At 65.8% G+C, this 57,671-nt stretch carries 54 protein-coding genes and 2 pseudogenes (1 of these 56 running past the window's edge); 14 read left to right on the top strand and 42 right to left on the bottom strand.

What is annotated here, in order from left to right:
• Positions 1-87: 87 nt before the first annotated feature.
• The 3 genes from HYG77_RS27400 to guaB form a co-directional block, all read right to left on the bottom strand.
• Positions 88-1,866 (bottom strand): GMC family oxidoreductase, encoded by a 1,779-nt coding sequence (locus HYG77_RS27400; RefSeq protein ID WP_208961201.1) that lies wholly within the window; start codon positions 1,864-1,866, stop codon positions 88-90.
• 204 nt (positions 1,867-2,070) lie between these two features.
• Positions 2,071-3,210 (bottom strand): GuaB3 family IMP dehydrogenase-related protein, encoded by a 1,140-nt coding sequence (locus tag HYG77_RS27395; RefSeq protein ID WP_159925695.1) that lies wholly within the window; start codon positions 3,208-3,210, stop codon positions 2,071-2,073.
• Between the two features lie 26 nt (positions 3,211-3,236).
• Positions 3,237-4,760 carry an IMP dehydrogenase gene (guaB, locus tag HYG77_RS27390; RefSeq protein WP_109331493.1) on the bottom strand — a complete coding sequence of 508 codons (1,524 nt, stop codon included), beginning with the start codon at positions 4,758-4,760 and terminating at the stop codon, positions 3,237-3,239.
• A gap of 219 nt (positions 4,761-4,979) precedes the next feature.
• On the opposite strand from guaB, the gene HYG77_RS27385 reads away from it, so the two are divergent.
• Positions 4,980-5,384 carry a DUF5319 domain-containing protein gene (locus tag HYG77_RS27385; protein WP_005239778.1) on the top strand — a complete coding sequence of 135 codons (405 nt, stop codon included), beginning with the start codon at positions 4,980-4,982 and terminating at the stop codon, positions 5,382-5,384.
• Positions 5,385-5,467: 83 nt separating this feature from the next.
• Here the strand turns inward: HYG77_RS27385 and HYG77_RS27380 are convergent, their stop codons facing one another.
• The 5 genes and pseudogenes from HYG77_RS27380 to HYG77_RS39990 form a co-directional block, all read right to left on the bottom strand.
• Positions 5,468-6,481, bottom strand: coding sequence for an anti-sigma-D factor RsdA (locus tag HYG77_RS27380; RefSeq protein ID WP_208961200.1), 1,014 nt, complete (start codon positions 6,479-6,481; stop codon positions 5,468-5,470).
• Complete coding sequence (locus tag HYG77_RS27375; protein WP_109331498.1) at positions 6,465-7,043, bottom strand: sigma-70 family RNA polymerase sigma factor; 579 nt, start codon at positions 7,041-7,043, stop codon at positions 6,465-6,467. The genes HYG77_RS27380 and HYG77_RS27375 overlap by 17 nt, the downstream gene beginning before the upstream one ends.
• Before the next feature lie 148 nt (positions 7,044-7,191).
• Positions 7,192-8,046, bottom strand: coding sequence for a hypothetical protein (locus HYG77_RS27370; RefSeq protein WP_244373273.1), 855 nt, complete (start codon positions 8,044-8,046; stop codon positions 7,192-7,194).
• 33 nt (positions 8,047-8,079) lie between these two features.
• Positions 8,080-8,688: a transcriptional regulator gene (locus HYG77_RS39995; protein ID WP_244461392.1), complete on the bottom strand. Its 609-nt coding sequence runs from the start codon at positions 8,686-8,688 to the stop codon at positions 8,080-8,082.
• A 159-nt stretch (positions 8,689-8,847) separates the two neighbouring features.
• A pseudogene (locus tag HYG77_RS39990) lies at positions 8,848-9,033 on the bottom strand (MerR family transcriptional regulator); the annotation flags it as partial.
• 305 nt (positions 9,034-9,338) lie between these two features.
• Between HYG77_RS39990 and HYG77_RS27360 the strand changes: the two are divergent.
• The 3 genes from HYG77_RS27360 (at position 9,339) to HYG77_RS27350 (ending at position 11,166) form a co-directional block, all read left to right on the top strand.
• Positions 9,339-9,632 (top strand): WhiB family transcriptional regulator, encoded by a 294-nt coding sequence (locus tag HYG77_RS27360; protein ID WP_005239766.1) that lies wholly within the window; start codon positions 9,339-9,341, stop codon positions 9,630-9,632.
• A gap of 132 nt (positions 9,633-9,764) precedes the next feature.
• Positions 9,765-10,433 carry a sigma-70 family RNA polymerase sigma factor gene (locus HYG77_RS27355; RefSeq protein ID WP_208961199.1) on the top strand — a complete coding sequence of 223 codons (669 nt, stop codon included), beginning with the start codon at positions 9,765-9,767 and terminating at the stop codon, positions 10,431-10,433.
• Position 10,434: 1 nt separating this feature from the next.
• On the top strand, positions 10,435-11,166 hold the full coding sequence (locus HYG77_RS27350; RefSeq protein ID WP_208961198.1) for an anti-sigma factor: 732 nt from the start codon (positions 10,435-10,437) through the stop codon (positions 11,164-11,166).
• A gap of 118 nt (positions 11,167-11,284) precedes the next feature.
• On the opposite strand, the gene groL is transcribed toward HYG77_RS27350, so the two are convergent.
• Complete coding sequence (groL, locus tag HYG77_RS27345) at positions 11,285-12,895, bottom strand: chaperonin GroEL (protein ID WP_109331503.1); 1,611 nt, start codon at positions 12,893-12,895, stop codon at positions 11,285-11,287.
• Between the two features lie 93 nt (positions 12,896-12,988).
• Positions 12,989-13,288: a co-chaperone GroES gene (gene groES / locus HYG77_RS27340; protein WP_003940763.1), complete on the bottom strand. Its 300-nt coding sequence runs from the start codon at positions 13,286-13,288 to the stop codon at positions 12,989-12,991.
• Positions 13,289-13,517: 229 nt separating this feature from the next.
• On the opposite strand from groES, the gene HYG77_RS27335 reads away from it, so the two are divergent.
• Positions 13,518-15,236, top strand: coding sequence for a TIGR03767 family metallophosphoesterase (locus tag HYG77_RS27335; RefSeq protein WP_208961197.1), 1,719 nt, complete (start codon positions 13,518-13,520; stop codon positions 15,234-15,236).
• Here the strand turns inward: HYG77_RS27335 and HYG77_RS27330 are convergent, their stop codons facing one another.
• Positions 15,237-15,770: a potassium channel family protein gene (locus HYG77_RS27330; RefSeq protein ID WP_109331509.1), complete on the bottom strand. Its 534-nt coding sequence runs from the start codon at positions 15,768-15,770 to the stop codon at positions 15,237-15,239. It lies immediately after the preceding gene.
• A gap of 208 nt (positions 15,771-15,978) precedes the next feature.
• Here HYG77_RS27330 and HYG77_RS27325 point away from each other — a divergent pair, with 208 nt between their 5' ends.
• The gene (locus HYG77_RS27325) at positions 15,979-17,544 is read left to right on the top strand and encodes an Hsp70 family protein (protein WP_208961196.1); all 1,566 of its coding nucleotides are present in this window, start codon (positions 15,979-15,981) and stop codon (positions 17,542-17,544) included.
• Here the strand turns inward: HYG77_RS27325 and tsaD are convergent.
• Genes tsaD through HYG77_RS27295 form a run of 6 tightly spaced genes read right to left on the bottom strand, consistent with a single transcriptional unit; the run spans position 17,537 to position 22,950 of the window.
• Complete coding sequence (gene tsaD, locus HYG77_RS27320) at positions 17,537-18,574, bottom strand: tRNA (adenosine(37)-N6)-threonylcarbamoyltransferase complex transferase subunit TsaD (RefSeq protein ID WP_109331511.1); 1,038 nt, start codon at positions 18,572-18,574, stop codon at positions 17,537-17,539. The two genes, HYG77_RS27325 and tsaD, sit on opposite strands and share 8 nt — an antisense overlap.
• Positions 18,571-19,050 carry a ribosomal protein S18-alanine N-acetyltransferase gene (gene rimI, locus HYG77_RS27315; protein WP_109331515.1) on the bottom strand — a complete coding sequence of 160 codons (480 nt, stop codon included), beginning with the start codon at positions 19,048-19,050 and terminating at the stop codon, positions 18,571-18,573. Before rimI ends, tsaD begins: the two co-directional genes overlap by 4 nt.
• Entirely contained in the window at positions 19,047-19,706 is a 660-nt protein-coding gene (tsaB, locus tag HYG77_RS27310) for a tRNA (adenosine(37)-N6)-threonylcarbamoyltransferase complex dimerization subunit type 1 TsaB (protein ID WP_109331516.1), read from the bottom strand. Before tsaB ends, rimI begins: the two co-directional genes overlap by 4 nt.
• Positions 19,707-19,757: 51 nt before the next feature.
• On the bottom strand, positions 19,758-20,246 hold the full coding sequence (gene tsaE / locus HYG77_RS27305; RefSeq protein WP_109331517.1) for a tRNA (adenosine(37)-N6)-threonylcarbamoyltransferase complex ATPase subunit type 1 TsaE: 489 nt from the start codon (positions 20,244-20,246) through the stop codon (positions 19,758-19,760).
• Between the two features lie 5 nt (positions 20,247-20,251).
• Positions 20,252-21,451: an alanine racemase gene (alr, locus tag HYG77_RS27300; RefSeq protein WP_109331518.1), complete on the bottom strand. Its 1,200-nt coding sequence runs from the start codon at positions 21,449-21,451 to the stop codon at positions 20,252-20,254.
• A gap of 17 nt (positions 21,452-21,468) precedes the next feature.
• On the bottom strand, positions 21,469-22,950 hold the full coding sequence (locus HYG77_RS27295; protein ID WP_109331519.1) for an NAD(P)H-hydrate dehydratase: 1,482 nt from the start codon (positions 22,948-22,950) through the stop codon (positions 21,469-21,471).
• A 53-nt stretch (positions 22,951-23,003) separates the two neighbouring features.
• Here HYG77_RS27295 and HYG77_RS27290 point away from each other — a divergent pair, with 53 nt between their 5' ends.
• The gene (locus tag HYG77_RS27290) at positions 23,004-23,375 is read left to right on the top strand and encodes a cupredoxin domain-containing protein (protein WP_109331522.1); all 372 of its coding nucleotides are present in this window, start codon (positions 23,004-23,006) and stop codon (positions 23,373-23,375) included.
• A gap of 9 nt (positions 23,376-23,384) precedes the next feature.
• Here HYG77_RS27290 and glmS read toward each other — a convergent pair whose 3' ends face one another.
• A complete protein-coding gene (gene glmS / locus HYG77_RS27285) occupies positions 23,385-25,247 on the bottom strand; it encodes a glutamine--fructose-6-phosphate transaminase (isomerizing) (RefSeq protein WP_109331523.1) in 1,863 nt (620 codons plus the stop codon).
• Between the two features lie 163 nt (positions 25,248-25,410).
• Here glmS and HYG77_RS27280 point away from each other — a divergent pair, with 163 nt between their 5' ends.
• On the top strand, positions 25,411-26,247 hold the full coding sequence (locus HYG77_RS27280) for a dienelactone hydrolase family protein (RefSeq protein WP_109331524.1): 837 nt from the start codon (positions 25,411-25,413) through the stop codon (positions 26,245-26,247).
• Between the two features lie 270 nt (positions 26,248-26,517).
• Here HYG77_RS27280 and HYG77_RS27275 read toward each other — a convergent pair whose 3' ends face one another.
• The 7 genes from HYG77_RS27275 to ddaH form a co-directional block, all read right to left on the bottom strand.
• Positions 26,518-28,689, bottom strand: a complete 2,172-nt coding sequence (locus HYG77_RS27275; RefSeq protein WP_244373271.1) for a hypothetical protein — start codon at positions 28,687-28,689, stop codon at positions 26,518-26,520.
• Entirely contained in the window at positions 28,686-28,994 is a 309-nt protein-coding gene (locus HYG77_RS27270) for a type VII secretion target (protein ID WP_109331526.1), read from the bottom strand. Before HYG77_RS27270 ends, HYG77_RS27275 begins: the two co-directional genes overlap by 4 nt.
• A gap of 85 nt (positions 28,995-29,079) precedes the next feature.
• Positions 29,080-30,414 carry a phosphoglucosamine mutase gene (glmM, locus tag HYG77_RS27265; RefSeq protein ID WP_208961195.1) on the bottom strand — a complete coding sequence of 445 codons (1,335 nt, stop codon included), beginning with the start codon at positions 30,412-30,414 and terminating at the stop codon, positions 29,080-29,082.
• 136 nt (positions 30,415-30,550) lie between these two features.
• Positions 30,551-31,087 carry a 30S ribosomal protein S9 gene (rpsI, locus tag HYG77_RS27260; RefSeq protein ID WP_109331534.1) on the bottom strand — a complete coding sequence of 179 codons (537 nt, stop codon included), beginning with the start codon at positions 31,085-31,087 and terminating at the stop codon, positions 30,551-30,553.
• Complete coding sequence (gene rplM / locus HYG77_RS27255) at positions 31,084-31,527, bottom strand: 50S ribosomal protein L13 (RefSeq protein ID WP_208961194.1); 444 nt, start codon at positions 31,525-31,527, stop codon at positions 31,084-31,086. Before rplM ends, rpsI begins: the two co-directional genes overlap by 4 nt.
• 168 nt (positions 31,528-31,695) lie before the next feature.
• Positions 31,696-32,922 carry an ornithine--oxo-acid transaminase gene (gene rocD, locus HYG77_RS27250; protein ID WP_109331546.1) on the bottom strand — a complete coding sequence of 409 codons (1,227 nt, stop codon included), beginning with the start codon at positions 32,920-32,922 and terminating at the stop codon, positions 31,696-31,698.
• 13 nt (positions 32,923-32,935) lie between these two features.
• Positions 32,936-33,802, bottom strand: a complete 867-nt coding sequence (gene ddaH / locus HYG77_RS27245; RefSeq protein ID WP_244373269.1) for a dimethylargininase — start codon at positions 33,800-33,802, stop codon at positions 32,936-32,938.
• A 116-nt stretch (positions 33,803-33,918) separates the two neighbouring features.
• Between ddaH and HYG77_RS27240 the strand changes: the two genes are divergently transcribed.
• Positions 33,919-34,371 (top strand): Lrp/AsnC family transcriptional regulator, encoded by a 453-nt coding sequence (locus HYG77_RS27240; protein ID WP_109331547.1) that lies wholly within the window; start codon positions 33,919-33,921, stop codon positions 34,369-34,371.
• A gap of 86 nt (positions 34,372-34,457) precedes the next feature.
• Here the strand turns inward: HYG77_RS27240 and HYG77_RS27235 are convergent, their stop codons facing one another.
• From HYG77_RS27235 to eccCa, 4 genes are all read right to left on the bottom strand, one after another.
• Complete coding sequence (locus HYG77_RS27235) at positions 34,458-34,742, bottom strand: WXG100 family type VII secretion target (RefSeq protein WP_109331548.1); 285 nt, start codon at positions 34,740-34,742, stop codon at positions 34,458-34,460.
• A 48-nt stretch (positions 34,743-34,790) separates the two neighbouring features.
• The gene (locus HYG77_RS27230) at positions 34,791-35,108 is read right to left on the bottom strand and encodes a WXG100 family type VII secretion target (protein WP_109331549.1); all 318 of its coding nucleotides are present in this window, start codon (positions 35,106-35,108) and stop codon (positions 34,791-34,793) included.
• A gap of 134 nt (positions 35,109-35,242) precedes the next feature.
• On the bottom strand, positions 35,243-36,724 hold the full coding sequence (locus HYG77_RS27225) for a type VII secretion-associated protein (protein WP_208961193.1): 1,482 nt from the start codon (positions 36,722-36,724) through the stop codon (positions 35,243-35,245).
• Positions 36,706-40,707 (bottom strand): type VII secretion protein EccCa, encoded by a 4,002-nt coding sequence (eccCa, locus tag HYG77_RS27220; RefSeq protein WP_244373266.1) that lies wholly within the window; start codon positions 40,705-40,707, stop codon positions 36,706-36,708. Before eccCa ends, HYG77_RS27225 begins: the two co-directional genes overlap by 19 nt.
• 278 nt (positions 40,708-40,985) lie before the next feature.
• Between eccCa and eccD the strand changes: the two genes are divergently transcribed.
• A complete protein-coding gene (gene eccD, locus HYG77_RS27215; RefSeq protein ID WP_208961191.1) occupies positions 40,986-42,458 on the top strand; it encodes a type VII secretion integral membrane protein EccD in 1,473 nt (490 codons plus the stop codon).
• Positions 42,455-43,852 carry a type VII secretion-associated serine protease mycosin gene (gene mycP, locus HYG77_RS27210; RefSeq protein WP_208963540.1) on the top strand — a complete coding sequence of 466 codons (1,398 nt, stop codon included), beginning with the start codon at positions 42,455-42,457 and terminating at the stop codon, positions 43,850-43,852. Before eccD ends, mycP begins: the two co-directional genes overlap by 4 nt.
• A 65-nt stretch (positions 43,853-43,917) precedes the next feature.
• Here the strand turns inward: mycP and eccB are convergent, their stop codons facing one another.
• Entirely contained in the window at positions 43,918-45,396 is a 1,479-nt protein-coding gene (eccB, locus tag HYG77_RS27205; RefSeq protein WP_208961190.1) for a type VII secretion protein EccB, read from the bottom strand.
• 113 nt (positions 45,397-45,509) lie between these two features.
• On the opposite strand from eccB, the gene eccE reads away from it, so the two are divergent.
• Positions 45,510-47,159 carry a type VII secretion protein EccE gene (gene eccE / locus HYG77_RS27200; protein ID WP_208961189.1) on the top strand — a complete coding sequence of 550 codons (1,650 nt, stop codon included), beginning with the start codon at positions 45,510-45,512 and terminating at the stop codon, positions 47,157-47,159.
• Here the strand turns inward: eccE and HYG77_RS27195 are convergent.
• Together HYG77_RS27195 and HYG77_RS27190 are read right to left on the bottom strand one after the other, a co-directional pair.
• Entirely contained in the window at positions 47,156-47,722 is a 567-nt protein-coding gene (locus HYG77_RS27195) for an NAD(P)H-dependent oxidoreductase (protein WP_208961188.1), read from the bottom strand. The two genes, eccE and HYG77_RS27195, sit on opposite strands and share 4 nt — an antisense overlap.
• Positions 47,722-48,663 carry a polysaccharide pyruvyl transferase family protein gene (locus tag HYG77_RS27190; RefSeq protein ID WP_208961187.1) on the bottom strand — a complete coding sequence of 314 codons (942 nt, stop codon included), beginning with the start codon at positions 48,661-48,663 and terminating at the stop codon, positions 47,722-47,724. The genes HYG77_RS27195 and HYG77_RS27190 overlap by 1 nt, the downstream gene beginning before the upstream one ends.
• A 177-nt stretch (positions 48,664-48,840) precedes the next feature.
• On the opposite strand from HYG77_RS27190, the pseudogene HYG77_RS27185 reads away from it, so the two are divergent.
• Positions 48,841-50,087, top strand: a pseudogene (locus HYG77_RS27185) (IS256 family transposase).
• Positions 50,088-50,291: 204 nt separating this feature from the next.
• On the opposite strand, the gene HYG77_RS27180 reads toward HYG77_RS27185, so the two are convergent.
• The 9 genes from HYG77_RS27180 to infA all read right to left on the bottom strand — a co-directional run bounded on the left by HYG77_RS27180 (position 50,292) and on the right by infA (position 56,213).
• Positions 50,292-51,410 carry a hypothetical protein gene (locus HYG77_RS27180; RefSeq protein WP_208961186.1) on the bottom strand — a complete coding sequence of 373 codons (1,119 nt, stop codon included), beginning with the start codon at positions 51,408-51,410 and terminating at the stop codon, positions 50,292-50,294.
• Between the two features lie 58 nt (positions 51,411-51,468).
• Complete coding sequence (gene truA / locus HYG77_RS27175; protein ID WP_244461391.1) at positions 51,469-52,281, bottom strand: tRNA pseudouridine(38-40) synthase TruA; 813 nt, start codon at positions 52,279-52,281, stop codon at positions 51,469-51,471.
• 71 nt (positions 52,282-52,352) lie between these two features.
• Positions 52,353-52,928: a 50S ribosomal protein L17 gene (gene rplQ, locus HYG77_RS27170; RefSeq protein ID WP_109331565.1), complete on the bottom strand. Its 576-nt coding sequence runs from the start codon at positions 52,926-52,928 to the stop codon at positions 52,353-52,355.
• A 30-nt stretch (positions 52,929-52,958) separates the two neighbouring features.
• Positions 52,959-54,020: a DNA-directed RNA polymerase subunit alpha gene (locus HYG77_RS27165; RefSeq protein ID WP_109331566.1), complete on the bottom strand. Its 1,062-nt coding sequence runs from the start codon at positions 54,018-54,020 to the stop codon at positions 52,959-52,961.
• 116 nt (positions 54,021-54,136) lie between these two features.
• The gene (gene rpsD, locus HYG77_RS27160) at positions 54,137-54,742 is read right to left on the bottom strand and encodes a 30S ribosomal protein S4 (protein ID WP_109331567.1); all 606 of its coding nucleotides are present in this window, start codon (positions 54,740-54,742) and stop codon (positions 54,137-54,139) included.
• 23 nt (positions 54,743-54,765) lie between these two features.
• Positions 54,766-55,179 (bottom strand): 30S ribosomal protein S11, encoded by a 414-nt coding sequence (rpsK, locus tag HYG77_RS27155; RefSeq protein WP_005239680.1) that lies wholly within the window; start codon positions 55,177-55,179, stop codon positions 54,766-54,768.
• On the bottom strand, positions 55,179-55,553 hold the full coding sequence (rpsM, locus tag HYG77_RS27150; RefSeq protein WP_109331568.1) for a 30S ribosomal protein S13: 375 nt from the start codon (positions 55,551-55,553) through the stop codon (positions 55,179-55,181). The genes rpsK and rpsM overlap by 1 nt, the downstream gene beginning before the upstream one ends.
• Before the next feature lie 235 nt (positions 55,554-55,788).
• Positions 55,789-55,902 (bottom strand): 50S ribosomal protein L36, encoded by a 114-nt coding sequence (gene rpmJ, locus HYG77_RS27145; protein ID WP_003938068.1) that lies wholly within the window; start codon positions 55,900-55,902, stop codon positions 55,789-55,791.
• Between the two features lie 89 nt (positions 55,903-55,991).
• On the bottom strand, positions 55,992-56,213 hold the full coding sequence (gene infA, locus HYG77_RS27140) for a translation initiation factor IF-1 (protein ID WP_003418601.1): 222 nt from the start codon (positions 56,211-56,213) through the stop codon (positions 55,992-55,994).
• A gap of 217 nt (positions 56,214-56,430) precedes the next feature.
• On the opposite strand from infA, the gene dtd reads away from it, so the two are divergent.
• On the top strand, positions 56,431-56,868 hold the full coding sequence (gene dtd / locus HYG77_RS27135; protein WP_109331571.1) for a D-aminoacyl-tRNA deacylase: 438 nt from the start codon (positions 56,431-56,433) through the stop codon (positions 56,866-56,868).
• An 8-nt stretch (positions 56,869-56,876) separates the two neighbouring features.
• Here dtd and map read toward each other — a convergent pair whose 3' ends face one another.
• Positions 56,877-57,671 carry the 3' portion of a type I methionyl aminopeptidase gene (gene map / locus HYG77_RS27130; RefSeq protein WP_109331572.1) on the bottom strand. It continues 3 nt past the right edge of the window, so only the last 795 of its 798 coding nucleotides appear in the window; its start codon lies beyond the right edge, outside the window — the gene reads right to left on this strand; the stop codon is at positions 56,877-56,879.

Here is a 57,671-nt window from a genome sequence, read left to right as displayed (position 1 = left end):
GCGCAGCTCCGTGGTCTGCGCGACCCCATGTCCGTGCACGACCGCCGCTCTTCATAGCCGACCCTGCGATTCAGGCAACACTGCGACTCAGGCGACACCGTGACTCTGGGCGACACCCTGGTTCTGGGTGACGCCCTGTTCGTTGGCGGCTGCCGTCGAGGAACCGTTGCGGATTTCGACGATCGGCAGCACCAGCGCTGCGGGGGCGTCGGCGGGCACCACCGGCGCGGTCGGCGGCACCGGGTTCAGGCGGCGGTATCTCTCGCCCTGGGCGGGGCGTAAGTCCTTCTCACCCTTGTTCGGCCACAGCGACGCTGCCCGCTCTGCCTGCGCCGAAATGGTCAGCGACGGGTTCACCCCCAGGTTCGCCGACACCGCGGCACCATCGACCACGCTGAGCGTCGGGTATCCCCACACACGGTGGTAGGGGTCGATGACACCGTGCTCGGGGTCCGAGGCGATCGTGCAGCCACCGAGGAAGTGCGCCGTGAGCGGAATGTTGAACACATCACCCCACGTGCCTCCCGCGCGGCCGTCGATCTTCTCCGCGATGCGCCTCGTGGCCTCGTTGCCCGCAGGAATCCAGCTGGGGTTCGGCTCTCCGTGACCCTGTTTGCTCGTGAACTTGCGCCGGCCGAACAGGCCCTTCTTGGTGTACGTCGTGATGGAGTTGTCGAGATTCTGCATCACGAGCGCAATGATGGTGCGCTCACTCCACCGGTACGGGGTGAGCACCTTCAACGCCTTCGGGTCCTTCGCGAGCTCCCTGAGGAACGTCATCCACCGTCGGCCGCCTCCGTCGGTCAGGAGCGTCTGCAGCAGCGCCATCGAGTTCGAACCCTTGCCGTAGCGCACGGGCTCGACGTGGGTGTCCGAGGTGGGATGGAACGACGACGTGATCGCGACGCCCTTGGTCAACTCCAGCGCGGGATCGACCTTGTTCTTGGCCGCGCCGAGAATCGACTCCGAGTTGGTACGGGTCAGCACACCCAGCTGATCGGAAATCTTCGGGAGCGCCCCCGTCTCCTTCTGATCGAACAGCAGGTGCTGCGTACCCCACGTTCCGGCGGCCAGCACGACCTGGGCAGCCGTGTACGTCTTGCGCTTGCGGTTCTTGACCGGACCGGTCCGCCGGGTGAAGACGTCCCAAGTGCCGTCCGACGCCTCCCGCAGACCGGTGACCGTCGTCATCGGGATGATGTCGGCGCCCGCCTTCTCGGCAAGACCGAGGTAGTTCTTCAGCAGGGTGTTCTTGGCACCGTGCCGGCAGCCGGTCATACATTCACCGCATTCGATGCACCCGGTGCGGTCGGGGCCCACGCCGCCGAAGTAGGGGTCGGGCACCGTCTTGCCCGGCTCACCGAAGAACACGCCGACCGGAGTCTGGATGAACGTGTCACCCGCCCCCATGTCCTCGGCCACCGACTTGATGATCTCGTCGGCCGGCGTCATGTGCGGGTTCTGAACCACGCCGAGCATCTTCCGGGCCTGGTCGTAGTAGGGGCTGAGCTCGTCGTACCAGTCGGTGATGTGCGCCCACTGCCGGTCCTGGAAGAAAGAGGCGGGCGGCTTGTAGAGCGTGTTGGCGTAATTGAGCGATCCGCCGCCCACTCCGGCGCCCGCGAGGATCAGGCAGTCGCGCAGGAGGTGAACCCGCTGTATGCCGAAAAGTCCCAGCGCAGGTGCCCAGAGGAACTTCTTCAGATCCCAGCTGGTCTTGGCGAAGTCGGCATCGGCATAACGCCGGCCGGCTTCGAGGATGCCGACCTTGTATCCCTTCTCCACCAGCCGGAGCGCGGTGACGCTACCACCGAATCCGGACCCGACGATGAGAACGTCATAGTCCGTCGCGCGTTGCTTCTTCATCCTCGACCTCCACCGAACCTGGGTTATTACTCGCCAGTATGCACCCCAGCGCTGTGACAGCTGCCACAAGGGTTACCTTAACTGTAACGATTGGTATCAGGAACGGCAGGCACCAGCACAAGAAAATCGCCCAATGCCGCACCGGTGCTGTCGAACTACACCGAAGGGCATTGGGCGATGAGAAAAAGTGGAGCGGACGAGGCCCTACGCGCGGACCGTCAGGCCCACCTTCTGGAATTCCTTGAGGTCCGAGTAGCCGGACTTCGCCATGGATCTGCGCAGGCCGCCGACGAAGTTCAGGGAACCGTACGGATCGTTCGACGGGCCCGCGAGGACCTGGTCGAGCGACGGTCGTTCGCCGAAGGACACCGGCAGCATCGTGCCACGGGGAACCGACGGATGGGCTGCCGCCGACGGCCAGTACCAGCCGCCGCCGGGTGCTTCGGCCGCGACCGCGAGCGGCGCACCCAGCACCGCTGCGTCCGCACCACAGGCGATCGCCTTGGCGAGGTCACCCGAAGACGCGATGTCCCCGTCCGCGATGACATGGACGTACCGCCCACCGGTCTCGTCGAGGTAGTCACGTCGAGCGGCCGCTGCGTCGGCAATGGCGGTGGCCATGGGAAGACCGATGCCGAGCACTTCACCGGTGGTGGTAGCCCCCTCCGTGGAGCCGTACCCGACGATGACACCCGCCGCTCCCGTGCGCATCAGGTGGAGCGCGGTGCGGTGATCGCTCACCCCACCGGCCACGACAGGAACGTCCAGCTCGGAGATGAACGTCTTGAGGTTGAGCGGCTCACTGTCGCCGTGGGCGACGTGCTCGGCGGAGATGATCGTGCCGTGGACGACGAGGAGATCGATGCCGGCCTCGATCAGATGCGGAGTCAGCGCACGCGCATTCTGGGGGCTTACCCGCACAGCGGTGGTGACCCCGGAGTCACGGACCTGCGCCACCGCGGCAGCGAGCAGGTTCGGCTGCAGCGGCGCAGCATGCAGTTCCTGCAGCTTCCGGATGGGAGCTTCGACGTCGACGTCCGATTCCGCGAGGGCGACGAGCTCGGCGAGTTTCGCCTCGACATCGGCGTGGCGGCCCCACAGTCCTTCACCGTTGATGACACCGAGACCACCACGCTTGCCCAGCTCGATCGCGAACGCAGGCGACACCAGCGCGTCGGTGGGATGCGCGAGCACGGGAATGTCGAAGCGGTAGGCATCGAGCTGCCAGGACGTGGACACCTCCTTGGAGGAGCGCGTCCGCCGGGAGGGGACGATGTCGATGTCGTCCAGCTCATAGGTTCGTCGGGCTGTTCGGCCCATGCCGATCTCAACGAGGTCGCGCACGCGCGCCCCTTTCTCGTGACTGGTTGCTAGCGAGCGGTGTAGTTGGGAGCTTCCACCGTCATGGTGATGTCATGCGGGTGGCTTTCCTTCAGACCCGCCGCGGTGATCTGCACGAACTGGGCGTTCTGCAGCTCCTCGATGGTCGACGCTCCCGTGTAACCCATGGCGGCCCGCAGACCGCCGGTGAGCTGATGCGTGACCTGGGACAGGGGGCCGCGGAACGCGACCCGGCCCTCGATGCCCTCGGGCACCAACTTGTCCTCGGACAGCACGTCGTCCTGGAAGTAGCGGTCCTTCGAGTACGACTTGGCCGCGCCGCGGCTCTGCATGGCGCCGAGGGAACCCATCCCCCGGTAGCTCTTGAACTGCTTGCCGTTGACGAGGATCAGCTCGCCCGGCGACTCCGCGGTGCCGGCAAGCAGCGACCCGAGCATCGCCGTCGACGCGCCCGCGGCGAGCGCCTTCGCGATGTCGCCGGAGAACTGTAGTCCGCCGTCTGCGATGACCGGCACACCGTGCGGTTTCGCTGCGGCGACCGCCTCGAGGATCGCAGTGATCTGCGGGGCACCGACACCGGCGATCACACGGGTGGTGCAGATCGAACCGGGGCCCACACCGACCTTGACGGCGTCGACTCCTGCCTCGATGAGTGCCGCCGCACCGCTACGGGTGGCGACGTTGCCTCCAATGATCTGGACCCGCTCGTCCACTTCGGCTTTGAGCTTCGAGATCATGTCCAGCACGCCGGCGGAGTGCCCGTGCGCACTGTCGACGACCAGAACGTCGACGCCGGCGTCGGTGAGCGCCATCGCCCGACTCCACGCCTCGTCGCCGACACCCACCGCCGCACCGACCAGCAGGCGCCCGTCTCGGTCCTTGGTGGCATCGGGATGCTGTTCCGTCTTCACGAAGTCCTTGACCGTGATGAGGCCGGTGAGCTTGCCCTGACCATCCACGATCGGGAGCTTCTCGATCTTGTGGCGACGAAGTAGACCCAACGCCACCTCCGCGGTCACACCCTCCTGGGCGGTGATCAACGGCGACTTGGTCATGACTTCCGACACGGCTCGGTTCTGGTCGACCTCGAAGCGCATGTCACGATTCGTGATGATGCCGACGAGCTGACCGGCGTCATCCGTTACCGGGAGTCCGGAGATGCGGAAGCGCGCGCACTTGGCGTCGACCTCGGCGAGGGTGTCGGACGGCTTGCACGTGACCGGGTCGGTGACCATGCCCGCCTCGGACCGCTTGACCGTCTCGACCTGCCCGGCCTGAGCGTCGATGGACAGGTTCCTGTGCAGAACACCCATACCGCCTGCGCGGGCCATGGCGATGGCCATGCGCGCTTCGGTGACAGTGTCCATCGCGGAACTGACGAGGGGAACCCGCAGTCTGATGTCGCGAGTCAGCTGGCTGGACGTATCGACCTGGCCAGGGATGACGTTCGACGCCGCCGGTAAGAGCAGGACGTCGTCGTACGTGAGACCCAGCATTGCGACCTTGTTCGGGTCGTCACCGCCGGTGTGTACATGCCCTGCTGAACTGGTCATGCGGTTCGGGCCCTCCATGGAACTCGGATGCAGCGCCGGTAGCGCCGTCGTGGAAATTTCGGGAATGCGGATACAGACAGAAAGGACGGAGCAACGATCGATATTCCCAGCTCCTCAGACCATGGTATCGGCTCGCCGGGATCCTCATGCGAGCCCACCCACGCTGGGCCTACGCCGAACGGCTGGCGCAGACCGGCCTGACCTGCGTACCGTGGTGCTGTGCGCGATCAACTGCCTCCCGGTCTGCCCCCGGACCCCTTTGCCGGCGACCCCGCCGACCCGTCCGCAGCTCTCGATGCGATCGAACCGGGCCAGCCACTCGACCCCCACGAGCGACTCGCTGTGGAGGAAGACCTGGCCGACCTCGCCGTATACGAGGCTTTGCTGGCCCATCGCGGGATTCGTGGCCTCGTCGTGTGCTGTGAAGACTGTCAGCAGGATCACTATCACGACTGGGACATGCTCCGGGCCAACCTCCTCCAGCTCCTCGTGGACGGCACCGTCCGGCCACACGAGCCTGCCTACGACCCGACACCTGAGGCGTACGTCACCTGGGACTACTGCCGCGGCTACGCCGACGCCTCGATGAACGACGCTCTGCACGGTGACGGCTTCGACGCCTGACCCGAATCACCCGTAGACGCAGCTGTGGCCCGACACGCGAAGTGTCGGGCCACAGTTGTGTGCGCCGGTAACAGCGCACCATGTCAGCTGGTGGGGGGCGGAAGCACCGGGACGGTGGTCGTGGTGGGCAAGGGCACCGTCGACTGCTGCTGTTGCTGCGTCGGCGGCACAAAAGTCGGGAGATCGTCCGTCGGCTGTGTGGGAACCCGCATGATCGTCGGATCGACCGTCGAGGGCGGCGGAGGCTCGGTCTGCGGCAGTTGAGGCAACTGCGGCAATGGAATCGGGGGGAGTCCCGGCAACTGGAGGTCGGTGCTCGGCAGAGTAGTTCCTGGCTGCGGTTCGACGCCCGGCAACGTGGTGCCCGGCAGTCCTGGCAGCGACGTCGGCAGCTGAGTGGTCAGAGCGGGCGCGTCCGTCGTGGTCGTACCGGGTGCGGGTGCCTGCGCGGTCGTGGTGGGTGCAATCTCGGCCAGCTGGGCTGCGAGTTTTGCACGCCAGACCTCGAGTTCGCGCCGCTGGTCGGCATCGCGGATGCCGCCGACCCGGTCGGCCGCGTTGTCGAGCAGGTTCTTGACGGACTCGGCGTCGCCGGTCGCGAGCATGCGCTCGGCTTCCTGCAGCTGTGACGTGGTGTCGATCTGCGCCACCGTCGAATCGGCCTGCTGGCTGAAGACCACCGATTTGACGCTCCACAGCGGATCGCCCGGTTCGGCGTTGTAGGAGAAAATGGTGGCGCCGCCCATCACGACCGCGATCGCTGCGGCAGCGCCCGCGATCGGCCGTAGTAGACGCAACTTGCCGCGAGCGGCGCTCCGGGCTTCGCGAGCATCCGCCTCGTCCATGGCCGCGATGACGTCGTCGAGCAGCGGCCCGTCCGGCATCGGTGTCGCGACGATGTCTGCACGCCAATTCGCGAGCAGGAGTGCCAGCTCGTATTGCTCCGGCGAATCCGTCGCAACAGGACCACCACCGGCGATTGCGTCGATCAGTGCATCGTCACGGCGCACTGCCGCAACGTCCACTGGTGCGTCGCCGCCTGGGAGATCGGCATCGGGATTGCCGATCCGCTTGTTTCCCCTAGCCAAACCTCTCACCTGCCTTTGTCACTTCTTTTTTCAGTTTCGCGATAGCTCGGTGTTGAGCTACGCGGACAGCTCCCGCGGTACTACCCACGGCCGCGGCCGTCTCCTCTGCCGACATTCCGACCACGAGGCGGAGGATCAAGATCTCCCGGTGCTTCTCCGGCAGCGTGCTGAGCAGATCGTTCATCTGCCTGCTCGCTTCCGAATCGAGCGCCCTCTGTTCGGGTCCGTCATCGTTGGCTACGACATCCGGTACTTCGGCGACCGGTTCCGATTTGTTACGTGCGGAGTTCCGATGCGCGTCTGCGACCTTGTGTGCGGCGATCCCGTAGACGAATGCCATGAAAGGCCGTCCCTGGTCCTCGTAGCGAGGTAAGGCGGTCATCACGGCGAGGCACACTTCCTGTGCCACGTCATCCGCGGAGAGTTGTCCCCTCTCCGCAGCACCGACCCTGGCTCTGCAGTAGCGCACAACCAGGGGCCGAATGTTTTCCAGGACCAGAGCTAAAGCGGCCCGGTCGCCCTGCGTTGCAGCGGCGACAGCGGAGTCCAACTCCTCGCTCGTATTAGTCATCGTCCGTGAATATCCTGGCGTTACAGTGGCACCTCCCCCGATGGGTGTGCTCCCGCTCTCAGCGGAACACTTAAAGGGTAACGGTGCGGACCGAGCGGTATTCGCCCGGATTCGCCCGGAAGCGCCCCTGGACGTCCGACCAGGACCATCACCGCCGGAAGTGTCCGCCGCGGCCCGCGAGGATCTCCTCACACTCTTCGCGTGCCTGCTGTGCGCGCGGATCGCCGGTCACGCCGGCGAGCAACATGGCAGCGGCCCACTTCAGGGGTATCAGACCGTGTCGTTCACATCCCTCGAGTACTTCGGCGGCGAGGTGCGCAGCCGGTCCGGAATCGGATTCCCCTGTCATCGATGCGCTACGGAGCAGTTGGGATTTCAGGTGGTGGCGGACCGAACCGACGTGCGCCGAAATTTCTGCCGCGGCCACGGCGTGGCGGCGCGCCGACGAGAAGTCGGCGCCCGCCAGGAAGAGTTCGGCGCTCACCCAATGCAACCGGACGTGCTGTCGCCAGAGACTCCCGGTGTCGTCCGTATCCGCGCCTTCCCCTCCGAGGTGCTGTCCACAGCGATCGAGTAGACGCCATCCCAGGGCCAGGTGTCCGCATCCCAGTGCGTCGGCGGCGAGCCCGGTGAGCGCATCGCACCGTGCCGCCAGCTCGAGCGCACTCCCCGCCGCGGGGTCGGCCGGTCCGCCGCCGATCAGGGCGAGCGCCCGGCCGTCGAGACCGGACGCGGCCCGGTGGTCCCCCAGCTGCCGTGACAACGAGGCTTGTGTGCTCCAGGCCAGGGATGCGACCGCGGGACCGGCCTGCCGGTCGCGGGTGATGTCCGTGAGCTCCGTCCGCGCCCTGCTGTAGCGGCCTTGACCACCCAGCGCCACCGCCCGCATCCACCGCTCGACGGGACGCGTGGACGTCGGTAGCGGGTGCCGTCCCGGATCGGCGCCGAACGCCGCGCCGGTCAAGATTTTTGTGATGTCGATGTGGCGACTAGTGGTGGGCACGACCGCATCCTGTCACCACTGCGCCGGGGCTGGTCAGATGAGTGCGGTGACGGCGTCGACGGCGTCACCCAGATTCCCGACCGACTTCACCGACCGGGGCAGATGTGTCGCTGCGGCCCCGGGTCCGGCCGCCAGCAATGTAAGTCCACTGCGGCGACGTCGGATGGCGCGCGAGAGAGATGCCACGTCACAGTCTCCCGGCGGCAGCCAGAGCATGATCACGTCCGGTTCCGCGTTCGTCACGGACGCGAGTAGCGCGGTGCGGCCCACCGGCCTCGAGGTGCGGACGTCGACCGACGCCGTGGCCAGCGCGGCGCCGAGCGCGCGGAACCCGAGGTCGTGCGCGATTGACGGCCGTCGAAAGTCGAGGGTGGTGGGGACGTCCACGAGCAGTACCCGTCCGCCGACGGCGATCGGGGCGTCGAGTGTCATCGTCGACAGGATGCCCGTCATGCATTCGACGAAGGCACGACAGTTCACTGCGGCGGCGTCCGAGTTCCGCCCCTCGTTCGCCCAGTCGAGGACCGGGACGAGCACGGCCTCCCACACGGCAGGCAAACCGCGCTCGGCGGCGGCGCGGGAAACGATGCGGTGGATCGTGACGATGTCGCGCGCGATCAAGGCCCTCGACAGATTCCGCACTGCAGGCTCGGCGTCTTCGAGGACGGAAATCGCGGCCGAAAAGTGCGACGAGTTTGTTTTGCCTTCGTTTACAGAGTTGTCACCCAGAATTTGCGGAGAACTCGTCTGTTCCGAATTCGACGAATATGTAGCTATTGCGTTAATCGCATATCTCGCAGCCTCGGCCGGGCTCGCCCCCTCGTCGAGTGCTTGCTGCATACACTCCAGTCGAGCCACATCCCGCGGTGTGTATCGGCGGTGACTGCCGTGAGCATGCGCGGACGGCCCGATCCCATAACGACGGTCCCAGGTGCGCAGTGTCGACGGCGCCACGCCAAGCCGTCTGGCCAGGGCTGATACCGCCATCGTCGGCTCGCTGCCGACAGGATCGGCAGCTTGCTGAGCGTCGGACTCCGCTGACTGGGGCACCCCGCCATCGTTACCTGTGACCTATGGTCTTTCAACCCGAAACCGAATCACGGACCGGCCGGAATGTAAATATTTCCCAGGTTAACTTTCAGTTTGTGGGATATGTAAATTCCCACTGTGAACAACTATTGACGCGATTTCCAAAACGACTCTACGGTTAGCGACGTGAAAGATTAGCGGCTTGAACATCGAGCCCACGGTCCGCTCGCCGCCCGAGGCGAGCTTGCAGCTAAGGAGTCCATATGCCTGCACCCAACCACCTCCCCGGTCCGAACGCCGATATCTGGGATTGGCAGATGCACGGACTGTGCCGCGGAGTCGACTCCTCGATGTTCTTCCATCCCGACGGCGAGCGTGGGCGGGCGCGAGCACAGCGGGAGACCCGTGCCAAGGAGATGTGCCGCCGCTGCCCCGTCCTCGCACAATGCAGAAATCATGCGCTGAGCGTGTCCGAGCCATACGGAATCTGGGGCGGAATGTCCGAGACCGAGCGTGAAATGCATGCGCGGCACCGCCGCGGACGTATCGCGGTCTGACGCGCCGGACGGACCGACCCCGGAACCCCTCGTCCACGGACGGGGGGTTCCGTGCATCACACACCCGGCCCGATCACCCATCCACATCGATGCCGTCTCCGAATGCCTACCGGCTGGAGGAGATGACCGGACATGCACGCTACCGTGGTGCTCGATGAAGCGAGACGAGCGTTCGTGACCCACAACGAGGGCATCTCACCGGCCGAAGATCTGTGCCCGGTGGGCTCTGCCGATGCCGCTACAGTGCGTGCCACCGAGCACGCGGAACTTCGTGACGCGATGGTCCGCGTTGCGCGCGGTGATGCCGAGGCCTTCGCGGAGCTCTACGACCGCACGAGCGCCCGGGTCCACGGACTGGTCCTGCGTGTGCTGCGCGACCCCGGATACGCCGAGGAGACCACCCAGGAAGTGTTTCTTCAGGCATGGAACACCGCGTCGAATTTCGACCCGAGCCGCGGCTCGGTGATGTCCTGGCTGATGACGCTCGCCCACCGCCGGGCGGTCGACCGTGTGCGGTCCGAACAGGCGGCTACCGACCGTCAGGCGCTCTACGAGAGCACCTCCGTTTCGGGGCCGTTCGATCACGTCACCGAAGAGGTCACCCGCCGGCTCGAGCATCAATCGGTACTCGCGTGCCTCGACACTCTCACTGCCACCCAACGCGAATCGGTCGCGATGGCGTATTACGACGGACGCACCTATCGAGAGGTCGCCGCTCACCTGGGCGTCGCCCTGTCCACGGTGAAGACCCGTATACGTGACGGGTTGACGCGTCTTCGTGGATGCCTGGGAGGTCTGTGAGATGAACGAAGATCTTCTGGGCATGGCCTGTCCGTACGCACTGGACGCGCTCGACGACCAGGAGCGCCGCGAACTCGACGCTCGGGTCGCCGCCGCCGACGAGGACACCCGAGTCGCGTTCGCCGCCGAGGTACAGGCAATTCGCGAATCCCTCGCCGTGGTCAGCGAGGTGGGCGCCGTCGCCCCGCCACCCCAGCTGCGGGCCCGGTTGCTCGAACAGATCGGACAGGACGCGCGGGCCGACACCTATGCGCCCGTCCACCTCGACCACCACCGCAACCGCCGGCGTCGTTGGCGGATTGCGGTGGCGGCCGCCGCTGCGGTCGGAATACTCGCAGGTGGAACCGTCATCGCCCGGCAACTCACGGAGGGCCCCGACCCGACGGTAGCCGAGCAGGTACTCCAGGCCGCGGACATGCAGTCGTCGAGCACTCCCATTCCCGGGGGCGGCTCCGCCACGGCCAGTTACTCGAAGTCCGAGGATGCCGCGGTGCTCGTCATGAACGATGTCGTCCCGCCCGCCGCCGACAGCGTGTACCAGATGTGGCTACTGCCCGAGTCCGGCGACGCACCGGTCCCCGCCGGAACGATGACCCCGGACGACGTCCTGCCGACCACCACCGTCGTCCTCGACGACATCGGCTCGATGACGAAGCTGGCCTTCACCATCGAGCCGCCCGGTGGCTCACCACAGCCGACGTCGAATCCGTTCGCCGTGCTCACGCTGAGCTGAGCGAACAGGGTCGGCGGGAATACGGCCGCGACACGACGAAACCCCCGCGCGGAAGATCCGCACGGGGGTTTCGTTTCGGCCGAAAGATGAGGACATCGATCGGTTCGCGGCTACCGCCTCAGTGGCTGTGTCCGTGACCGGTCTGCTCCTGCTCTTCTTCGGGCTTCTCGACCACAGCGCTTTCGGTCGTCAGGATCATCCGTGCCACCGATGCCGCGTTCACGACAGCGGAGCGGGTGACCTTGACGGGGTCGACGACACCGTCTGCGAGCAGGTCACCGTAGGTGAGGGTCGCGGCGTTGAAGCCGTGCCCCTTGGGCTGTTCGGCGACCTTGCTGGTGACGACGGAACCGTCGAGACCGGCATTGCTGGCGATCCAGAACAGGGGCGCCTGCAGCGCTTCGCGCACGACCTTGACGCCCGTGGCCTCGTCACCGGTCAGACCGAGGTTGTCGACCAGCTCGGTGCTCGCCTGCACGAGGGCCGATCCGCCACCGGGAACGATGCCCTCGGCGACAGCAGCCTTGGCGGCGTTGACGGCATCCTCGACGCGGAACTTGCGTTCCTTGAGGTCCGTCTCGGTTGCGGCACCCACCTTGATGACCGCGACACCGCCGGCCAGCTTCGCCAGACGCTCTTCGAGCTTCTCGCGATCCCAGTCGGAGTCGGTGTTCTCGATCTCCCGGCGCAGCTGCGCGACGCGGCCCTTGATGTCGGCGTCGGTGCCGGCGCCGTCGACGATCGTGGTCTCGTCCTTGCTGACCACGACGCGACGGGCACTGCCGAGGAGGTCCAGTCCGGCCTCCTTGAGGCTCAGCCCGACCTCGGAGTTGATGACCGTACCGCCGGTGACGATGGCGAGGTCGTCGAGGAACGCCTTGCGACGGTCACCGAAGAACGGCGCCTTCACCGCGACGGCCTTGATCGTCTTCCGGATGGAGTTGACCACCAGCGTCGAGAGAACCTCGCCCTCGACGTCCTCGGCGATGATGAGAAGCGGCTTGCCGCTCTCGGCAACCTTCTCCAGCAACGGCAGGAAGTCGGGAAGTGAGCTGATCTTCTCGCGGTAGAGCAGCACGAGGGCGTCCTCGTACACGGCCTTCTGCGCGTCGAGATCGGTCACGAAATACGGCGACAGGTAACCCTTGTCGAACTGGACGCCTTCGGTGATCACGAGCTCGGTTGCGAGGCTGGAGGATTCCTCCACCGTCACGACACCGTCCGTGCCCACGCGAGTGAGCGCCTCGCCGACCAGTTCGCCGATCTCTTCGTCACGCGAGGAAACCGTGGCGACCTGGGCGATGGACTTCTTGCCCTCGACCGGGGTGGCGGCCGCGAGCAGCGCCTCGACGACCTTCTCGGCGGCGGCGTTGATGCCGACTCCGAGTGCCATCGGGTTGGCGCCTGCCGCAATGTTCTTCAGACCGCCGCGAACGATGGCCTGAGCCAGCACGGTGGCGGTGGTGGTGCCGTCACCCGCGACGTCATTGGTTTTGGTGGCGACGCTCTTGACCAGCTGCGCGCCGAGGTTCTCGAAGGGATCCTCGAGGTCGATCTCCCGCGCGATGCTGACGCCGTCGTTGGTGACGGTGGGGCCGCCGAAGGCCTTCGCCAGTACTACGTGGCGGCCACGCGGACCCAAGGTCACCTTGACCGCGTCGGCCAGCTTGTCGACCCCGCGCTCGAGAGACCGGCGTGCGGTCTCGTTGAACTCAATCTGCTTGGACATGTGTTCCGTCTTCTCCTGGATTTCAGGGTTCTGCGCGTGAACGCACTCCGCCCCGGGATCCTGTAGGGACTCCGGGGCGGATCACGTATGGCCTTACTTGGAGACGACAGCCAGCACGTCGCGTGCCGACAGGATCAGGTATTCCTGACCGGCGTACTTGATCTCGGTTCCGCCGTACTTGGAGTAGATGACGGTGTCACCCTCCTTGACGTCGACCGGGATGCGGTTGCCCTGCTCGTTGACGCGGCCTTCGCCGACTGCGACGACGGTGCCCTCCTGGGGCTTCTCCTTGGCCGTGTCGGGGATGACCAGGCCGGAGGCAGTCGTCGTCTCAGCCTCGTTGGCCTGGACGAGGATCTTGTCCTCGAGCGGCTTGATGTTGACGCTCGCCACGATGAGCCCTCCACTTTGGGGTATCTGGGTCCGAGGAACATCCTCGGACACCTGTTTGAGTGTTCCGTTTACGGCACTTCACACAGCCCCGTCGTCGCGGGTGCCGGAGCTCGATCGGCGCCACTTGGCACTCTATACGTGAGAGTGCCAACGCTCAAGAAGGAGCCCCCGGCTGATCGCGCTCAGCGGAATCCCACCCTCCGGACGGGTTGTCGCCTAAGGTCGTCTGGTGTCTGACATGAACCGGCGTACCTTCCTCACGATTGCCGGACTCGGCGCCATCGGAGCGGTGAGCATCAGCGGACGTCCGTGGGGACTGCAGTACGCAGGCGCCGCCCCCCTTCCCACCTCCGGAGCGGGCACCACACTCGAAGCGACAGCCGTCCCTCTGGGAACGTCCGGATACCGCAAGCTCGGCGCGGGTCCGGGTTGGCCCACGATCGTGCGCACCGAACTCGCCGAGGCCCGGAACGGCCGCGAAGACCGCCGCACCGCGCTCGCGTCGCTCGTGCAGCTCACCGACGTCCACCTCGTCGATACCCAGTCCCCGGTGCGGTTCGAATACGTCCACCCCTTCACAGGTTCCGCGTTCCGTCCGCAGGAAACCCTCACGGCGCACGGGCTGGTCGCCCTCGTTCACCGCGTCAACGCTCTCGCCGCCGGCCCCCACACCCAGCGGCCGTTCGACGCGGTCGTGAGCACCGGTGACAACACCGACAACAAAGAGTTCGCCGAGTTGAGCTGGTTTCTCACCGCCCTCAACGGTGGCACCATCGTCCCCAACACCGGTGCGCCCGACCGCTACGAGGGCGTGCAGAATTCGGGTGCGGATCTGTACTGGAACCCGGAGTCCCCGATCCAGGACATCTACAAGAAAGCCGGCTTCCCCGAAATTCCCGGCCTGCTCGGTGCGGCGATCGACCCCGTCACCAGCCCCGGGCTTCGTACGCCGTGGTACTGCGTCTTCGGGAATCACGAAGACTCCGTCGAAGGCACTGTGCCCAGCGGCATCCCACCGCTCGACGCGATGTACACCGGTTCACTGAAGTTCGAGGTTCCGGGATCGCCCGAGCAGGCGAAGGCGGTCGACATCGCGACGAAGTACGACCCCGGCGCCATCGCCGGCGTCCTCTCCGCCTTCACGACGCCACCGCGGGTGGTCACCCCCGATCCGACGCGAGCCCCGTTCACACCACGCCAGTTCATCGCCGCCCATCTGGATCCGGCCAACACCGGCCCCGGCCCGGTAGGCCACGGGTTCGCTCCCGACGCAGGTGACACGGGAATCGGCTACTACGCCTTCGACATCGCTCCCGGTGTGGTCGGTATCAGCATGGATTCCACCAATCACGCCGGTTTCGTCGACGGCTCATTGGGCGCCGCCCAGTTCCGCTGGATCGAGGACACGCTACTCGCCGGCAGCAGCGTCTACTACGACTCCGCGGGCGCCCGGGTGTCGCAGTCGCGTTCGGACACCTGGTTCGTCCTCTTCAGCCATCACACGAGCACCACCATGGACAACCTCGTCCCAGACCCGGCCAATCCGACCGAACCCCGAATTCCGGCCGCACAATTGGTGAGCCTGCTCCATCGTTTCCCGAACGTGCTCGCCTGGGTCAACGGACACACCCACGAGAACCGGATCACTCCCTGGGCCGGACCCACACCGGAACAGTCGTTCTGGGAGGTCAATACCGCATCGCACATCGACTTTCCGCAGCACGGGCGAATCCTCGAAGTGGTCGACAACGCCGACGGCACAGTGTCGATCCTCACCACCTTGTTCGAAGCCGACAGCCCGTACTCGGTCGACTACACGGACCTGTCCGCGCTCGGACTCGCCTCTCTGTATCGGGAGCTGTCGTTCAACGACATTCACACCGACCCCGTCCGGCTGGGCGCTTCCGTCGACCACAACGTCGAACTGTTGCTGTCGTCGGGTCGTTAGTCACTTTCGTCCACGGGCCCAGCCGACGGCTGCCGCCACCACGCGGATGCCGACGCCGATGAGAATCAGGTTCCCGATGATCTGGACACTGACGACAGCGCGCGACGGATCGGTCGTCGCCGTGATGTCCCCGAAGCCCACGGTCGAAAACACCGTCAACGAGAAGTACAGGGCATCCATCCGGCTGAGCGATTCGGAGAAGTATGTCGGGTAACTCTGGGACATCAGGCTGTATCCCACGGCGTAGCCGAGCAGATAGACGGGAAGAATCAGTGCCAGCGCCTCTATGGCCTGCAGCGTGGGCACGTCGGACCGCAGAATCTGCCGGATCTGCCACACGGCGACCACCAGCACGACGAGCAGTCCCCCCACGAGGAGCGTGATCGTGGAGATGCCGTCGACCGAGGTCCACGGGAGCACGAAGTAGCCCACGCCGCAGAGCGCAACCGTCGCGACCGGGCGCACGAGCCCGCGGCGCAGCAGCCGCCGACGATCGCGCGGGTCGAGGTTGCGAAACTCGCTGGCATTTCCCATGAAATTCCTCCGGACAACTGCGCAGGTGGGACCGGATATCGAGCGCCATCCTCGTCTCGTCGGCTCGAAACTCGAGAGCGAAAGCCACCAGATTTCTGTAACGTTCGGGTAACGGTCGCCGATTCATGGGGCAGGGATGCTTCTCGTGGAGGGCGTTCCGGGAAAGACAGCAGGGCACGACGCGACAATGTGGGAGGGGGTGTGTGGAATGAATATGTCCTTGGGCATGTCCACGGGTGCTGCCGGAGTCGGTTCCGCCCTCGTCACCACCGACTCCAACGGTTCGCAGAGCGTCGAGTTCCGATACCTGTCGGCCGACGAGGCCCACACCGACCTCGGTGACCTCGTCCGTTCCTCTATCTCCCTCATGACCACCCAAGTGCCTGCCGACCCCACGACCCCTGACGCATTCGCCGTCACGTACCGCACTCCGGAACAAGCCCATTCGATTCGCAGTGCTGTCAGCAGGCAGCGGCATCGTGTGCACCTCGTGCCGGAAGCCGCTGCCACCCTCACGTACCTACGCCACACCGGTGAGATTGCCCAGCACGCAACGGTCGCCATCGTCGACTTCGGCGAGTCCGGTTTGTCGGTCTCGGTAGTCGATCAGGTCGACGGCACCGTGCTGCACGCCGACCGCACCACACAGGTGAGCGGCAGCGCGATCGACGACCTCGTGTTCGAGTACGCCGTCGCCAATCTCGCCACCCCACACCACCTGCGGCACCTCGATCGCGAACTGCTCTCGGAGCGTTGCCGCGTCGCGAAGGAGCAGCTGTCGACCGACCTGAATGCCACGGTCGACGTCGAGTTCCGGGGCATGGCGCCGATCCGGATCAGTCGCAGCGCCTTCGAAGACTTCGCGGCACCGGTGATTCGGGTCGCTGTCGAGTTCGTCCGATCCACCATTGCGGACTCACCACACGCACCGGAGGCCATCGCGCTGGTCGGGGGCGGAGCGAACATTCCCGCGTTGCGGGCAGCTGTGCGCAGGGCCTTCACTGCCCGTGTCGTCGCCGTCCCCGAACCGGAAACCGCCACCGCCAAAGGCGCCGCACTCCTTGCCGTGTCCAAGGCGATCGAGCAGTACCCGCCCACGGAGTCGACGCGGCCGAGTTCGACGGCCAAGGTGTCCGGCGCTCTCGTCGGCGCGTTGGTGGTGGGCGGACTGGTACTGGGATACGGAGTTCGTGAACTCGCGCCGGCACCCGACCCCAATGTCGCGCCCGCCGGGAGCGACACCTTCCACACGTCGCAGCAGCACGCGCCCAGTACGGACACACCGGCTGCTACGCGAATTCCGTCGTACGATCCCACACCGACGTCGGACTTCACCCCGGAGCAGGGTGGGCCGACCACGTCGTCGTCCCCGGGGTGGGATCGGAGCTCTGCCCGGATGCCCGACTCCACGACGAGCACAACGCCTCCCACCACGACACCACCGGCGCCGACCACCACTCCCGCGCCGACGCCCCGGCCTCCGACCGATCCCACTCAACCGGATTGGCCGCACATCGAATGGCCGGCTATTCCTCCCCTGTGGCCGCAGGTTCCCGGGGAGTCGACCCCGGATCAACCGAGCCCAGTCGCACCCTTGCCTGGAGAGAGCGCACCGCCCGCTGAGAGTGCGCCACTGCCACCGCCGCCGGAAGTCGCGCCCGCGCCGCTGCCGCCTATCGGTGACGCCGAAGAGGGAATTGCGGTGGTTCCGGCGCCGATGCCCGTGGCGCCGACTCCGGCATTCGCACCCCCGAGTGTCTTCCCCTTCAGGTGAATACTTGACTGGTGGCCACCGAGAGGCCAGGATCGCTCGCCACGGTGAGCAGTGACGGCGCTGCACCCCCCGCGACGATGTGCGCTCCCAGCGAAGCGATCATGACCCCATTGTCGGTGCACAACCGCGGTTTCGGCACGCGCAGCGTGAGACCGGCTTCGGCGCACCGTTCCTCGGCGAGCGAGCGGATGCGTGAGTTCGCGGTGGCACCGCCGCCGAGTACCAACGTGTCCACGTCCGTGTCGCGGGCGGCGCGTACCGCCTTCATCGTGAGGACGTCGGCCACGGCTTCCTGGAAGCTGGCGGCGATGTCGGGGATCGAATAGGTCTCGCCGGCACGCTCCTTGGATTCGACATATCGCGCGACCGCGGTCTTCAAGCCGGAGAAGGAGAAGTCGTGCCGCGCGTCCCTGGGCCCGGTCATCCCGCGGGGGAAGGGAATCGCGTCCCGATCGCCGTCTCGCGCTGCGGCGTCCAATGCGGGGCCGCCGGGAAATCCGAGTCCGAGGAGGCGGGCCACCTTGTCGAACGCCTCTCCCGCCGCGTCGTCCACGGTGGTGCCGAGCTCGGTGATCGGCTTCGCGAGATCCTCGACATGCAGGAGGTGGGTGTGTCCACCCGACACCAGCAACGCGACGCACGACGGCATCGGTCCGTGTTCGAGGGTATCCACAGCCACATGGCCACCGAGGTGGTTCACCGCGTAGAACGGGATATCCCAGGCGGCCGCGTACGCTTTCGCGGCGGCGACACCGACCAGCAGTGCCCCGGCGAGTCCTGGACCGATGGTGACGGCGAGTGCGTCCGGCTTGCTGATGTCCGCGGCGGCGAGCGCACGCCGCATCGTCGGGACGATTGCTTCCAGATGCGCGCGGGACGCAACTTCGGGCACCACCCCGCCGTAGCGGGCGTGCTGATCGACGCTCGAGGCCACCTCGTCGGCGAGGAGCTCGCACGTACCGTCGCCGTTCCACCGGACGATACCGACTCCGGTTTCGTCACACGAACTTTCGATACCCATGACGATCATTGCACCGGCTCCTCACCCGCTCCGGCGCGACGCATGGTGTACGCGTCCGCGCCGCTCGGTTGGTAGTACTGCTTTCGGGTTCCCACGATGTCGAATCCTTCACGTCGATACAGTGCGATCGCCGCGTCGTTGTCGGTCCGCACCTCGAGAAAAACCGGTCCGCCCCGCGCATCGGCCAGTTGGAGAAGTTCGGCCAGAAGCGCTCCGCCGATCCCCCGGCGCATGTACTGCGGGTCGGTCCCGATCGTGTGCACCTCAGCTTCGGGATGTGAAGGATTGCCCAGCAGGGCCAGTCCGGCATATCCCACCACCCGCCCGGTGTCGGTGCGCGCCACCACGTACCGCACGTGCGGCGCAGCGAGCTCGGCACGGAAAGCAGCTGCGCTCCAAGGTCCGTCGCCCGCAAACAGCAGGCGCTCGAGCTCGGCGCACCGCTCGGCGTCCGCGGCGACCATGGGTTCGATGGAGAACGTCACTTCGGGCGATCCGCCAATTCGACCGCATCCGGTCGTCGCAGATAGAGCGGAACGAGCGGCTCCGGCACGTCCCCACCGGCGAGCACCGACGCAGCAGCCTCGACCAGACCTGCGGGCGAGGGTGTTTCGACGGGTTCGACCGGGAGGTCGAAGAAGTCGACGTGCGACGGCGACCCCGCCACCACCTCAGACGGCATCGGCTCGAGCTCGCGGGGCTTGATCACGCCGGGCCCTTCCACCCGCCGGCCCGCCGAGTACCGGGCCCAGTAGACCTCCCGGCGGCGCGCATCGGTGACGACGAGGAGATTCCGCTCGCCATGCACCTGAGCGGCGATCGCGTCGAGGCTGCAGACTCCGTACACCGGTGCGCCCAGGGCGTCACCGAAAGCCGCTGCGGTAGCCATTCCGACCCGGAGGCCGGTGAACGGTCCCGGGCCTACCCCGACCACGATCGCGTCGAGATCAGCCGGCCTGTGACCCGACTCGGTAATGCACTCGAGGATGTGCGGCGTGAGGACCTCGGCGTGGGCGCGCGGGTTGACCGTCACGCGCACCGCGAGCGTGTCCACCGCGTCAGTGGGCGCGGATCCTGCCGAGAACCGGACGACTCCGGCGGTCACGGCGGGTGTGGACGTATCGATGGCGAGAACAAGCACGGTATCTGAGGGTACTCGCACGTCAGCACGGCTCCCGCCCCCCGGACCTCGTCAGGAAATCCACTCCCACTCGGCGGTGCGCACATCCGACTCGGGCTCGCGGCTCAAGCGCACCCGGAGATGCCGGTCGGCCAACTGCTCGACGATGCCCTCACCCCACTCGACCACGACCACCGCTTCGGCCAGGTCGGTGTCGAGGTCGAGGGCGTCGAGTTCGTCCAAGGCGTGCGGACCGCTGCCCCCCAGACGGTAGGCATCCACATGGACCATGCCCACCGGAGTCCCGCCGCCGGGACGAACCCCCGGACGATGCTCCCGGGCGATGACGAATGTGGGCGATGTCACTCTGCCCTGAACACCGAGACCGGCAGCAATCCCCTTCGTCAGTGCGGTCTTTCCCGCACCGAGAGGTCCGTCGAGGATGATCAGATCCCCGGGTGCCAATCCCCGGGCGAGATCACGCCCGAATCTTTCGGTGTCGGCGGCTGTCGGCAACACCACGGTCCCGCTCACCGCCAGCACTCTGTCTTCGGCAGACACGAGACCTACCGCCCACCGACATAGGTCCGCACGGTACGCCCACGCACTCCGGTCACCACCTCGTAATGGATGGTGTCGAGCTTGTCCGCCCACTCCTGGGCGTGTGGCTCGCCGTGATCGCCGTTGCCGAAGAAGACAGCGGTGTCGCCCTCCCGGACGCCGCCGCCGTCCGGTCCGAGGTCCACGACGACCTGGTCCATGCACACCCGTCCGATGCCCGGCCGACGCTCCGAACCGAGCAGGACTTCGAATCGTCCGCTGAGCGAACGGGGAAGCCCATCGGCGTACCCGAACGGCAACAGCGCCACCACGGTGTTCCGCGGCGCTATCCACTGATGGCCGTAGGACACGCCCTCACCTGCAGCCACCTTTTTCACCAGCGCGACGCGCGAACGCAGAGTCATCGCAGGACGCAGCCCGAATTCGCCGAGTTCGGGGGCTGGCGACAGTCCGTAGATCGCAATGCCGGGGCGCACCATGTCGAAACGAAGATCCGGGCGCGTGAGAGTGGCCGCGGAGTTGGACAGGTGCACCACCTCGGGAACCAGTCCGTGGCGTTTGGCGTCGGCCACCGCGCTCGACAACCGGTGACACTGGGCGTCGATCACCGCATGATGCGGCTCGTCGGCGTGAGCGAGATGCGAAAAGATGCCTCGGAGCCGAACCGCGCCCTCGGCCTGTGCCTGCGCCAAGTCGATGAGAACCTGCGCCAACTCGTCGGGCGCGACGCCATTGCGGTTCAATCCGGTGTCGACCTTGATCGTCACGGTCGCCGGGGTGCCTACCTCCCGTGCCGCGGCCACGACGGAGGCGAGGTGCCGTGGTGACGACACCCCGAGCTCGACGTCCGCTCGAATAGCGGGGGCGAAGTCCGCGTCGACGGTGTGCAGCCATGCGAGGATCGGTGCGCCGATACCTGCCCGGCGCAACGTGAGGGCCTCCGAGACCGTTGTCACGCCGAGTTCCGCCGCACCGGCCGCGAGCGCCGCGCGCGCCACTGGGACGGCGCCGTGGTTGTAACCATCCGCTTTGACAACGGCCATCACTGCCGCGTCGCCGGCTTTCTCGCGCAAGATTCCGACGTTGTGCGCAATAGCGTCCAGATCGACCACTGCTTCGGCCTGCGGGGCCGGCGTCGCGTGGGCGGAATCGGCGGGCTCGACCCGGCCGTGTTCGTCCGACGGTACTGCTTCGGCAAGCGTCATGCCTCCGATCCTGCCATTCACCGATGGACCGCCATTTCCTCGGGTGACACACCTGCACGGAGAACTCTGATCGACTCCCTCAGATGAGCGAGCAGATTTCCGGCGGAGATCGGCGCCGTCCCGCGTCCCGCTGCGAGATCTCCCCGGCCACCGCGAGCCGCCACGTTCGCCGCGAGCGAGTGCGCGCGTGCCCCCATCGCAGCCGCCCGGTCCGGGACTGTCCCCGCGGCCAGCAACGCACCCACGATGCCCGCCAGAACGTCCCCGGCACCCGCCGTGGCCGACCAGGAACCGCCCGCCTCGTTGACGAATACCTGCCCACCCGGCGCCGCGATCACCGTGGCGCGGCCCTTGAGGAGGATGTACGTCCCCCACTCCGCCGCCAGCGACCGGGCGGCCGCGACTCTGTCCGATCCGGGATCGCTTCCGGTGATGCGTGTGAACTCACCTGCATGCGGGGTCAGGAGGGTGGGCGCCGACCGGGAGCGCACCAGACCGGGGTCTTCGGCCAGCAGGGTGAGACCGTCCGCATCCACGAGGACGGGAACGTCGGTGTCCAGCACGGTCCGCAGGGCACGACGTGCCGCATCGTCGGTGCCCATACCGGGACCCACCACCCACGACTGGACCCGTCCCGCTTTCGCGACGTCCGTCGTCGCGATCACCTCCGGCCAGTGAGCCAGCACCTCCGACGCGCCCGGACCTGCGTAGCGGACCAAGCCGGACGTGGCCGAGACGGCGGCCCCGGTGCACAACACTCCCGCGCCCGGATACTGCCCACTCCCGGCGACCACGCCCACGACGCCCTGCGAATACTTGTCGTCGTGCGGACCGGGCACCGGCCATGCCTCTCCCACTTCGGTTGCATCGAGCGACGTGATCCCGGCATCACCGAGCGTCAACCCGATGGGTATCACCTCGACGCGCCCGCACTGCGCCGCAGCCAGGACATGTACCGGTTTCAGCGCACCGAACGCCACCGTGACCGCCGCCCGTACCGCGGGCCCCTCGACGGCACCCGTCACCGGGTCCACCCCGCTGGGCAGGTCCGCAGCAATGATCGGCGCCTCCATGGACGCGACCAGAGCCGCCGCGTCGGGGCGGAGGGCTCCCCTTCCGGATATTCCGACGATCCCGTCGATCACCAGGTCGGGCGTGCCGACTTCGTCGATCGCGCGGGCCGTTCGTCCGCCCGCTCGCCGGAAAGCCGCCAGACCGCCCCGATGCGCCTTCTCGGGATTCAACAGCACGGCGGTGACCGCGACTCCGCGCTTACGCAAGAAGGTGCCCGCCCAGAGCGCGTCACCTCCGTTGTCCCCGGAACCGACCAGCAGCAACACCCCCCGCCCGGCGACTCCCCCGGTCCGCGCGCGCAACTCCGCAACCACCACACCCGCGAGTCCGTGCGCTGCGCGTCGCATCAGAGCGCCGTCGGCCAGGGATGTCAGCAGCGGCGCCTCGGCCGCTCGGATCTCGTCAGGGGTGTAGTAGCCCCGCATGGGCACTCCTCGTCCGGAACGGTCGGTACCGAGGCAAGACTACGCTCGACGGCATGCGTGAACGTGCAAGGTCCCGGATCGTCGGAGTCGCTCTGGCCGCAAGCATTTCGGCCGCGAGTGCACTCGCCGGCTGCAGTTCGGAATCCGCCGGGGTGAACGAGCAGCCCAGCGGTCCGGTCGTCGAGGTCTCCGGCATGGCCTTTTCGCCCGCCCGGCTGACGGTCCGGGTAGGTGAGACCGTCACCTGGAATTTCGACGATCGCGGCGTCACCCACGACGTGGCGGGCGTCGGTGAGGCGAAGGGTGTACTGCGCAGTCCCCTGATGCAGACGGGCAGCTTCACCTACAACTTCACCGAGCCCGGAACCTACGAGTACACCTGTTCCCTGCACCCCGACATGCGCGGCACCATCGTCGTCACCTGAGCGGAGCCGTTATTCGACCGTGACGGACTTCGCGAGGTTTCGGGGCTTGTCCACGTCGTACCCGCGCGTCTGCGCGACCTCGGCGGCGAAGACCTGCAACGGCACGGTCGAGAGCAACGGCTGCAGCAACGTCGGCGCCGCCGGAATCTCGATCAGGTGGTCGGCGAACGGCCGCACGGCCTCGTCGCCTTCCTCCGCGATCACGACGGTCCGCGCACCGCGCGCCTGAATCTCCCGGATGTTGCTCAGCAGCTTCGAGTGCAGCACCGCGCGACCCTTGGGAGAGGGCATCACGACGATGACCGGCAACCCGTCCTCGATCAACGCGATCGGGCCATGCTTGAGTTCACCGGCGGCGAAGCCCTCGGCGTGCATGTACGCCAGTTCCTTGAGCTTCAGCGCGCCCTCGAGCGCCACCGGGTAACCCACGTGCCGGCCGAGGAACAGCACCGTCGACGACGACGCCAGTTCCCGAGCCAGCGCCCGCACCGGACCCACCGTCGCGAGGACCCGGCTCACCAGCTCCGGCATCGCCTCGAGATCGGCGTATTCGCGCGCCACCTCGTCCGGGTACTTGGTGCCGCGAGCCTGGGCCAGCGCCAAACCGACGAGGTAGTTCGCGGTGACCTGCGCAAGGAACGCCTTGGTCGACGCCACGCCGATCTCCGGACCGGCACGGGTGTAGAGAACGGCGTCGGCTTCGCGGGGAATCTGGGCACCGTTGGTGTTGCAGACCGCGAGGACGCGCGCCTTCTGGTCTTTGGCGTGCCGCACCGCCTCGAGGGTGTCGGCAGTCTCACCGGACTGGGAGATCGCCACCACCAGCGTCGAGCGGTCGAGGACGGGGTCGCGGTAACGGAACTCGCTGGCCAGCTCCACCTCGACAGGCAGCCGGGTCCAGTGCTCGATTGCGTACTTGGCGAGCAATCCGGAGTGGTACGCGCTGCCGCACGCGACGACGAAGACCTTGTCGACGTCGCGCAGCTCCTGGTCCGACAACCGCTGTTCGTCGAGGACGATCTTGCCGTCCGCGAAGTGCCCGAGGAGAGTGTCGGCGACGGCGGCCGGCTGCTCCTCGATCTCCTTGAGCATGAAGTAGTCGTGGCCACCCTTTTCGGCAGCAGCGAGATCCCAGTCGATGCGGAACGGGCGGCCCACAGCGACCGTTCCGTCGAAGTTGAGGATCGAGTAGCCGTCCGCGGTAATGGTCACTACCTGGTCCTGGCCCAGCTCGACCGCATCCCGGGTGTGCTCGATGAATGCCGCGACGTCGGAGCCGAGGAAGGTCTCGCCCTCGCCGACACCGATGACCAGCGGAGTCGAACGACGCGCGGCCACGATGGTGTCGGGATGGTCGGAATGGGTGAAGACGAGGGTGAATGCTCCCTCGAGGCGGCGGAGCACACTCAGGGCGCTCTCCACGAAGTCCCCGGCGGTCTCACCGGACGCATAAGCCCGCGACACCAGGTGCACCGCGACCTCGGTGTCGGTGTCGCTGGAGAGGTCGACGCCCGCCTGCTCGAGTTCGGCGCGCAAGGGCGCGAAGTTTTCGATGATGCCGTTGTGTACGACGGCGACGGTTCCGGTCGTGTCCCGGTGCGGATGGGCGTTCCGGTCAGTCGGGCGACCGTGCGTGGCCCAACGGGTGTGCCCGATTCCCGTATTCCCGGCGAATTTCTCGGCACCCACCTCGTCGAGTTCGGCCTCCAGGTTCGACAGGCGACCGGCCTTTCGCTCGACGGCCATACCGCCCTTCCCGTCGAGCACGGCGATCCCTGCAGAGTCGTATCCGCGGTATTCCATCCGCCGCAAAGCCTCCACCACAACAGACAGAGCCTGCCGGTGGCCGACGTATCCCACGATTCCGCACATGGTTCATCAGGGTACTTGGAGCGGACGGTGCGGCGAAGTCGGACACCGACGCGACGCGGGGAGCGGGGACTCCGTCCCTGTGTGGTCGGCGCGGGGACTCCGTCCCTGTGTGGTCGGCGCGGGGACTCCGTCCCTGGGGAGGTGATCGGATAACGTTCTCTCCGTGGCGCCGAAACTGAAGAACCTGGCCCGGGAACTGTCGAAGCGGGGACCGCACCGCGTGCTGCGGGGAGACCTCGCGCTGGCTGGACAGCCGGGAGTCGTCTATACACCCGAGTCCGGCTTCAACTTGCCTGCGGTGGCTTTTGCGCACGGGTGGATGACCGGAGCTGACCACTACCGGAACACGCTGGAGCACCTTGCGTCCTGGGGCATTGTCGTTGCCGCGCCCAACAGTGAGCGGGGCCCGGTGCCTTCACACCTGGGCCTCGCGACCGATCTGCGGGCCACTCTCGACATCTGTGTCGGTGTCCGGCTGGGACCCGGCCAGATCAGTGTTCAGCCGGATCGAGTGGCCTTTGCCGGCCACGGTATGGGTGCGGGCGCGGCGGTGCTCGCCGCCGCACAGCGTGACGTGACCGCGGTGGCCGCATTGTTCCCGGCGCCGACCGCCCCGAAGGCGGAGAAGTATGCGCCCAAGATCACAGTTCCGGGGCTGATCGTGGCGGGCGCGGATATCGACACCATGAACAGCAACGCCAAGGCCCTCACCGAGGCGTGGGGCGGCGAATCCGTACTGCGAGCCGTGGATGGCGCAACGGATTCGGGGTTGACCGAGGGGCGTCGACTCCTCGGCGCACTCGGCATCGGTGGATCCGAGCGCAAGACGCAGCAGGTGACGCGGGCGCTGCTGACCGGGTTCCTGCTCTACGAGCTGACGAATGACAAGAAATACGCGGCCTTCGCGGACGCCGAGGCGCACATCCCCCGCACCACGGTTGTCGATCCGCAGGAGATCAATACGGACGCCGGCTTCCAGGGACTGATTCCCCACATCTGAGCGTTCTACGACGGCTCCGGCTGTTCCGGCGTTACTCGACGAGCCAGCTCCGGGGACGATAAAACTCGTCGTCGTCCTCGGCTGCGCTGCGACCAGGTGCGACCGCGTCTGTCGCCGTGCTCGCGTGTGCGGGGTGCCGCCCCGCACACTGCCGTCGTCGCGTGGCTTCTGCCTCGTCTCGCACCCGCTGCTCTTCGAGTCGTCGTCGAAACAGCGCGAGTTCCGCCCTCATCTGCGCACGTCGAGCGCGCAACTGTGCGGCCCGCTCGCTCACAGCGGTCCGGCCTCGGCGAGTTCTGCACCGCTGTCGAGCGTCGCCGACGGGCCGCTGGCAAGCTCTGGTGCAGGTGCAGGCTCAGGGACTGTGAGCGTTTCCGGAAGCGGCTCGTTCTGCATGGTCACCGGCTGCGGACCAGGTGCGGTGGTGGGCTCCGGCGGCGCCTGCTCGGCCTCGTGAGGTTCAGGTTGGCTGACGTCGGGAGCGGCGGGCGGTCTGGCGTCGACAGCGCCGGTCTGCGGCGCGTCGGTGCCGGACGCGGGCTCGGGCGCAGCCGCCGCCTGGTGCAGCGGGTACTCCCCCGAACGGGTTTCTGCGAAAATCTGAGGCAGACCGTTCGGACCGATCTCCACACGGAAGCGGGACGTGGCGCCTTGGCCGTCGATGATGTCGAGGTGAACTCCGGCACCGTCTTCGTCGACGACAAGTGTCCATGACTTGCCGTCGAGCTTCAGCTCGAGGCTCTTGTCGGGAGTGGTAGGCAACGCTTGTCCGCCCTCGCCGTCGACACCCGGGTCGCGCTCGTCCTCGCGGTCGGGCTCCTCCTCCGCCCCCACATCCCCGTCATCGTCCCGACGGGTGAGAGCCGAAACCGCGTCCTCTATCAGTGGACGGATCAGCGACCCCAGGTCGCCGAGTCCACCGGCCAACCCCTGCACCGCCCCGGGGAGGTCACCGAATCCGGTCATACCCCCGATGCCGGGAACACCGGCAAAACCCGGCACACCGGCCAGACCTGGCACACCGCCAAGACTCGGCAGCACGGGAGGAGAGGCTGCGGGCAAGGACGTCGCGGGTTCGGTATGTACATCCCGCGTTCCCACTCCTACGTCTCGAACTCCTAGGTCCCGGCCTCCGTTGCCGGGACCGATCGGCGCCGTCGTCGGTGCCGTCACCGGTGCCGGGTGGGCGGTGCCACTCGGAGTCGTGCCCGTCGGCGAACTCCATCCCGCCGGTTGCCCAGCGAATCCCACGGGCGCGGTGACAGTGGGAGCACCGGCAGGAGCTGTCGGCGCAGCGTCGACGGGAGTTCCCGGGGCGTCGAGAGGCGGCGGAGCCGGAGAGTGCCCCGGAGCGGTGCGATCCACGGAGCGAATATCGCTGTCCGACTGCAACATTCCGGCTTCAGCGATCACCGCCGCATACGACGCTTCCACGGTGTCTGCGCAGGCCTCGCACGCGGCCGCGAATTCGCGCTGTTTCTCTTCGTAGACCGGCCGGAAGTGCGCGTCGAGCCACGCGCGGGCGATACCTGCCGCTCGCTTCACGACGTCGTCTCGGTCGAGCCACCGCAGAGCGCCGCCTCCCCCGTCCTTGTACAAGCCGTTGATGTGCCGGTAGTCGTCGTCGGCAAGTTCGGGAAACCAGTACGACGCGTCTTCCATGCAATCCTTGGCGACGGAGTTGTCTCCATCCCGGCCGTGCACGGCGATGTCGGCCAGCACTGCGATTTGGGCTGCGCTGTAGCCCGCGACAGTGGGCTGGTGCAGCGACACCACCCTGTACGCCTTGTCCGTCACTGCGGCGCTGAGGGTGAGGTTCGCCTCGAACAGCACGTCGATCAGTCCGCGTAACCGGTCGACATCGGCCACTGTCCGGGCATTCCGGCGGCCCGAGGCATCGATCGCGGCGGCGGCCGCATCCCCACTCCACGCGGCGCTGACCGCAGCAACACACGCCTCGTGCTCCTCGAGTTCCCTGCGCGCAGAGTCGAGGGTGTGCTGCAGCGTGTCGATGTCCCGGCCGAGCACGTGAAGGTCCATGCCCCGCTCGGCGTCGAACCGGGCGTAGTACTCCGTGATCGCGCGACCGTCGTACTGCAGCTTCTGTGCGGCAGGAAGGAACATCTCGAAGAACTCGAGCCCCCGTGCTCCGAGGTCCAGCATGTCGCCTGGGACATTGAGCGAATCCGGTCGCAAACAATCCTCCAAGTGGAGGCGGTCGGCGGCAGCAGATCGGGCATCGCTCCCATCCGCGAGGAGTGCGATGTAACGCTCGTCGGCGGACGGCGTGCGTTCGCGTCTGTCGATGCCGTACGCGTCGAAGTAGGGCTGCCACAACGCCACATCCTCTTCGCGGGACGAGGCCCAGGCCTGAAGGAGCTGCTCCTTGTAGTCACGGCTCAGCGTCGGATCGTCCATCAACGAAGCCGCATCCGTCGTCACGGAAGCACCCCGTCGAGGCCGTCGGCAAAGGCACCGTCCGTGCCTGCATAACGCGTGGCGCCGGCTCGGAAGTTATTACCGATGGCCTCCGTTTCGGTTGCCCACTCGTCGAGTGCCACGGACACGACTGCGAGCGCGTTCCGTAGCTCGTCGCCGAGAGCACAATAGTCGCGTCCGGCCTGTACACCGCCGAACTCCAGCCGGCCGGCGTCGATTGCCTGCTGCCTCAGCATCTCCGCTGAGCGCACCATCCGCGCGCCAACGCTCGCCACCGCCCTGACGTCGACCTCGAGTCCATCGCTCATGCCCCCACCCTCTCTTCACGACCTACTGCTTTAGACGCGCCGGCACGCCGATCGGTTCCCCACACCGACCGATACGCTGCGCCACTCAGACCGAGGCGACCGTACCTGCCAGGTTGTCGGCGAGGCGTTGAGCCAAGTCGAGGTCCGCTGCCTCCACCATCACGCGCACGAGCTGTTCGGTTCCGGAAGGTCGCAGCAGTACACGACCCTGATCACCCAACGTCCGCTCCGCCGCCGCCACGGCATCCAGAACGACGGGAGATGCGGCCACGGCACGCTTGTCGGCGACTCGCACATTGACCAGTACCTGGGGTAGGGTCGTCATCGCCGATGCCAGTTCCGCGATCGGCCGCCCCGTCTGTGCCATTCGGCCCATCAGTCGCAGGCCGGTCAGAATCCCGTCACCGGTGGTACCGAACGCCGGCAACACGACATGCCCCGACTGCTCACCGCCGAGAGTGAAACCGCCCGCCCGGAGTCCTTCGAGCACGTAGCGGTCACCGACCGCGGTGGTGATCAGCGCAATACCCGCCTCGCGCATTGCGATGTGTAACCCCAGATTGCTCATCACAGTGGCGACAAGCGTGTTGTCGACCAACTCGCCGGTGTCGCGCATGCCGAGGGCCAGGACGGTCATGATGGCGTCACCGTCCACCAGGGAGCCACCGGCGTCGACCGCGAGGCAGCGGTCCGCGTCCCCGTCGTGCGCGAGGCCGAGGTCTGCGCCATGCTCCACCACGGCCTTCTGCAGGCTCTCGAGGTGCGTGGAGCCGCAGTTGTCGTTGATGTTGAGCCCATCCGGCTGGGCGTTGATCGCGATGACGTTCGCGCCGGCGGCGCGGTAGGCGGTCGGCGCCACAGCCGAGGCGGCGCCGTGCGCGCAGTCGACCACGACGGTGAGGCCGTCGAGGCGGTGAGACAGGGCCGTGGCCAGGTGTTGCAGATACCGATCGGCGGCGTCCGACACCACTCGCACGCGCCCGATGCCGGCTCCGGTGGGCGCTCGCTTGGTCGTCGTGCCGACGGCGACCGATTCGATACGGTCCTCGACTTCGTCGTCGAGCTTGTGCCCACCCGCGGCGAAGATCTTGATTCCGTTGTCGGGCATAGGGTTGTGCGAGGCGGAGATCATCACACCGAGTGCAGCGTCGAGCTCTGCCGTGAGGTACGCCACCGCAGGAGTGGGGAGAACGCCGACGTTCAAGACGTCGACACCCGCCGACGTCAATCCGGCGACAACGGCTGCTTCGAGCATCTCGCCGCTGGCTCGCGGGTCACGGCCGACCACAGCGGTGGCCCGTCCCGAATCCGGTGATGCCAGCACCGTGGCAGCGGCGGAAGCGATCTGCAACGCCAATTCGGCGGTCAGCTCCGTATTCGCCAGCCCGCGAACCCCATCCGTCCCGAACAACCGCCCCATAGACCAGACCCCTTGTACCTCGGAAACCACTACATCTCGGATAAAGCGCGAGAGCAGGCGTCCGGTAACGAAGGACGCCTGCTCTCGGGAAGAACAGGTGCCGAAGCCGTCCCCGGAGGGCGGCTTCGGCGACATATCAGCGCTTGGAGTACTGAGATGCCTTACGGGCCTTCTTCAGGCCGTACTTCTTGCGCTCGACGGCGCGGGCGTCACGGGTGAGGAAGCCGGCACTCTTGAGCGCCGGACGGTCCTCGGGGGTGACCTCGATGAGCGCGCGGGCAATGGCGAGACGCAGTGCGCCAGCCTGTCCGGACGGTCCGCCACCGTGGAGCAGGGCGACGATGTCGAACGACTCGGCACGCTCAACCGTAACGAGCGGAGCCTTGATCAGCTGCTGGTGCACCTTGTTCGGGAAGTAATCCTCGATGGTGCGGCCGTTGAGCTTGAACTGGCCGGAGCCCGGGGTCAGACGGACGCGGACAACCGCTTCCTTACGACGACCGACGGTCTGGATGGGCCGATCGATCACGATCGGGGCCTGCGGAGCAGCAGCGGCCTCGATGTCCTCGGCAACCTCGGGCTCTTCGACGGACACGTACTCGTCCGCCGCGACCTCGACAGCCTCGGTGATCTCTTCGGGATTGGACACGTTCTGCTCCTCCGGCGCCGTCACTGGGCCACCTGCTTGATCTCGAATGGCACCGGCTGCTGCGCGGCGTGGGGGTGGTTGGGGCCCGCGTAGACCTTCAGCTTGCTGCTGATGGCGCGACCCAACTTGTTCTTGGGGAGCATGCCGATGATGGCCTTCTCCACGAGGCGGTCGGGGTTCTTGTCGAGAACCTCGCCGACGGAGCGGGACTTGAGACCACCGGGATGTCCGGAGTGGTGGTACAGGAACTTGCCGTCACGCTTGTTGCCGCTGATGGCAACCTTCTCGGCGTTGATGATGACGACGAAGTCGCCGCCGTCAACGTGCGGTGCAAAGGTGGGCTTGTGCTTGCCGCGCAGCAAGTTGGCTGCTTGGACGGCAAGGCGGCCGAGCACCACGTCAGTGGCGTCGATGACGTGCCACGTGCGGGTCACATCTCCGGCCTTCGGGGTGTACGTAGACACAGAACTTCCTCGTCTTGTTCAATCCGCTGCTGGCCATTGCGTATCGTCGAGCGATTCCCGGCGGCCAGTTGAGACCCGAGAACCGCCAGCCACTGTGGCATGAAGACACAGCGACGCACGGCACGCCAACGGAGAACGATACCGGTCGCGGCGCCTCCGGGTCAAAATTCACTCGGCGAGCGCGTCAGCCAGCTGTTCGACCGCCCAGGTCAGCTCGTCACGTTCGACCACCAGCGGCGGGGCGATACGAATCGTTCCCTCGTGCGCATCTTTCGCGAGCACACGGCGCGCGAGAAGGCGTTCACACACTGCCCTCGCGGAGGGCATCCCCTCGGCCAGTTGCACACCGGCCCACAGCCCACGCCCCCGTACTTCTGCAACATGGCGGACGGGCAGCTCGCGCAGCATGCCGTGCAGGTAGGCACCCAACCGGCGGCTGCGCTCCTGATACTCCCCGGTCTCGAGCAGCGCCACCACGGCACTGCCCACAGCGCACGCGAGGGGGTTGCCACCGAAAGTGCTTCCGTGTTGCCCGGGCCCGATTACGCGCATCACCGGCCAATCGGCGACGACCGCCGAGACGGGGACGAGGCCACCGCCCAGCGCCTTGCCGAGAACGTAGATGTCGGGTGTCACATTCTCGTGATCACAGGCAAAGGTCTCCCCCGTCCGGCCGAGTCCGCTCTGGATCTCGTCCGCGATCATGAGGACGCCGCGACGCGTGCACACCTCGCGCACCGCCGCGAGGTAGCCCACCGGGGGCACGAGGACGCCCGCCTCCCCCTGGATCGGTTCGAGCAGCACCGCTACGGTGTCGTCGGTTATCGCCGACTCGAACGCGTCGGCATTCCCGTATTCGACGGAGACGAAACCTGCGGGATACGGCCCGAACCCGGTGTACGCGTCCGGGTCGGAGGAGAATCCCACGATCGAAATGGTGCGGCCGTGAAAGTTGCCGGAGCAGGTGACCACCTCGGCTCGCCCCGGCGGCACCCCCTTCACGTCGTACCCCCACTTGCGGGCAAGCTTGAGCGCCGTCTCGACCGCCTCTGCGCCGGTATTCATCGGCAGCACGGCTTCTTTGCGACACAATCGGCTCAGGTCTTCGCAGTACTGCGCGAAACGGTCGTGCTGGAACGCGCGACTGGTCAAGGTGAGTCGGCCCAGTTGTTCGCGAGCGACGCGCACGAGAGCAGGATGTGCGTGGCCGAAGTTGAGGGCCGAGTACCCCGCGAGGACATCGAGATAGTCGACGCCGTCGACGTCCTTGACCCAGCAACCTGCGCCCGACTCGATCACGACGGGCAAGGGTGAGTAATTGTGCGCGCTGTGGTCCTCCGCCCGGTCCAGCTGCTCACGCGTGGCACCGGATACCGACACGACACTGTCCGACATTGGTCCTCACCCCTCAGCTTCCCATCTCGCAGAACTGGCGATACCCGCGCAGTTCCATTGTGCTGCATTTGATTCCGCCGCCAGATTTCAAAAATTCCGAATAGTCCACCGGTACCGGGTTGTAGCCGCGGTCCACCAGCTGATCCGACAGCCGCGTCGCCTGCTCGGGCAAGACGACATGAAGTCCGTCGCTCACCAGGTTGAGGCCGAGCCACTGCGTATCGCTCTCGTCGGCGATCACCGCGTCCGGAAACATCCGGCGCAACAGGAGGAGGCTCTCGGGAGAGAAGGCGGCGGGAAGGTAGGCGATGGTCGCATCGTCGAGTACTCCGAGAGCGGTGTTGAGGTGGTAGTAGCGCGAATCCACCAGAGTCAGCGGAACCACGGGACGCCCGAGATGCGCGGCAGCCTCCGCATGGGATCGAGGGTCGGACCGGAAGCCGGTACCCCCGAGGATCACGTCACCGACCACGAGGAAGTCGCCCTCGCCCTCGTTCACGAAACGCGGTGATCTGGGTGTGAGCAGTCCGTTTTCGCGGAACCATCGCAGAACGTGGCCCGCTTCCGCTCGCCTCTGAGCACATCGGTAGCGGGCGCCGAGAGCGACACCGTCGACCACCACGCCACTGTCGGTGACGAACACCATGTCCGGGAGCCCCTCGACGGCATCGATGACCACGACCTCGTGACCCAGCGCTCGATACGTGTCCACCAGGGTGTGCCACTGCGCGAGTGCCCGGGGGCGATCGACCTGCTCGCCCGGACTCATCCAGTCGTTGATCGCGTAGACGACATCGAAGTAGGTGGGCGGACACATCAGGTAGGTGCGGGGGTAACCGCGCCGGTCGGCACTCGCCACAGGCCGGGTCGCGTCCCCCACTGCAGTTCCCGGGCCTATATCCACAGTCGGTGGCACGTTCCCCCCGTTCTCCGATGGTGCTGAGAGAAAGTATCCGCCCACCCTCAGCGACAATCAATGCGCTAGCGTTGCTCTATATGGACGATTCGTTGCGCCTGGACACCTTGGACCGACTGATCGTTGCGCAACTGGAGCGCAACGCGAGGTCGAGTTTTGCCACCATCGGCGCCGAGGTGGGCTTGTCCGCTCCGGCGGTGAAACGGCGCGTCGACCGACTGGTCGACTCAGGGGTCATTACCGGTTTTCACGCGTCACTCGACCCGCAGGCACTCGGACACGGTGTGGAGGTCTTCGTCGAGCTGTACTGCGACGGACGTACCTCCGCCGTCGAGATCGCGCGCATCGTCTCTCGACACGCCGAAGTGCAGGAGGCGTACACCATCACGGGTGACGCCAACGCACTGCTGCGCGTCCGGACGACCGACACCGCTCACCTCGAGAGGACGCTCGAAAATCTCCGGTCGGAACCAGCGGTACTCCAGACGAAGAGCAGCGTGGTGTTGAGCAGATTGATTCCACCGGCCGGCTGACGTCACCGCGATATTTCGCCGCACCTCTGACGACAGTGCCCCAGCATCCGTCGCTTGCTGGGGCACTGTCGCATATCACAGGATTGTCAGAGCCAGGCAGCAGCGTTCCTGTCCTCGGCGCTCTGCATGTCGACAGCGCCGTCCTGGACGACCTTGGCGATCGTCTGGAGGACCTGGAGCAGGTCGTTGTGTGCGCCGTCCCACTTGGCCTGCACCGCCTGGTAGTTCTGCTGGGCACCGCTCTCCCACTGCGCGACCAGACCCTGCACGTAGCCCTGGAGCTCGTCGTGGGTTTCGCGCAGCTTGCCCTCGTTCGACCTGATGTCGCTCGCCAGGGCCTGCAGCTCGGCGAATCCGTACTTCAATGACATTCCGTGCTCCTTGTTGTTGTGTAACCGGTGTCGAACTCGGAACGCATGTCAGAGATCGAGCGATCCCGAAGCTCCGGCAGAATGGATGGCATCCTGGTTGGCCTGCTCTGCGGCGTCGTACCCCTTGCCGTTCTCGCGAATCTTCACGGCAATTTCGGCGAGCGAATCCTGCATCCGACGGGACGCATCGTTGTAGCGGAGCATCAGTGCCTGGAACGCATCCTGCGCGCCACCCGCCCAAGCCGAGGACGATTCTTCGCAACGCCCCTTGAGGCCGGCGATAGTGGCTTGCAGCTGCCCATTCACCGTCTCCACGTGGTTAGCCGCGGCCTCCATCTGGCCGACATCGGTGACAACTCCCGCCATGGGAACTCCTTCTGATCGTCTGGTGCGGCGGCCCCCACTGGACTGCCCGATCCACCCCTACACATGATTGGACGCATCAACCGTCCAATCGGTTCCACCACTGTGGAAGTTTTCGGCTCTGCCGCCCGTCGGGTTCACTCATCGACTTCCAGTGACCGCACGACGTGCTCACACTCGGCTTCGATTTCGGCCCATTCCGCCGACAGGAACTGGCATCCCACGCTGACCTGGAGGTCACGTTCGACGACGACGTGCCACCTCACCGCGGAGTTCTCGTCCGGGAATTCGCTGTACGTGATCCCCGGTCTACCACCGAACACGACGTCCTTCTCCAGTTCGGCGAACAGCTCGGGTCTGCCGCGCTGCGCGATTTTCGCCGCAAGCGTGACAGCGACCTCGTCGTACCCGGCACCGCCCTGGAGGTTGTTCTGCGTCACGATGATTCGTCTGTCCGCGCCACCGTCGGGCACCAGTTCGATCCGGAATGGTGTCGCCGACTGTGGTCGCTCCCGCCATCGGTCGGGCGCCGTGAGTCGAACTCCCCCGACCGACACTTCCCGTCCCGTGCCCGCCGCCGTCGAAGGAATCGTGGACCGCGATGGTGCAGCGGACGACGACGCCGGAGCCGAAGGCGACTGTGATTCTGCAACAACACCCTCGACGGTCGACGTCGAGACGGAATGGAGGGTTGATTGGATGAAGGCAACTCCGGCTCCGGTCACCACCGCCAGGGCCGCTGCGACCGCGACTAAAGTCGGCCACGACCTCCTCGTCCGTTCCTGTTGCTCCCTCTGCAGAGCCGGTTGGAGCCAATTCCTCTGAGGTATCGCGACGATCGATTGCTCGTGTACCCCATCGCTGCGCGGCATTGCGAGTGCGCGAACGATGTCCATACCCGACACGCTCTCGACGGGTACCTCACGGCCGAAGGCAGCCACGACCGCACGCCGTACAGGTGCCAGATCATGCCGGGTGTCGAGGTGGTCCGTCAGCAGAATGCCGTCGAGCTCCCGGCCTCCGCAGACGCGCCCGGCCAGCTCCGTGATTGCCTCCGCCTGCCCATCGAGATCGTCGACGACGAGCGAGGATTCGTGCTCGACTTCCACGACGCGGTAGTCACCGGATGTTGCCGCCACGTAAGTGGAAGTGGTGCCCGTCGCCCGGCATTCGACTACCGCCCAGGTGCTGTCGCGCTCGGCCACGCCGGCTATTTCGGCTACGGAAACCGCCACGGGGACAAGCACGGTGTCGGCGGCGATTGCCGAGCCGGCGTCGGCCAGAACCTGCTGTCGTGCCGTGCCCCACTCGGTCGGGTAGGTCAGCACCGCACCGACGGCCGGTCCGCCCGCCACGGTCTCGACCGCGGCTCGGAGGACGGCGGCGAGCACGTCCGGGACCGGAGCGATACCACCGTCCACATCGATGTACTCGTCGTCGATAGAGCACAGCGGTGACGACTCGGTGGAAGAAGTCTCGCGCACCGAAGTGATCAGCGAACCGTCGGTTGCGACACGGACCGAGGGCAGCCCCTCCACCGCCCTGTCCTGACAACACGACCACATGCCGGATTCAGTGAGGTGAATCGCGACCGCGGACCTCACTGCGGTGGCATCCATGCGAGCTGGATCAGTCCGCTGCCGCCGCGCGTCACCAACGTGCCCCGCCCGGGGGGCATGGCACTTGCCCGTACGGTTCCGATGAGGTTGCCTTCGTCTCGGCTTCCACTCATCACCAGGCCGGCGGATGCCAGATCACGCATGCGTGCAATGACCGGTTCGTACAGCGCCCGCGCCGCGCCACCGGAACGGCGCGCGATGACGAGGTGGAATCCGATGTCCTTCGCATGGGGCAGGTACTCGACGATCGCGGCCACCGGATTGCCGCTCGAGGTCACGACGAGGTCGTAATCGTCGATGACAACGAAGATGTCCGGCCCCGTCCACCAAGAACGCTCTCGAATTTGTTGCTGGCTGATCTGCGGGTGCGGCATCCGCGATTCGAGCGCAACCGCGAGGTCATTCATGTTCCTGGTCAGCACGCCCGACGACGGCGCATAGGCGGCGAGGTGCTCCGATTCCACCACCCCCAGCATGGTGCGCCGATAGTCACCGAGGATGATCTTCGCCTGCCTAGGGGTGTTGGACGCCATGATGCCCTCGCAGATGTTGCGCAGCAGCGTCGTCTTGCCGCATTCACTGTCCCCGAATACCAGGAAGTGTGGTTGCTCGGCGAAGTTGAGAAATGTGGGCGCCAGTTCGGCCTCGTCGAGTCCGATCGGAATCTGGAGGCACTTCTCGGTCGGGTCCAGATAGGAGGGCCACGAACCGGCGGCGTCGAGAACCGCCTCGCGAGTGATCTGTCCCGGCAACATGCGTACGGCAGGAGCATGGCGGCCATGGGTGGTGGCAGCGATCGAGGACACGGCATGAGCGACACCGGACGCAAGGTCGGCGGGGTCAGAGTTCCCGTCGATCCGGGGGAGGCCGACCAGCAGATGCAGACTGTCGCGCGTCATGCCTCGACCCGGCCTGCCTTCCGGCACGAGCGCAGCGGTCTTACGACCGAGGTCGGAGTCCGCGGGATCACCCAACCGGAGTTCGATGCGAGTGCCGAGCTGGTCCTTGAGGGCCGGCCGCACTTCGCCCCACCGAGACGCCGTGATGACGACGTGGACGCCGTACGACAGGCCCTGTGCCGCAAGGTTGGTGATCTGTTGTTCCAGGGTTTCGAAGTCCTGCCGGATGCTACCGAAGCCGTCGACGACGAGGAACACGTCGCCGAAAGGATCTTCGGCGACCCCGGCAGCAGGGGCGCCGCTGGACGGATCGGCAGCGCGTAGTCGCCGGAATTCGGCCATGGATTCGACACCGAGGTCGCGGAATCGGGCTTCACGCTGTCGCACGATCGTGTTCATCTCGGCGACGGTGCGGCGAACCCGGTCGACGTCGAGACGGTTGGCAACCGAACCGACATGCGGCAGGCCCGACAGTCCGGCAAGCGTGCCACCGCCGAAGTCGAGGCAATAGAACTGCACCTGCTCGGCCGAATGAGTGGCGGCGAGCGACATGATCACCGTTCGGATCGCAGTCGATTTCCCCGACTGCGGGCCACCGACCACCGCCATGTTTCCGGTGGAACCGGACAGGTCCACCACAAGCAGGTCCCGCCGCTGATCGTAGGGCCTGTCGATGATCCCGATAGGTGCGCGCAGCGCACTGAGCGCCGGGACTGGTTCGGTGAGTATCGACCTCGGCAGCAGCGCGTCGAGAGTCGGTGCCGCATCGAGCGGGGGAAGCCACACCTCGTGCGCTCTCGAACCGCGGTTCCGGATGCGTTCGACGACGACGTCGATGGTGGTCCGAGTTTCCGCATGTTCCTCGTTGATGTCGAGGGAGAACGGTTCTTCCGGTATGTCGACGACGTCGACGGCGACGGGGGCGGCGGTGAATATTTTCGGGCGCAGCTCGACGGGCGCCTCGCCCGGCCGTCGGACGCTGTCGACGTGACCGCCCTCGTAGGTTCCCGACACGTAAGAGGCCTGGAAGCGCACGATTTCGGCCGAGTCACACTTGAGGTAACCGGCGCCGGGAGTGGCGGGCAGATGATAGGCGTCCGGGACACCGAGCACTGTGCGCGATTCGTTGGCGGAGAATGTCTTGAGCCCGATCCGGTACGAGAGGTGGCTGTCGAGACCGCGAAGCTTCCCTTCCTCGAGTCGCTGGCTCGCCAGGAGCAGGTGGATGTGCAGCGATCGACCGAGTCGTCCTATGGCCACGAAGAGATCAGCGAATTCGGGCTGCTGACTGAGCAATTCCGAGAATTCGTCGACCACGATGAAGAGCGCCGGCAGCGGGTCGAGGTCTGCGCCTGCCTGACGCGCCTTTTCGTAGTCGGTGACGTTGGCGAAGTTCCCGGCCGAGCGTAGCAATTCCTGCCGGCGATTCATCTCCCCGGCGAGCGCGTCGCGCATTCTGTCGACCATGGCCAGTTCTTCGGCAAGGTTGGTGATCACCGCGGCGACGTGGGGAGCCTTCTCGAGGCCGAGGAAGGTGGCGCCACCTTTGAAATCGACCAGTACGAGGTTGAGTGCGTCGGGCGAATGAGTAGCGATGAGACCCAGCACCAGCGTTCGGAGGAACTCGGACTTTCCCGATCCGGTAGCTCCGATGCACAGCCCATGAGGCCCCATGCCGTTTTCCGCGGACTCTTTGAGGTCGATCTCGACCGGATTCCCGTCGACTCCCACGCCGATAGGGACGCGTAAGCGGGCGCGACCCTGCCGGGGCAGCCACGCGTGCTCGGGGTTGAGCCGGCCGACGTCGCCGACACCGAGCATTTGGCTCCACGTCTGTGCGGGTTGATCGTCGTCTCCCGTGTCGACCGATGTGTGCGACGTCGTGCGGTACGGCGCGAGGCGACGCGCAAGAGTTTCCGCCTGATGCGCGCTGACGAGGTCGGCCGTCGCGAACATCTCGACACCGGTACCGCTGCGGGCCCCGAGCGACCCGTCCTGTGCCACCAGCTGGAGACCGCGGGTGGCCGTCAACCGCGGGCAGAATCCGGCGATGTCGAGGACGGTCACCGAATCCACTCCCCCGTCGGTGATCATGCCCGACTCGCCTTCGAGGATTCCGCCGTCGATGACGAGGACGAACTGGGGCACGCCCGGAGCAGCCGGAGCATTGCGGGAGAAGCGATTCCGCATGGCCAGCTGCGGGCCGAGCGCGGACTCGAGTTCGAGAATCGATCCGTAGATCATCCGGGAAGAACCCACGCCGTCGGAGGAATCCGGGTGCTGGGCGTGCGGCAGCCACTTCGCCCACTCCCACTCGTGTTGGGTATCGGGACCGCACACGACCGCAACGAGCAGGTTGTCGGGACCGTGGAAGGCGCACAATTGCATGAGCATCGACCGGACCAGGGAACGGGCCGCCCCACGCTCACCCTCGACGGAGATGGCGGCGAACCCCCGCAACGAGACTGCGGTGGGCAACTCCTGGACCACCGAGTGCGCGCGGACGAATCGGCGAAGAGACACGGCGGCAACGGGTTCGAGATCTTCCACCGGGCCCGTTTCGGGCGCGATGAGACGAGTGGCGAGCCGCTGACTGCCCCGCCCCACGCGCACATGACAATAGTCCGGGTCGGTGACACGGCGCTCCCACATGCGGGCCGTTCCCGCGATGGTCCAGAGCAGGCCGGGTTCGGGATGGCTCCAGTCGAGCGCCTTGCGCTGTTGCTCGCCGGTCTCGGCGACATCACGCCGCAATTGATCGAGGTAGCGCAGGTAGTCCTTGCGGTCTTCGTTCGCTTCCGCTGCCTTGGGACCGCTGCGACCGCCACCCGCCAGCATGCCGAGCATCGAGACCATCATCATGAGGGGGAACAGCATCGACATGGGGTTGCGAGCCATACCCGACGTGAACATCAACGCCATCATGCCGACCATCGCGACGACCATCACGAGGGGGAGAAGCTTCGTGAGCAGATTTCCCGGGACCAATCTCGGAATTTCCGGCGGAGCCTGCAGACTCACCTCGCCGCCCGGAATACGCGGAACTTCTCGCCGCGCTTTACGCACGAAGCGAATAGTGCTCACTGCCCGTCCCCCCATGACGCCAACCGACCGAACCGTGCATCAGATCCGATCCGGAACTTCCGGTTGCCCCCCTGGGCTCGGCCCGCGAAGTCAGAGATTAACCCATTCCGAGGGATCCGGCATACAGGAGGCATTTTCGCCGGATGCCCACTGGAGGCTGCGGCCCGGCTCACGTAGTGTTCCCGTGATCGAATCGGACGACGGCCTCCGAGTGGTCGTCGATCAGTGCCGTAACGACGCAGGGTGGGGTGTGCGTCGCAAAGTGGGGGGAAATCGTATTGTCCATCGCCCATGACGAGTCGCGCGCGTCCGCGCCGTCCACGCGTCCGAGTGCCGCAGCAGACCTGTGCCGGATCACCGTGCTCTCGACCCATTCACAGGTCGACATGGCGGTGCCGTTCGGTGTTCCGATCGCCATCCTCGTTCCGGGGATCGTCGACACGATCCGCAGCCATCGCAGCACCAATGACTTCGACGATTCACTCGAGCAGTACGAACCGAGCGAGTGGGTTCTCGCGAAGATCGGTCAGTCCCCGCTCTCGACCACGCTGACGTTGCACGAGCACGGTATTCGCGACGGCGACCTCCTGGTCCTGCAGAGTGTGCAGGACAGTGCCCCGCCGCCCCTGTTCGACGACATCATGTACAACGTCGCCATCGCCGATGCCGATGCGGACCGGGAATGGACGCGCGGCTCCGCACGGGTCGTCGGTTCGGCCGCCGCCGGGCTCGGAACGGTGATCGGCTCGTTCGCGCTGCTGTGGTCCGAATCCGGGACGGACGGGTTCGTCGGTGCAGGTTGCGCACTGACATCGGCCCTCCTCTTCCTCGTCGCCGGTGCGGTCACCGGCCGCATCTACGGTGACGCAGCCAGTTCCGTCGTTATCAGTGGGTGCGCCGTTCCGCCGGCCTTCGCCGCCGGGATGCTCTTCGTCCCCGGCGACTTGGCCGCTGCCCACCTGCTCCTCGGGCTCGCACTGTCGGGCACCACCGCGGTCCTCGCGCTGCGACTCGGTGGTGTGGGGCTGAGAGTCTTCACGGCTCTGGCGGTAGCCTCCCTGTTCGGCACCCTCGCCGCGTTGGTATCGGCGACGACCGACACCGCAGCGCCCGCGGTGGCCGCCGGTGTCGTCGCCGCCGCATTGACAGGGCTCGCCTCATCGGCTCGCGTGGCGATACTGCTGGCGAAGCTGCCACTGCCGCCTGTTCCCGCACCGGGTACCTCGGTCGATCCTTCCGAGGACGATCCGGACGACGAGACCACGATGCCATCGTTCGATTCCCTTGCCCAACGTGCCACACGTGCGCGCAGGTATCTCACCGGACTCGTCACCGCCATGACCATCCTCGCGGTCAGCGGCGCACTCCTGGCCGCCCAGCCCATCCTGCACGGCGAGATCTACTGGCCCGGTTTGTGTCTGGCCGTTGCGACCGCGACCGTCCTGATGTTCCGGGGACGCACCTACAGCAGCGCCGAGCAGGCCGTTCCGCTGATCGGCGGCGGCGTGACGATCCTCGTACTGCTGCTCACCGCAGCTGCGGTCGCCGTCCCCGACTACGCGGTAGTTCTGTTCGCCGTGGCAATGCTGTTCGCAGCGGGCGGGTTGGTCCTCGGCATCATCGCCCCGCGGCAGACGTTCTCGCCCGTCATGCGACGCGTCGCCGAATTGATCGACCTCGCCCTGATCACGTCGATCATCCCGCTGGTGTGCTGGGTGACCGGCCTCTACTCGCTGATGCGCGGGCTGTGATGCGGCGGCTGGGTCGCCTGGTTCTGGCCACCGCGGTGGTGGCCCTCATCGCAGCACTGGGTGAAGGCAACGCCCTGGCAGTGGTACCCGCACCCATCGACGTGGGACTGGTTCCGCCGAAGGACAGCACCAAAGAGGAGAAGCGAAGACCGTGCAAAGATGCCGTACGGGTGCCCGATGGTCCGGAAGTCCCGGTGGCTCAGCGGGACCTGGATTTCCGTTCGGTGTGGCCGATCAGTCGGGGCGCCGGGCAGCTCGTCGCGGTCATCGACACCGGGGTGGCGCGGCATCCGCGCCTTCCCGGTCTCGTCGATGGTGGTGACCTGGTCGGGACCGAGACCGGGACAACCGACTGTGACGCTCACGGAACGCTCGTCGCGGGCCTCATCGCCGCACGACAGGTTCTCGGGTCCGGTTTCTCCGGCGGCGCTCCGGACTCCCGCATCCTCGCAATCCGGCAATCGAGCAGTGCCTACAGTCCCGCAGGGCAGACCGATCAGGTCGACAACGCAGGCAACTCGGTCGGTGGATACGGCAACGTCGCGACCATGGCCGCCGCTGTCCGGCGCGCCGCCGACATGGGTGCCGGCGTCATCAACATCTCCGAAGTCGCCTGCAAGACTGCGGCAGAAGGAATCGGTGGCGGCGACCGCTATCTCGGCGCAGCCGTCAAATATGCGGCGACGGTGAAGGACGTCGTGGTGGTTGCTGCCGCGGGCAACTTTGGATCCGCGGAATGCAAGATTCAGAATCCGGCGGCCGACCCGCTCCGACCCGGAGCCGACCTGTGGGATTCGGTGAGCACCATCGCCAGCCCGGCGTGGTACGACGACTACGTCCTGACCGTCGGGTCGGTCGAGCCCGACGGCCGGGTGAGTGACTTCAGCCTCGCGGGCCCCTGGGTCGACGTCGCGGCCCCGGGATCGGGCCTTACCTCACTGCATCCGACGACGGGCGATCTGACGAATACCGTGTACAGCGCTCAGGGAAGCGCGGAACCCGTCAACGGCACCAGTTTCGCGGCCCCCTATGTCTCGGCCACCGCCGCCCTGGTTCGCTCCAGGTTTCCTCAATTGTCGGCCCAGCAGGTCATCGCGCGTATCGAGGCCACGGCGCATGCGCCCGCGGAAGGGTGGAATCCGTTTGTCGGGCACGGCGTCATCGACCCGCTCGCAGCCGTATCTGCGAATGTTCCGACGGGCGGCGCAGCAACCGACGGCGCCGCACGCTCGGTCCCCCTGGAGGCCCTTCCTGCAGTTACTCAGCCCGATCACCGCCCTCGCGATGTCGCGTTGGTAGCGGTCGGCTCGCTCGCTGCACTGCTCACCCTCGGAGTGCTGGCGTCATTCCCACTCAGGCGGAAATTGCAGTCCGCGACGCAGCACCGAAGCTGACTCGTTCTCCGAGTCAACCCGGGCCGACGCGAATGTGCGTCGGCCCGAGTTGGCAATTCGGTGTTTCAGTTCGAACCGGAGGCGACTGCGGCCGGGTCCGGGTCGGGCGCGACCCCGTCGTGTGCGACGAGCGCGGAGGACTTCGCGAGCGTGGGGCCCGGCGCGAGGAGTCCTAGTATCTGCCACGGAGCGAGCGGCGGCTCGGCTGTCACCCCCAGTGCTTTCGCGGCGTCTGCGTCGGGAACGCCGAACCGTACGCCGGTGTCAGCCACGAAGAACGTGCTGTCTTGCCGGGTGCTGTGGGGTTCGATACCGGTCGCTTGCACGAATCCCCCCGAACCGGGTTCGACGTAGACGAAATCGGCACTATCCCCGCCGCCGTCCGCCTGCGCCAGCTTCACCGTGTGAGCACCATCGGGGATGGGGAGACTACGTCCTGCAATAAGGGACAACTCGGCGGCCGGACCACTCGCTGCGGTCTCGTCCTGTCCGCGCAAAGGTTTCCAGATCAGGCAACTCACCGGACTCGAAATGGCGTCGACGATCTCGGGTGCCGACTCCGGGAAGCTCGACACGGCGATCTGCTCCACCGAAGGAATTCGGTTGGTGGCGTCCGGCGAGACACTCGACATCTCGGTATCCCCGTGCGAATCCGAAAGGAAGATGAGGTTTGCCACAGCGGAACTGATCTTCTGAATTCCGTCCCGCAACACGACGTAGTGGGTGGTTTCCGATCCGATCACTACCTGGAACACTGACCCGATCACTTTGTCGCGCAGAGCAAACCGTGGCTGGCTCCCCGCTCCCGGGATGCTGGGCGCGACCAGCGGCGGCACTTCGGGAACCGCGTTGACGAATCCGAGGCTTACCGGTCGTGGCGTGGCACCCTCGAGGCCGAGAGCACGGGTGATCGCAGGGTCGTGCAGGTCGATCTTCGCGCGGGTGCCGTTATACATCAGATAGGCGGCGTCCGAGGTGGACACCAGCAGCGCCTGGTCGCGAGCGAGGCCTCCCCCGCCCTCGATCGGGTCCGGCTCACCGACCACTACGGAGGTCGTGACCGCACGATGTCCGTCTGCCCCGACCGAGTCGCATACGGCCCACGGTGTCTTTGCTGCTGCGTCACCCGGCGGGAGCGCCGACGGCGCACCGGGGATTCCGACCAGCGCCCCGCGGGGCCGAGTGTCGATCTCCGATTCTTTGACGATTACCGGCTTCTCTGCCTGCCCCACAATGAGGCGGGCAGACGACAGATTGAGCACCGGGCGCAGCGTGTCCCCCATGACCACGAACATCGCACCGGAATCCTTGCCGACGACGATGGACGCGTCACCGATTTTGTCCTGGGGCCGGAACAGCGCCAGCGCTGCACACCCCGCGAGTCCTAGCGACGCGATCACCACCCCCACCGCGAGTGCGCGCGACTGCGACCGCATAGGGTCGTGCAACATTCGTACGTCACGCCGCACCAGGGCGTGTTCCATCCGTCTGACCAGAAAGCGATACCCGTTGACCTGCCAACGAGTGGTGGGTGTTACAGCCATTGTTCCTCCCCCGTGCTGCACAGCGCTCGGGGTGACACAGTACAGTTCGAATCACAGTCGTCACGGCGGACGGGTACGGGTCTGCCTGGGTTCAGGTATTCGGGGGAGGCACCGTGGACCGTTCGCGCGTCACAAGCTGGCCGTTGGCACATCGCGTTTCGGCGACCGAGGTCGTTGTCGCGCAAATTGTGGGAGTTCTGGCCGGGGCACTGACCTCGGTGTGCGGAGTGGCGTGGTGGGGCGCCGTCATACTCGCCGTCGTCGTCGCTCTTCTTGCGGTCGTACCCATCGGCGGGTGGTCGACCCTGGTCTGGGCGCGAACGGCGTGGCGCTACTTCACAACACCGAAAGTCGAGCGCTTCCGCACCGTCAGTTTCGCCGGCCCGACAGGACAGTCCGTCGGTTTGCGGTGGGACGGCGCAAGCGTGGTCGCGGTGGTCGAGGTCCTTCCGCCGGCGGGAAGCCTGACCCAGATCACCCGGGACGGTTTCCAGTCGACGCACGACCTTCCCACCGAGGCACTCGCCGGATGCCTTGTCCAGCATGATATTTCGCTCAGCGGCATCGATATCGTCAGCCATGGGTATCGCGCCGCCGCGGGCACGCCGGCCACCGATGTCTACGACCGCCTGGTCGGCCCCCTTCCCGCGACAGCCACCCGGACGGTGTGGGTCGCCCTCCGATTCGACGCCACCGGCAGTGTCGAGGCCGTCGCGCGCCGCGGCGGCGGTGAGCACGGCGCTTCTCGCGCCATTACCATCGCGGCAAGTCGCGTCGTACGCGCACTCGCCGACGCGGGATGCCGGGCCCGAATTCTCACAGCACCCGAGATCGATTCCGCAGCACTGGTCATCAGCCGCGGTCTCGATCCGAGATCTCTCACTCAGACGTGGAAGCATGCTCTGCTGCCGGGGGTATGCAATACCGGATACAGCGTCGATCCGCGCTTTCTCTCCAAAGATCTGCTCGCGAAACTGTGGGTGCCGTCCAGTCTCGGCACCACCGTGACCATTCGGCTACGACCGAGCGCCAACGACCGGCAGGTACTGATCGGCGCCGGATGTCGGATCACCACCCGGACGATGCCGGAACCATTCGCTGTGCACGGGCTCGTCTCGATGCGAGGCCGCCACAAAGAAAGTTTGCTGTCCAATCTTCCTGTGGCAGTGTCTGATCTGGACGCTGTGATGCCTATGGCCGATGTGCCGGTCGACACAGTGCGGCACCTGCAGTTGCCGCCGGCGGGGTGTGGCCAGTTGATCGGATCCGACGACTACGGTCACGGGATCACAGCACGCATCTTCGGCCCGGGCGTCGGCATGGTGTACGTTGCGGGCGAGCTGTACCTCGCCCAGCAACTCGTGTTCCGTGCCGTCGCCACTGGGGCCCGGGTCCTCATCCAGACAGATCGGCCCGATGCATGGTCGTCCCTGATCGACTCGATCGCCACGCCCGACCGCCTGCGCGTCGCGGGACATAATTCCCAATCCGACAACAGGTTCAACACCGTAGTGTTCGACGGTGTCGAAGCTTCGACCCCGCGGGCCGGCGTCACTGCTCTCTACCTTTATGCCGAGCCCAGCCAGTGGCCGAGCGCCGAACCCGACCTGTCCATTGTCCAGCCGAGCGCGATGGGTGATCGGATTCTCCTGTCGACCGGCGGGACGAGTATCGAGTTGATGCTGGTCACCATTTCCTCCGAAACGGCATTCATCGGACGGCCCCGCGCGGTAGACGATTACCAACCGGCCTACCAGTCCTAACCGGGGTAGCTCTCGGTCGCACGCTGGAGTCGCACAGCACGGGCCCACCAGACCAACTGCGCGAGCATTCGATCCGCCGAGTCGACGGCGGCGGCGTCAGTGGTGCGACCGTTGTCGTCGAACTTCTTGCGCACTTGGTGGAAGCTCACACTTTGACGCACCGAAACCATGTGTAATTCCGCCACGACCTGGCGCAGTTGCTCGGTCGCACGCAAGCCGCCCGAGACTCCCCCGTACGACACGAAGCCGATGGGCTTTGCGCGCCACTCGTGTTTCACACTGTCGAATGCGGTCTTCAAGGCGGCCGGATACCCATGGTTGTATTCGGATGTGACGGCCACGAATCCGTGGGCACGCCCCACCCGTGCCCGGAACGCGTCGGTGGCGGGAGAATCGTCGAGATTTTGAGGCAGCGAGGTTTCGAGCAAGTCGATGACGCCCAGTTCCACGTGAGGATATGTGCGAGCGCGTTCGACGAACCAGTTCGCCACGACGGGGGCAATGCGCCCGACCCTGGTCGATCCGATGATGAGTTCTAACCGGACGGGCTCGATTTCGCTCATCAGGAAACGAGCTGCCCGGCAAGTTCGGCCGCGTGATCGAAATTCTCGGCGAGGTGGGTATCCGGGAAATTGCTCAGATAGTCGCCATGAATTCTGGACACCTTCTTGTTGGCATTGTCGACCAGGACGACAGGTTTGCCCATCAGTACGGCAAGGATTCCCGCATGCAGCCGATCGGTGACCACGAGCCGCCCCTGCGACAAGATCGCCACTGCATTGTCGACCACCATGTCCGCTTGCCAGTCGAAGGCACGGCGCGTCAATGGGTACATACGGGACCGAACACCCGGCAGCTTATTCAGTAGCAGAAGTCCGAGGGTAGTGGGCCACCACTGGGCGTTGTCGGCGGGACTGACGTGCCAATCCGTCATGTACGCCGACGCGAGTGAGGCCGGAAGGCTCTTCGCGGACTGAACGGATTCGGGGTCGCGGCGTTTGAGAAGCACGATATCGCGCGTGGGTTCGGCGGAGGGCGCGATCCTTCCGACTCCCAATGCTGCATCGGCACAGAAGACGACGGTGTTCTCGGGAAATAGTTCACGGGCTAGTTCATAGCCGCGCCGGTCCCGCATCAGCAACGTGAGATCGGGATGCTGCGCATAGATTCGCTGCGCCCTCGCCAGCGCTGCGTCGTCGTGGAACTCGATGGTCTGTGGCATCTGAACGATTTTTCGTTCCGGATGCTCCGCGATCACGCGCTCACGGAACTTTTGGTAGCCGAACCATCGATCGCCGAAATTCCCGCCGCCGTTCAACAGCAACGGTCCCTCGGGAACACACGCGGACAGAACCTTCGTGTCATAGGTGTGCAGCGCGCAGACGTAATCCACGCTCGCACCCATCCTGGCCAGATAGCTTAGCGTCCCCTGGTAGATCAGAAGGTCACCCGCGTTGAAATGCGCCGGATAGTCGAGGAGAGCGACCGACTGTCCATGCTGCACAGTGGGTGCGAGCGCAGCGATGGTTGCTCGTTGCAGAGGGTAAGTCCCAGGGAGTGGTGGGAATCGGCTGACGGCATCCGGCCAGGTCCGGGCGTGTCGCTCCCTCGAAAAGGGTGGGCCATCGCGTAGTGATCAACGAGTTACCTCTCACAGTGACTCGTTACCAGGAGCTACGCGATGACCCACGACCATTCTGCACTGCTCGCCCAACTCGACGCACTCACCGGCGCCGACAGCGCCAGCGTGTTCGCCGAACTGATCCGCGCCGGCCTGCAGGCCTTGATCGAAGCCGAAGCCACCGACAAGCTCGGCGCCGGCCGCTACGAACGCACCGCTACCCGCACCACCCACCGCAACGGCCACCGCACCAAGACCGTCTCCACGACCAGCGGCGATGTCGAGGTCAAGATCCCCAAGCTACGGTCCGGGTCGTTCTTCCCATCCTTGCTGGAACGGCGCCGGCGGATCGACAAAGCCCTGTACGCGGTCGTGATGGAGGCGTATGTGCACGGGGTCTCGACTCGCAGCGTCGATGACCTGGTCGGTGCATTGGGGGTCGAATCCGGAATCTCGAAGTCGGAGGTCTCGCGGATCTGCGCCGGTCTCGATACCGAGATCGCCCGGTTCCGGGAGCGCACCCTGACGCACACGAGCTTTCCGTACGTGTTCCTCGATGCCACTTTTTGTAAGGTCCGGGTCGGTGCGCACGTGGTGTCCCAGGCGTTGGTGGTCGCCACCGGGGTGTCGATCGACGGCACCCGCGAGGTCCTCGGTACCGCGGTCGGCGACAGTGAATCCTACGAGTTCTGGCGTGAGTTCCTCACCAGCCTCAAAGACCGTGGTCTGTCGGGGGTGCATCTGGTGATCTCCGATGCGCACAGCGGTCTCAAAGCTGCTGTGATGCAGCAGTTCGCGGGATCATCGTGGCAGAGGTGTCGGGTTCATTTCATGCGTAACATCCGATCGGCAGTGGCGGCCAAGCATGTGCCGCCGGTGATGGCGGCGGTCAAGACGATCTTTTCGCACACCGATCCGGTCGACGTGGCCGCGCAGTGGGACCAGGTCACCGATACCTTCACCGGTTCGTTCCCGAAGGTTGCGGCGTTGATGGAAGCCGCCAAGCACGATGTGCTCGCCTTCACCGCGTTTCCGAAGGCGCATTGGCAAAAATCTGGTCCAACAATCCAATTGAGCGGTTGAACAAGGAAATCAAGCGTCGAGCCGATGTGGTGGAGATCTTCCCGAACCCGGCCGCGTTCCTGCGGTTGGCGACCGCGGTGGTGATCGAGCAGCACGACGAATGGCAGGTCACCCGCCGCTACGTCTCGGATGTGAGCATGGACGAGCTCCGTGCGGTGATCGCCGCGAAGGGACACGCTACCGAGCCGGCGTTGTCGTTGACCGGCTCGAGCGGAACAGCATAGTATTCACCGCGACTCGTTGATCGCTATGCGTACCGCGTGCCGATCCGAAGTCCACCACTCCACGGGGCACTATCGTTGCAGATCGTCCAAAGGGTCGTTCATGAAATCCTCACGGCTGGGAACTTCCTCGGGGCATCCTGCACGTTACTGCACCATCGCGATACCCGCCGGTATACGAACGACGCCTAGCCACGCTGCTGACACCTATCCCTTCGTCATACCCAGCCAGCGTCGGGTGATTCCACCGAGAACCTTGTCCCGCGTACGCCCTCGCCGAATGGCGCGCTCGAGCGCCGTCTCCAACTCCAGGTCCCGGACCCGGGCCTCTCGTAACGCGTTCAGATTCTCCAGGGCGAAGAGCGTGCCGGTGCCGCTGAGCGACAGACGGTTCACTGCCTCCGGTGTCACCCGGTGAGGGAGAGTGCGGGATGCGCCGTCGGCGGCACGAAGGCTGACCATTGTGCGAACACACTTCTCACACCGGCCACAGTTGAACTTGCCGTCACGGTTCTTCCAGCAGACCCTCAGATTGTCCATCGCGACGTCGTTTCGCGCGAGGAACGCAATTTTCTCCGTCCGCGTCAACGACGTGCCGTAGTGCTCCAGCCGCACCGCACTACTCGACCACAACGGGTCCAGATCCGGATGCGTACCCCAGGGATGCAGATCCGCCTCCTGAAAGGAGGACGGAATGAGCGCGGTGTGGATGTGATCCGACAACGAGTGCGCGACGGTCGCCAGCGCTGCTCCGTGATAGTCGGTGCCCCACAGACACCTCGCCTTGTCCGAGAGCTGCCTGAGATTCGTCCTGACGACGACAAGCGTCTTGCCGAGCGCGACCGCCGCGTTTCGCGCTCCCGCCTCCGCCTTCGCCGCCAACTCGACATCCGAAAGCTTGATGTCGAACCCGTGAACGAAAATCAGATGCGTAATGCGTTCACTCGCTGCGATTGCCGAGTGAAAGGAGTCGACACCTCCACTGAAGAAGCAACCCACTCCCCGCTGCGAACCAGCATCCGACCCGGCTACCTCGTCTGCCTCCACCCTTACCGACGAATACCGTCTCGGGTACCAATCGCGCAGAATCCGCTGAGCGTGCGGAAGATTCGACAACGCGAGAGCGTCGACTGGATCCGAGAAGATCAGATCGGAATGAAGACGCATCGCGACAACCGACAGCGCAGGAAGCCACGGTGTGGCCGATTTATCGACGTCGACGTTCGCGTCGACGTGCAACTCGAACGGCCCCTTGGGGGTAGTGACCCCGACCTTGGCTGTGCGGCTGCGTGCATCCTCCACTCGAACACGAATTTCTGATGGCATGATGCGGATTCTTGCACAGCCCGATTGGCTTCGTCGGCCGCGGGTTTTTCCGCCTCAGTCAGTCGCCACAGCAACCTTCGGGCAGAGTCCGAATGTCACGGGTGATGTCGTTGCGCGCCGCAAGATCGGCGTCGTCGGGATAGTCGACCCGAACCAGCGACAGACCGTGCGCCGGTGCCACCAGGATCGAACTTGCCCTCGACCGCTCCCGCAGCAACTCGTCCACCCACCCGAGGTCGCGGCGGCCCTCCCCCACGGCGAGGACGGCACCGACGAGGCTGCGAACCATCGACCAGCAAAAGGCATCGGCGCTGACGAATGCGGTGAAGATCTCCCCGTCACGTTCCCAGTCGAAGCGTTGCAGATCGCGAACCGTGGTGGCCCCTTCTCTGCGCTTGCAGAACGCGGCGAAGTCGTGCAGCCCCACCAGTCTGGCGGACGCCGAGCGCATTACGTCGAGGTCGAGCACCTTCGGATACGACACGATGTCGCGGGCACGCAGGGGATCCGCTCCGTACTCCGCGGTGGTCAGGCGGTATTCGTAGTGTCGGCGCATCGCCGAGAAACGCGCGTCGAAATGCTGCGGCGCACGTGAGATGCGGGTGATCCGTACATCTTTCGGAAGGAAGCGGGCGAGTCTGCGGACGAGTCGGGAGGGATCGTCCGGCAGCGACTCGGCGGGAACGTCGACGTGCGCGACCTGACCTGCCGCGTGGACCCCTGCGTCGGTCCGTCCCGCCACCGTCAGCTGCAGGGGGGTACGCAGGACGGCTCCGAGTTTCTCCTCGATTTCCCCGCAGACCGTGCGCAGCCCGTTCTGGCGAGCCCACCCGGAAAACTCGGTTCCGTCGTAGGCGATGTCCAGCCGCAATCGAACGAGCCCGTCGCCCCGAGAGGGGGTGACGGGCTCGTTCGATTCAGCGTGTGCCGAAACCAAGTGGACTAGTCCTTCTTGGCCTCGTCGGCCTCTGTCGCATCTGCGGCGGTGGCGGACTCGTCTTCGATGGCGTCGACGACGGCGTCAGCGTTCGCGACCTCGGCGGCGGTGGCCTCGGACTCGACTGCGTCGACAACGTTCTCGTCCGACGCGGCGGGGGCCGCGGCCGGAGCATCCTTCGACGCCTTCACGCGACGTGCGCGGTCGGCCTCGGAGGTGACGGTCTTTTCCTTGACGAGCTCGATGATGGCCATCGGAGCGTTGTCACCCTTGCGGGGAACCGTCTTGATGATGCGGGTGTATCCACCGTCACGGTCCGCGTAGAACGGGCCGATCTCAGCGAACAAGGTGTGTACGACATCCTTGTTGCGGATGACCTTGAGAACCTCGCGGCGGTGCGCCAGGGTTCCCGCCTTGGCGTGCGTCACGAGCTTCTCGGCGTACGGCCGCAGGGCCTTCGCCTTGGACTCGGTGGTGGTGATGCGACCGTGCTCGAAGAGCGCGGTAGCCAGATTGGCGAAAATCGCCTTCTGGTGCGAAGCCGACCCGCCGAAGCGGGCACCCTTCTTGGGCTTGGGCATGATGATCTCCTAGTAAAGGACCGGAAGCGGCTACAGCTGTTCGGTCTCGGCGTAGTCCTCGGTACCGTCGGCATCGCCGAAGGAACCGGCATCCGTGTCACTCCACGTTCCGGTGGCGGCGTCGTAACCGGCAACGGTGGTGGGATCGAAGGACGCGGGGCTGTCCTTGAGGGACAAGCCCAGCGAATGCAGCTTGACCTTCACCTCGTCGATGGACTTCTGTCCGAAGTTGCGGATGTCGAGCAGGTCGGACTCGGTACGGCCGACAAGCTCACCGACGGTGTGAACACCTTCGCGCTTGAGGCAGTTGTAGGAACGGACGGTGAGGTCCAGGTCCTCGATGGGCAGTCCGAAGGAAGCGATGTGATCGGCCTCGGCGGGCGAGGGTCCGATCTCGATGCCTTCTGCTTCGACGTTCAGCTCACGGGCCAGGCCGAAGAGCTCAACCAGGGTCTTGCCCGCAGAAGCGAGCGCGTCCCGAGCGGTGATGGAGTTCTTGGTTTCCACATCGAGCACGAGCCGATCGAAGTCGGTGCGCTGCTCGACGCGGGTGGCCTCCACCTTGTAGGTGACCTTGAGCACCGGCGAGTAGATCGAGTCGACCGGGATGCGGCCGATCTCTGCGCCGGACGCCTTGTTCTGGACGGCGGGGACGTAGCCGCGACCGCGCTCGACGACGAGCTCGATCTCCAGCTTTCCCTTGTCGTTCAGGGTGGCGATGTGCAGATCCGGGTTGTTCACGGTGACGCCGGCCGGGGGCACGATGTCGCCTGCGGTCACAGCGCCGGGGCCCTGCTTACGGACGTACATGGTGACCGGCTCGTCCTCTTCGGAGCTCACGACGAGGCCCTTGAGGTTCAGGATGATGTCGGTGACGTCTTCCTTCACACCGGGGACCGTGGTGAACTCGTGCAGAACGCCGTCGATGCGGATGCTGGTGACAGCAGCGCCGGGGATCGAAGACAGCAGCGTGCGGCGGAGCGAATTGCCGAGGGTGTACCCGAAACCTGGCTCGAGGGGCTCGATGACGAACTTCGAGCGGTTGTCAGCGATGACCTCTTCGGTCAGCGTGGGTCGCTGAGAAATGAGCATTGGATTTCCTCCTGTACGGGCGTCCGCTATTTGACGCCCACGATGGGAAAGGCACTGCGCGCCCGTGCGCCTTTCTGGTAGTGGGAACTACCAGAAAGGCGCACGGGCCGGAGGCCTTACTTCGAGTAGTACTCGACGATCAGCTGTTCCTGCAGCGGGACATCGATCTGCGCACGCTCGGGAAGCTGGTGAACCAGGATCCGGAGCCGTCCGCCGACAACCTGCAGCCAACCCGGGATCGGGCGATCGCCCTGGGTCTCACGCGCCACCTGGAAAGGAAGCGTCGACAGCGACTTCTCCTTGACATCGATGATGTCGTACTGCGAGACGCGGTAACTGGGGATGTCGACCTTCTTGTTGTTCACAAGGAGGTGACCGTGCGTGACCAGCTGACGTGCCTGGCGGCGGGTGCGAGCCAGTCCGGCGCGGTACACGACGTTGTCGAGACGCGACTCCAGGATGCGGAGCAGGTTCTCACCGGTCTTACCGGGGCGGTTGTTCGCCTCCTGGTAGTAACGACGGAACTGCTTCTCCATGACGCCGTAGGTGAAGCGAGCCTTCTGCTTCTCCTGCAGCTGGAGCAGGTACTCGCTCTCCTTGATCCGCGCACGGCCGTGCTGGCCCGGCGGGTAGGGACGACGCTCGAACGCCTGGTCGCCTCCGACGAGGTCGACGCGCAGACGACGCGACTTGCGGGTGATGGGTCCGGTATAACGTGCCATTTTTTTTCTACCTATCCTTCCCGCTAGACCCGACGCCGCTTGGGCGGACGGCAGCCGTTGTGGGGCTGGGGGGTGACATCGGAGATGGTGCCGACCTCGAGGCCTGCGGCCTGAAGCGAGCGGATCGCGGTCTCACGGCCGGAGCCGGGTCCCTTGACGAAGACGTCGACCTTCTTGACACCGTGCTCCTGCGCCTTGCGGGCTGCGTTCTCTGCAGCGAGCTGAGCGGCGAACGGGGTCGACTTACGCGATCCCTTGAAGCCGACGTGTCCCGAGGACGCCCAGGAAATGACATTTCCGGCGGGGTCCGTGATGGACACGATGGTGTTGTTGAAGGTGCTCTTGATGTGAGCGGCGCCGTGCGGGACGTTCTTCTTGTCCCTGCGACGCGCCTTCTGGGTCTTCTTCGGACCGGTGCTACGTGACTTGGGGGGCATTACTTCGCCTTCTTCTTGCCGGCAATGGTGCGCTTGGGGCCCTTACGGGTGCGGGCGTTGGTCTTGGTGCGCTGACCACGCACGGGCAAGCCACGGCGGTGGCGCAACCCCTGGTAGGCACCGATCTCGATCTTGCGACGGATGTCGGCCTGGACCTCGCGGCGAAGGTCACCCTCGACCTTCAGCGACTCCTCGATGTACTCGCGGAGCTTGGCCAGATCCTCGTCCGAGAGATCCTTGCTCCGCAGATCCGGGTTGACGCCGGTGGCGCCCAGGATCTCCTTGGAGCGGGTACGGCCGATGCCGTAGATGTAGGTGAGTGCGATCTCCATCCGCTTTTCGCGGGGCAGATCGACACCTGCTAGACGTGCCATGTGGCAGTTCCTATCGGTGAGCGGAGGTCTGCTCCCAGTCCATCCCCTGTGCCTCTTCAAACTCCGGCGGTCTCGCGACCGAAGGGGTCTCAACTAACTCAGTGGGGCCCCGGCCTCCGTGCCGGGGGTGGACCAGTACCTGCCGTGGGTGGTGAAACCCGGTGGCCGAAAGTACTGGCTGGTGCTGGGAGGTCATCTTTGCTTGTTGCCAAGCAGATCCTCGAAAAGCGGAGATCTAGCCCTGACGCTGCTTGTGACGCAGGTTCTCGCAGATCACCATGACCCGGCCGTTACGACGGATCACCTTGCACTTTTCGCAGATCTTCTTGACGCTCGGCTGAACCTTCACGTCTTCTGATCTCCTGTTTTGTGGCAGCCCACTACGCAGTTCCGCGGCGGACGTACTTCTCCCCGACCTGGTCAGAGCGGGGAAGCTTTTTACTTGTACCGGTAAACGATGCGTCCGCGCGACAGGTCGTAGGGCGAGAGCTCCACGACTACGCGATCTTCCGGGAGGATGCGAATGTAGTGCTGACGCATCTTTCCGCTGATGTGGGCGAGAACCTTGTGGCCGTTCTCGAGCTCAATGCGGAACATCGCATTGGGCAGCGGCTCGACTACTCGTCCCTCGACCTCGATGGCCCCGTCTTTCTTAGCCATATCCTCCGCGATCCATGTTGTTTGACGTGCTTCTTGCATCTGTTTCCGTTACCGTGGCGCCCAATGGCTTCTTCACCGGCCGAAACATGAACATTCCGGATCGAAACCGGCACTGGGCACGCAAACAACCGGCACGCATAGCGCACCGCTGATCCATGTTACGGGAAATTGCTCACCAGGCCAAATGCAGTCGGCGAGGCGAAGGATGGTGTTGGGCGTGCGCGCGCTGGTGCAGAGAGTCTCGGCCGCCTCCGTCCGGGTCGACGGAGTCGTGGTCGCACGCATCACTCCCCCGCCTGCCGGCCATGGACTTCTCGTCCTGGTCGGCGTCACCCATACGGATGACGCGGCGAAAGCAGCGCTCCTGGCAAAGAAGGTGTGGACGATGCGAATCCTGGAGGACGAGCAGTCGGCCGCCGACCTCGATGCCCCGATCCTCGTGGCCAGTCAATTCACGCTGATGGCCGACACACGACGGGGGCGACGCCCCTCGTGGTCCGCGGCCGCGCCCCGGCCCGTGGCGGAGCCGTTGGTCGAATCCTTCACGGACGCGCTACGACAGCTGGGCGCGACGGTCGATACGGGCGTGTTCGGCGAGCACATGCAGATCGACCTCGTCAACGACGGACCGGTCACTCTGCTGATCGACGTGTAGCGGCGCAGTCACTCCGGGCGCAGCGTGAGAATTCTCGGACCATCCTCGGTGACGGCCACGGTGTGCTCCCAGTGGGCAGCACGCGTACCGTCCGCGGTAACCACCGTCCAGTCGTCTTCCAGGACAATGGTATCGGTGGTACCGAGCGTCAACATCGGCTCGATCGCCAGCACGGATCCGACCACCAGCTGGGGACCCTTACCCGGGGCGCCCTCGTTGGCGAGGAACGGTTCCATGTGCATTTCCCGGCCGATCCCGTGCCCGCCGTAGCCGTCGACGATCCCGTACTTCCGGCCGTGTGTTACTTCCGCCGCGCGAGTTCCCAGCTCGATCGCATGGGAGATGTCGGTGAGACGGTTCCCGGGCAGCATGGCTGCAATTCCCGCGTCCATCGACAACCGCGTGGCTTCGCTCAAATCCTGATCAGCCTCGATGAGTTCGCCGACACCGAACGTCCAGGCAGAGTCACCATGCCACCCGTCGAGAATCGCACCGCAGTCGATCGAGACGAGGTCTCCCTCGGCGAGGATGTCCTGCGCCGAGGGAATCCCGTGCACCACACGATCATTGACGGACGAACATATCGATCCGGTGAACCCGTGGTACCCCTTGAACGACGGCACCGCACCTGCGTCGCGGATTACCGACTCGGCTACCTCGTCGAGTTCGAGCGTGCTCACACCAGGCTTGGCCGCATCACGCACCGCCACCAGCGCTGCACCGACGATGGCGCCCGCGGCCGCCATCGCATCGAGCTCACCGGCAGTCCGGAAGGGAACAACTTTGCGCTTGCGCCCGAAACC

It is taken from the genome of Rhodococcus sp. ZPP (assembly GCF_017656075.1).
GTDB classification, from domain to species: Bacteria; Actinomycetota; Actinomycetes; order Mycobacteriales; family Mycobacteriaceae; genus Rhodococcus_F; species Rhodococcus_F oxybenzonivorans.
Note: the sequence above shows the minus strand (reverse complement) of the source record. Positions and strands in the feature narration are given on the sequence as shown.

Coding starts and splice junctions, on each gene's coding strand:
- alr (WP_109331518.1), bottom strand. CDS start 21,451: ATGACGCTTGCCGAAGCAGTACCGTCGGACGAACACGGCCGGGTCGAG.
- tsaD (WP_109331511.1), bottom strand. CDS start 18,574: ATGATCGTCATGGGTATCGAAAGTTCGTGTGACGAAACCGGAGTCGGT.
- HYG77_RS27180 (WP_208961186.1), bottom strand. CDS start 51,410: ATGCCATCAGAAATTCGTGTTCGAGTGGAGGATGCACGCAGCCGCACA.
- HYG77_RS27375 (WP_109331498.1), bottom strand. CDS start 7,043: ATGACTAATACGAGCGAGGAGTTGGACTCCGCTGTCGCCGCTGCAACG.
- eccB (WP_208961190.1), bottom strand. CDS start 45,396: ATGGCTGTAACACCCACCACTCGTTGGCAGGTCAACGGGTATCGCTTT.
- rpsM (WP_109331568.1), bottom strand. CDS start 55,553: ATGGCACGTCTAGCAGGTGTCGATCTGCCCCGCGAAAAGCGGATGGAG.
- guaB (WP_109331493.1), bottom strand. CDS start 4,760: ATGACCAGTTCAGCAGGGCATGTACACACCGGCGGTGACGACCCGAAC.
- glmM (WP_208961195.1), bottom strand. CDS start 30,414: ATGGGGCGGTTGTTCGGGACGGATGGGGTTCGCGGGCTGGCGAATACG.
- HYG77_RS27225 (WP_208961193.1), bottom strand. CDS start 36,724: ATGGATGCCACCGCAGTGAGGTCCGCGGTCGCGATTCACCTCACTGAA.
- infA (WP_003418601.1), bottom strand. CDS start 56,213: ATGGCTAAGAAAGACGGGGCCATCGAGGTCGAGGGACGAGTAGTCGAG.
- HYG77_RS27290 (WP_109331522.1), top strand. CDS start 23,004: ATGCGTGAACGTGCAAGGTCCCGGATCGTCGGAGTCGCTCTGGCCGCA.
- HYG77_RS27235 (WP_109331548.1), bottom strand. CDS start 34,742: ATGTCATTGAAGTACGGATTCGCCGAGCTGCAGGCCCTGGCGAGCGAC.
- HYG77_RS27240 (WP_109331547.1), top strand. CDS start 33,919: ATGGACGATTCGTTGCGCCTGGACACCTTGGACCGACTGATCGTTGCG.
- rplQ (WP_109331565.1), bottom strand. CDS start 52,928: ATGCCCAAGCCCAAGAAGGGTGCCCGCTTCGGCGGGTCGGCTTCGCAC.
- HYG77_RS27350 (WP_208961198.1), top strand. CDS start 10,435: ATGAACGAAGATCTTCTGGGCATGGCCTGTCCGTACGCACTGGACGCG.
- HYG77_RS27325 (WP_208961196.1), top strand. CDS start 15,979: ATGAATATGTCCTTGGGCATGTCCACGGGTGCTGCCGGAGTCGGTTCC.
- HYG77_RS27295 (WP_109331519.1), bottom strand. CDS start 22,950: ATGCGGGGCTACTACACCCCTGACGAGATCCGAGCGGCCGAGGCGCCG.
- HYG77_RS27195 (WP_208961188.1), bottom strand. CDS start 47,722: ATGAGCGAAATCGAGCCCGTCCGGTTAGAACTCATCATCGGATCGACC.
- groL (WP_109331503.1), bottom strand. CDS start 12,895: ATGTCCAAGCAGATTGAGTTCAACGAGACCGCACGCCGGTCTCTCGAG.
- rocD (WP_109331546.1), bottom strand. CDS start 32,922: ATGTCGGACAGTGTCGTGTCGGTATCCGGTGCCACGCGTGAGCAGCTG.
- HYG77_RS27355 (WP_208961199.1), top strand. CDS start 9,765: ATGCACGCTACCGTGGTGCTCGATGAAGCGAGACGAGCGTTCGTGACC.
- HYG77_RS27165 (WP_109331566.1), bottom strand. CDS start 54,020: ATGCTCATTTCTCAGCGACCCACGCTGACCGAAGAGGTCATCGCTGAC.
- HYG77_RS27270 (WP_109331526.1), bottom strand. CDS start 28,994: ATGAGCGATGGACTCGAGGTCGACGTCAGGGCGGTGGCGAGCGTTGGC.
- HYG77_RS27360 (WP_005239766.1), top strand. CDS start 9,339: ATGCCTGCACCCAACCACCTCCCCGGTCCGAACGCCGATATCTGGGAT.
- rpsD (WP_109331567.1), bottom strand. CDS start 54,742: ATGGCACGTTATACCGGACCCATCACCCGCAAGTCGCGTCGTCTGCGC.
- HYG77_RS27330 (WP_109331509.1), bottom strand. CDS start 15,770: ATGGGAAATGCCAGCGAGTTTCGCAACCTCGACCCGCGCGATCGTCGG.
- HYG77_RS27400 (WP_208961201.1), bottom strand. CDS start 1,866: ATGAAGAAGCAACGCGCGACGGACTATGACGTTCTCATCGTCGGGTCC.
- glmS (WP_109331523.1), bottom strand. CDS start 25,247: ATGTGCGGAATCGTGGGATACGTCGGCCACCGGCAGGCTCTGTCTGTT.
- rpsK (WP_005239680.1), bottom strand. CDS start 55,179: ATGCCCCCCAAGTCACGTAGCACCGGTCCGAAGAAGACCCAGAAGGCG.
- HYG77_RS27230 (WP_109331549.1), bottom strand. CDS start 35,108: ATGGCGGGAGTTGTCACCGATGTCGGCCAGATGGAGGCCGCGGCTAAC.